Consider the following 57,671-nt stretch of genomic DNA (forward strand, 5'->3'; position numbering starts at 1 on the left):
TCCTGTTAGCAGGATACTGAAAAAAAATTGCCACCTCTGTTTCCGCATCGCACAGAGGCTCGACGCACGGGGATAGTACGCCTCGCCCCTGCGCTCGCTGCGGCCGCGGCGGACGGCCTTTTTGAGCATCCGGCGAGTGGTGATACAATCGTTTCCCTATCCACTCATACATTTCATACATTCATCTGGCCCCGACGCGCGGCTGTTTCACCAGCCGCTAGGTCGCAATCTGGCCGGCCATCTGCTGGAGCTTGATAATGACGAACTCCGCAGGCTTGAGCGGGGCGAACCCGACGACGATATTGACGATGCCGAGGTTGATGTCGTTCTGCGTCGTGGTCTCTTTGTCACACTTCACGAAGTAGGCATCCTTCGGGGTCGTCCCCTGAAACGCACCCTGCCGAAACAGATTGTGCATGAAGGCGCCGAGGTTCAGCCTGATCTGCGCCCACAGGGGCTCGTCGTTCGGCTCGAATACCACCCACTGCGTGCCGCGATAGAGACTTTCTTCGAGAAAGAGCGCCAGGCGTCGGACGGGTACGTATTTGTATTCGTCAGCCGCCGCATCGGCGCCTCGCATGGTCCGCGAGCCCCATACAACCCGCCCGTGCACCGGAAACGTGCGCAGACAGTTGATCCCCAAAGGATTGAGCAGCCCGTTTTCGGCATCCGTCATGTCGAGTTGCAGTCCGGCCACACCGTTCAAGGCGGCCTCCAACCCGGCGGGGGCTTTCCAGACCCCGCGCTGGGTGTCGGTGCGTGCCATGATGCCGGCAATGACGCCGCACGGCACGAAGGTTTCCACCTGACCGCCCAACTGGGGGTCCGCCTGTTTGATGCGAGGGAAATAGACCGCCGCGTTCCGCGCCATGTCTCCATTCAAGTTCATGCTCGCAACCCCGGCTGCGGCCGTGCTCACCGACCACCCGACCTTGGGATCGACCAGCAACATGGCGCGCCGTTTCACGCAGTAGCTCAGCGCCTCCTGATACACGGCGTCGGGAACATCACCGCCTCGGGCATCGGACAGGATACAGAGGAGGTTGAAAAGGTCGACCTTCTCCAATTGGTAGAGCCCCGTCTTGGACGCGAGGCTGCCGTTGTAGGCCGTGGCATCGAGCACCGCACTGTCGACCGCCACGTCGGCGGGAGCCGCATTTTTTGCGGGCGTGGACTTCGTACCGGCCGTCCAGACATCGGCATCCGCCAGAGTGCCTGCATGCGCAGTGGGAGATGTATTGGAAGGAAGGCTCGACGTCATACGCACGAGGGTCGACTCGGCGGCCAACACGCGATCGGCACGCCGCGCACTCTCCTTCGTGGTGAGGTTCAGGAACGTTTCCGTGACGCCTGTGCTCCCGTCACGCACCGTCAGGTCGAAGAGGTCGGCCGGTTGTACGCCAAGCCGCGTCGCCACCGCAATCAGGTTCGGGTCCGTCACCGCCTTCTTGTCCACGCGAGCTCTCACCTGCATGCCCCAGGCGCCTTCCGACGCGGCCTGCAAGGTCAGGTTGGGAACTTCGTACGTCGCTTTGCTGGCGCTTCCCACGGTGGCTTTGTAGAGCCGCACGATCACGGCCTGACTGCCGCCGTTGAGAAAAAAATCCCGGACGGCGTAGCTCAGCGTCATATCGCGATGCAGCCCGCCGAAGATCCGCTCAAAGTCCGCGAAGCTCGTGATCGTCACGGGACGATCGACCGGACCGCGGACGGCCTTTCCTACAAACGCCGTGATCGACGTGGCGACTCCGGTGATGGTGCGCACCCCGCTCGGCAATTCCTCGATGTACACACCCGGATAGGTTGGTTGCACTGGCATACTCATCCTCCTCGGCTGAAGTAATTCACGTTCCCTGTCGATCGTTCGCTAAAAATGCCTGGATCTCCTGGACACGCGCATGATTGAGACTGTAGATCGCCTGACTCGCAGTATCCCGTTTCACAATCCATCCTTGCGCCACCAGCGCCTCCAAGGCCTGATCCGCGATGCGCTCGTCCGGACACGGTTTCGCAATCCACCAATTGATCACGCCCTCCCGGGTGTCTTTCGCCCCCGGATGGCGGACCAGATAGTCGAGAATACTGTGCCTGACCCCCGCATCCTGCGATTCCATCCAGCCCGCCCCCCGGAGAGGCTCTGCATCACAATGTTGCCGTGAGGCAAAGCAAGAGGAATGCCATTAGGGAGATACCCGTTCCGTTGGTTTTACTGAGGGGCTATGACAGGGGCAGGCACTGGCGCGGCGTTTCTGCCGCAGCGCATCGGCGCGGACTCGGCTCAGACTCTGCGCATTATCATGACGATGGAAGGTGCGGCACAACGACCGCGGCACTGAGGCGGTTAGGCGTGCCCATCGAGTGGGTGAAGAGGCGTCGGATAGTCTCCCGGTGGCCCCGCCTCATCGCGCTGAAAGGATTCCCGATCGATCCCATACTTCCGGAGCAACCGCTGAAAACTCCGCCGCTCCTTCCCCGCTGCCTTGGCCGCGTGTGTGACATTTCCGCGGAAGGTCACCAGGGTTTTCACCAGATACGCTCGTTCGACATCCATGGTCGCGGAGGTCTTCACGGCGCGGAGCGATCCGTTGAGCGGTTGACTCTTGGAACTCTCCACGGAACATTCAATATCCTGAGCCTGGATGACCGCAGCCCCACACAAGACGACGGCTCGCTGGAGGGTGCTTTCCAATTCCCGCACATTTCCCGGCCAGCTGTACGCCAACAGTTTTTCCATCGCCTGGTCGGACAGTTCGCGGGGTCCCTGTCCGTCGGGGCGTCGAAGGCGCTGCAGAAACCGATTGGCCAGCAGCGGAATATCTTCGGGACGTTCGCGCAACGGCGGCACCAGCAGCGAGAGGACGTTGAGCCGGTGGAACAGATCCTCGCGAAATCGCCGCTCGATCACCGCCTGCCGGAGGTCATGATTGGATGCCGCAATGATCCGCACATTCGCCAACCTGGTGCGCGAACAGCCTAACGGTCGATACTCGCGATACTGCACGAACCGGAGCAATTTCGCCTGCGCAGAGGGATTCAGTGCATCGACCTCATCGAGAAACAATGTCCCGCCTTCAGCCTCAAGCACCAATCCGCCTTGCTCATGCGCCGCACTCGTGTACGCACCTTTGGCATGACCGAACAATTCATTCTCGAACAACTGATCCGGCAGGGCTGCGCAATTGATCGGAATGAACGCACGATCCTTGCGCGGGCTCGAATAATGAATCGCGCGGGCAAACACCTCCTTGCCCGTTCCCGTTTCGCCCTGCAGCAACACAGTCGCATCCACTCCGGCAAAGAGAGGCACCTTCTCCACCTGAGCCTGAAAGATCGCGCTCTCGCCCAGCAGTGAATCCACCCGCACCGGCCGCGTGAGGTCCGGCTCACGTCTCGTCACCTGAGACTCCTGTGCCAAAATGCGACGCACGCGCAGCGCCAACTCGCGATGACGTAACGGACTCACGACAAAGTCGCGCAGAATCGGCAGAATTTTTTCCAGCACTCCATTGTCGTGCCCAGGTTGTTCACCAAGTATCCCCAGGATAGGCACAGTCGGCCAACGCCGGCTCACATCGGTGAGGCATGATTCAAGCGATCCAAGCGGGAACGTCTGCTGGAGCAACACAAGGTGCGGGGGCTGTGGCGAAACGAAGGGGGCCTGTGTCGTTCGATCGAGGACAAACTGTTCACCCGGTAGCCCGCGCTCTAACTGATCAAGGATCTGAGCGTGAGGCACAACGGAAAGACCCGGTTCGTCCGGTGATATCAAGAGGATTCTGATGACTTCCTTCATCCGGCTCACCTCTCCACACTGGGAACTTGTGTCTGATCAGTTAAGACACTGTCGGCGAGATCAACGCACCTTTCCGGGCAAATGCACCATTCATACCATCACGTACTCATCATCGTTTCGAATCTGCATCCCCTGTGATGCGACAAGACCATGTCCTGTTCCGGAAGTGGATGCGCGCACATCTTCCTTCGGACTGACCGACGATCACCTCAACAGATAGAGATTCGAACCGCGAGCTCTGTACATGATCCGATACAGTACGCGAGACAATTGGATACAGTGTACGTGACGTGTATCTTGCCTGACGGCTCTTATACCATAGAGCCCGGGGCTCGACTACCGCTCATCCTCATAGACCCGTGCCGAGTGAACAGATAGAATGCGCGGCCGAGAACCAGACAGACCTGTGGCCTTAACCGACTACGTATGACTACAACTCCTTGGCATTTCCGACAGACCGATCGGATGTTCACGCACCTGTGCTGGGTTGTGCTGGTACTGATGACCGGCACGGGATGCGCAAGTCACCGGGATACCCATGAGCTCCTAGACAGTCTGCTCTGGGTGCGGACATCCGCCGAGTATCACGTACTCTCCTCGACCACCTACCGCCAGGCCGGTGAGGCGCTGGATCGCGCGTTGCGGGAGCGAACCTGGAGCGCGATGCCGGAGGACACCGGCGACATCGCGAACTGGCCGCCGGCCGTTATCCTAGACCTGGACGAAACGGTGCTGGACAACAGTGCCTTCGAGGGGTGGCTGGTGACACAGCGCGCCACGTTCAGCCCGTCGGCATGGGACGACTGGGTGCGTGAGGCCGATGCGCCAGCCGTCCCGGGCGCGCTGGACTTCATCGCGCAGGCCCACAGCAAGGGCGTCGCGATCCTGTTCATCACCAATCGGCATGCCGGCCAGGAGTCCTCAACCAGACTCAACCTCGAGAAACTCGGTGTCCCTCTTCCCAATGACTTCGACACGGTACTGTCGGAAGGCGAGCCACCGTTCAACTGGCCGGCGGACAAGTCGAGCCGAAGACAGTACCTCGCGAACCGATTTCGCATCCTGCTGCTGATCGGGGATGATCTGGGAGATTTTGTCTCTGGCGCAGGTGACACTCCTGAACAACGCGTCCGTCTGGCCCGCGAGCACAGCGAACGCTGGGGCACTACGTGGTTTCTCCTTCCCAATCCGATGTACGGGTCCTGGGAACGCGCGCTTGTCTCACCGTCTCTATCCGACGACGACCGCCTGAAGGCCAAACGCGCAAGGGCCGGAGCGCGCCGTTGATGCGGGAGAAGACACCTCACTGACGATTCACCGCCCGACGGGAATCTTCCCAACCGTTCCCCGCCCGTAACACGAATTGACAGGCTGTCACACCTGGCGTACCCTTCTCTTCACTTCACCATCCATGAAGATGGTGCTCGCCTATGCGACAGGCGACATCACAGGTTCCACAACCATACCGCAAGGAGAGGCATTCCATGCTCACCAGACTATTGGTCACTCTCGTCGTGAGTGCCGCGACACTGTTCCCCCTAAGCCCAGCCCTCGCAACGGAACGTGTGAATGTCGAATACTCTGCCGACCAGATCATTGAATCCGAAGAGGGCGCGATGAGAACCCGCATCTACTCTACCCCCACGAAGGAGCGCCGGGAGATGACCCAGGGTGGTGCGTCCATGTTCACCATCATTCGCCACGACAAGAACCTGAACTGGACGCTCATGCCGGAAGAGAAGATGTACATGGAGGCCTCCGGAAATCCCGCATCGAGTGGGACCTCCGACCTCTCCAATTACCAGGTTGAGCAGACGGCACTGGGAGAGGAGTCGCTGAATGGAGTCGTGATGCACAAGAGCAAGATCATCATGACCGGCAAGGACGGGACCAAAATGGGTGGCTTCATGTGGACCACGAAGGAAGGCATTCTTGCCAAAATCGACGCGATCGCCATTGAGAAGGGGCAGAAGTCCCGTTTCAAGATGGAGCAGACCAATATCCAGATCGGGAAACAACCGGCCGAGTTGTTCGAAATCCCCAAAGGCTTCGAGAAGTTGGACATGAGCGGCATGGGCATGGGGATGGACATGCTCAAAGGCATGATGGGTCGTTGAGGAGGCCGTGGTGACGCGACTGCATGCCCTCAATCTCGTGCTCGCCGGCAGCCTTGGACTGTGGAGCGCGCCGGCCTGGGCGGATTCCCTCTGTGCCGACAAGGCTCTGCAAGTCGCGGCGGACGCGCAACTGAAGAAAGCGGAAGAATTGGAACGGGCCAGGAAACCACGCGAGGCCTTCGCAGCCGCCGCCAAGGCCGACAGTGAATGCGTGAGCGACTACCCACGCCGCGAAGCCCTGACATTACGAACCGCCAAGGCCGTCGGGATGGAGGAAGAACGACGGGGCAACCTGAAGGACGCGTTCGACTGGTACCTTCGCGCGCACAGCCCCGCCGAGGCGGGTCGCATGCAACGCAAGCTGGTTGAACAACACCCGGACGACATCAACACGGTGAGCCACGCCATCGACTACTTTGCGCACGAAAACGACCAGGCCCAGGAATCCGCGATGCGAGCCCATGCCCTCAAGAACCTCGACAAGGCGCTGGCGGAAGAGGAGAAACGGTTTGCCTCGATCGGCCGGAATTCTCTTCAGGAGCTGGGGCGCGCACGAGACTGGGCGTACTATGCCAAAGCCGGCGAGGATCGGATTCGCGCACGAGCGGCGAAACGAGCAGAGACGCTTGCCGCCGAGGACGGTCGGAAATTTCTCGAGCTCGCCATCTCCTACTATGAGCAAGCCGACAGGCATGAGGGTGTGAAACAGGTCCGTGAAAAGGCGCTGTCCCTGGCGAAACGCCACGAAGCCAAGGGAGAAGGAGAGGTTGCCGCAGACTATTACGCCATCGCCGGCGAGCACGCCAAAGCGGAAGCCGTCCAAAAACACACGGAGCAGCGACACGAACAGGCTGAGGAAGGGCGCAAGAAAACCTTTAAGAAAGAACAGGCCGACCTGGAAAAGGCTCTCGGCTTTTGACTGACTCATTCGCCACTCCGGCACGCTCCCTGCCAGCCCCCCGTTTGGTTCCTTGATCGCGGCTCATGACACCGTGCGTAGTTTCGAGTGCACCCTGCAACCACTCTCTCCAATGCCATTGCCCAACCGACCTGCTCCTTGGCCACTGATACGTTCAGGGCTCACCAGCGATTGAACATCCCGCTTGCCTCATGCTTTCGGTTGTGGGATAAGCGCGACACAACATCGTCGTCACGCCTGTAGGGTCGGATCTTCACCACTCGGCGACGGTAACGCACGGTGTGCTACAGGATCTGAAATCAGTCAATGGCATTTCGCTTCATGAATCGACACGAGAATACACATCTTCACGAACGTAGGGGGAGTAGGAACAGCACATGGGACACACACAATCCGGAAAGGTGAGCTGGGCGACATCGGAGGGCTGGGAGGTTCGTGCAACTGGCGCCGTGCGCGGAGGTCGGCGGGCAACCGCGGAAGCACCCGATCCATTTCTGAAGAATCTCACCGCGACCAAACGCTGGCAGATCGAACAGACGCTCACCGCCACGCCGAAAGTCCGACGAGGCGAAGCCGCTGCCGCGCCCCTCACACTCGACGTAGAAGGTGGCCCCGACGACATCTACATGGTGATGACGCGTTATGCCTCCGGCGCCGTTCGGTTTCACATGCCCAGCGAGCCGGCTCGCCGGGGACGACGCAGAGGGGCACGAACCCTCTACCGGTTTTCGATTCCCATCCCCGCCGCTCCCGTTGCTGAGCCCGGTGGACGCAGAGGGTTCATCAGCGCCACCATCAAAGCAGTTGTGCTGAAAGTCGCCGGGAAAATAGCCGACTATGCGCTCGCCAAGCTGGCCCTGCTCTGGGAAACCGCGACCTGGAAGTTGAAAGGCCGACGAGAAGGATGGCTCACGGTCACCGCGGAGGGCCTCAGCAGCAACGCAGCGCTACCTGCCGCCGACTTCCGGACCCTCAGCACCACCGGTCGTAATCTCCTATTCCTGCACGGCACCTTCTCCAGTACGACCGCCGATTTCAAAGGATTGGCCAAGACACCTGGCGGCAACGGCAAGACCCTGTTCGAGGAACTGAAGGAGGTCTACGAAAACCGGATCTATGGGTTCGATCACTTCACCCTCAGTCGCACGCCGGAAGAAAACGTCCGCATGCTGCTCGAAGCCTTGCCCGATCGCCGCACCACCTTCGACGTGATCACCCATTCGCGCGGCGGGCTCGTCCTTCGACATCTCGTCGAACGCCGCGACCGCTTCGGATCGCTGGCCGATCGATTCGCCGTCGGCCGCGCCGTGCTGGTGGCGAGCCCGAACGGCGGAACCCCCCTCGCCTCGCCGGACCACGTTACCCAGTACACGAACTGGCTATCTAACGTGATGGAGTTGTTCCCGGATAATCCGTTTACCACCGGTGTGGAGTTTGTGAGCGAAGCCCTGTCGTGGATTGCCCGTCGCCTGGTCGGCAGCCTCCCGGGCCTCGCCTCGATGGATAACAATGGCGACATCATTCAGGCCTTGCAGGCTGCGCCAGATCCTCCGAGTGAGGCCTACTCGGCCCTTGTCGCGAATTTCGAGCCGGACGGCGCCTTACTGCAACGAATCATCGACGCAGGGGCAGACCTCTTCTTCCCGACCGCGAACGACCTCGTTGTCCCGACCGAAGGCGGCTGGCGTGTGGATCCGCAAACGGGAGCCGCCGCTATCCCGGGGACCCGTGTCGGCTGTTTTGGGCTCGGCGGCAATCTGCCGCAACTGAATCCCGTGAACCATGTGAATTTCTTCGATGACCCCGGCACAGTGGATTTTCTCGTTCGCGCGTTACGCGGACAGGCACAGCCCATCACGCCGATCGATATCGCGCAGGACCTGCCATCGGGTAGGCGTCGCGGCGCCGCCCGCATGCAACCACCGGCAGTCGCCGTAGCCTCCGGGAAACGCGGAGAGCCGACAGTACCCAGAGCGACGGTCTCTCCCGTCCGGCAGCAGGCACCGACCGAGATGCCGACAGCCACTCCGGAGCCGGAAGATGTGTTCCATATCGCCTTGATCGCTCCCACGCAGGGTGCGGACGTCGCACAATTGATCGCCACCTTCCGCAATGCGCGGGTCATGGAGTATCTGCGCACCGGAGGGAAAGCCACAGCCGCCTCGACGAAACGTCGCGGCTCCACCACTGCGGCCACAACTCAGTGGGATCTCATCAAGGCCGGACAGGCGCACATCCAAGGGTACATCGACGGCGACCCCGCCTATCCGCAACTACCGAACGAGTCCGCGCTGCAACGCATGGGCGGCGCCCTCTTCGAAGCTCTCTTTCCCGACCAGGTGCGGCGGCTCTATGACGCCGCGCGGTCGGAGCAAGTGAATCGCCGCCTCAACCTGATCTTCACCTCCGACATCGGGTGGATTGCCGACCAGTCGTGGGAATTCATCTACGACCCCGACCGGAGAACGTTCCTGGCGCTCGAAGAAATCAATTTCACCCGTAACGTGCTGACCGCCATTCCAGCCGAACGCATTCCAGCCCGCGAAGGCATGCGTATCCTGGTCGTGGTGGCTCAACCGCTTGGTCTCGGTACGCTGTCGGTGGAGGAAGAGGCCGATGTCATTCAAAGCGGATTCCGCCGACTCCTCGACGCGGGACTGGCCGAGGTTGAACTATTGCTTGACGCCACCCCGGAACTGCTCCACCGCCGCCTGGAAAGCGCTGACGCCCCCTTCGACATTCTACATTTCATCGGCCACGGCGAATACGACGAACAGAGCGACTGCGGTTATCTCATGTTTGAAAACCAGGACGGCGGCGAACAACGGTTGGATTCCTCCACCCTGCGCCAGATCGTCTGCCGTCGAGGCATCAGGCTGGTCTGCTTGAACGCCTGTGAAACCGGCCGGGGCGGCCGCCAGGATTTCAGTCGCGGCGTGGCGCAGGCCCTCATTGCCGGCGGCGTCCCGGCGGTGGTCGCGAACCAGTATCCGGTGCTGGACGTCTCCGCCACGGCCTTCTCCCGTCACTTCTACTGGGCGCTGGCCATGGGACACAGCATCGGCGATGCCGCTCGCGAGGCGCGGGTGTCGGTCAATTACTCCATCTCCGGAGAAGCCATCGATTGGGCGGTACCGGTCGTCTTTGCGCGCAATCCTGCCCAACATCTCTGCCTCCCGAGAACGGCCGCCGACTATGAGCGCACCAGAAGCGCAGCCGTACGCAGCCGGCGACGCGCCGTGGGGGATCGCGTCAGAATCGGAATCTGGAATGCCCATCGCATGATTCCGCATCTTCCGGACATCTGCGAACGCCTCACCCAGGTCCAAACGCGCTACGCCTTCGAAACCGTCTCGTTTCCCGCACCGATCGGGACCTGGCGGCGGGAGCAGGAGAAGGATCAGGCCTTCGTGGTCGCAGAAACGCTCTATGAGCGATTGAAATCGAAACCGAAAGAACTCGCCGTCAACCAGCTCATCTGCATGATCAACTTTCCGATGAAGGATGCGCGGACCAGCTATCTGTACTATTGGCGGCGGGACCCGCTGATCGTGACCTCAACGTTTGAGCTGCTCGAACAACTCAACGAGCGGGAATTCACGGTCGAGCGGATGATGGCGCATCTGGCGGCCGCAGTCGTCGCAGGCATTCCGCCACATCCACGCCGGGTGGGACCTGCCGATTGCCCGCTTTTTTTCAACGAGAAACGGGACATCAAGTCGATCGCCGGGCGGCTCAGGTTTTGTACGAACTGTCGGAAGCAGTTTTCGGATAGGGAGGCGCGTGAACGACTGGCAGCAGCCGAACAGATCCTTGCGGCCTACCCTTGAGCAACGCGCCTGACGAGCCGTGAAACCTTCCCCACGACCTTGGGCACAATCTCCGGCTGTCGATGTTCAGACGCAGTCGCCAAGACAGGCATTGTGCTGCAGCACGAGTCGCCGTTTTGAGCGGCATAACATCGTGCCGGAAGTCACAGGCGCCCCCGATCTCCGGCAGCAATTCTTCGTCATTTCTTTGCTCTACAAGAAGGAGGAATGCCCAATGACCCGACCAACCGCCGCACTGATCGCAGGACTCCTGATTACAGTGACTGCCGCGCTGCTGCTGCCGGTCTCTTCCTCTTGGGCGGGAACGGGCGCCGTTCGACCAGGAAGCGGGTATTCCATCGCTTCCAACCCGTTGGATGATCACAATCCTCAATATACATGGAACGATTCCCGGACCTATGTCATCGCCGGCTGTGTGCCGAAGAATCTGCCCTATCCGGGACTCGTCGGCTCCGTGTGGACGGCCTGCAACGATCTGGACTATGCCAAGGATAAGGTGGTGGAAAGCCCGTTCGTCTCCTGTCTGGAGATGTTTACGGATGGTGTGCTGCACGGGCTCTTTATCGAGGAAGTGAACAACCGCACGTGGGAATCCTTCCGCTTTTCCTGCCGGGAATTGCAAGCAGACGGCACGGTCGGATCTCGTTCAGAGAAGAGCAAGTTTCTGTTCAACTACGAAAAAGACGGCACCCTGTTCGAAACCTCAGCGCCGATGAATCGGCTCGTCATGGGACTGCACGAGGTCTACAACAAGTTGCAGCTTCGAGAGAGCCTCCTCCAGGTAGGCCTCGAACATGCAACGGCGGCCGATATCCACGAAAACGGATCGAAGGGAAAAGATCCGGCCTCCATCCTGGTCAGCCCTAGAGTGCCCGACGCGTTTGGATTAGGGGGGCTGGTGGGCAGTCATGATTGGCAGTGCCCTCCGGGGATGATCGTGACCGGCGCCGCGATCGGCCATGTTCCCGATAAGAAAGAGAAGCATACGCGGCCGGTCTACCTCCTCCTGGAATGCCGGAAGCTCTTTCATGGAGACTGAGCGAGAAGAGGAGCGTCGTTCGCACATCGTGTGAGCGTGGCGAAAGAAAATGCTGTCCCGACTGATTTCTTTTTGAGCACCCATCTCTTTTGCGAGCGAGTCCTGGCACCATTTCATTTTTCGATTAATCCATGACGACAATATCGTTTCGAGATAGGCTGTGTACCGTGACGATGAGGATCAGCACGGTCATGGTGACCGGCATCGCTTTGCTCCTGACGGCTTGTCCACATCCCCACGTATCTTCCCCGCCCTCCTTTCCGCCTTCCTGGGAAACGCTCATTCACAAGGGTGACATCGAACAGGAGCATTGGCGATATGCTGAAGCCGAATACTACTATTCGCAAGCCGTCAAACGCGCTCAGGAGTTCGGAGCCGAGGACGCTCGCTTGGCAAGGTCGCTACGGAGCCTCTCCTCCGTCACCTCAAGAAGGGGCAACTATGCCGCCGCCTGGGCCTATGCCGAGCAGGCACTTGGCATATATCGGCATCTCTTCGGGCCTGAGAGCGGTGAAGTTGGGATGACAGAGTCCATGCTGGGGAACATTGCTGGAGACCATGGATCACTCGGCGAAGCCAAACAACTGTACACGCAATCGCAGAGGCACATTGCTGCAGCATACGGCCCTCAAGACCCTCGCCTAGGCGAGCCGATGATGGGCTTGGCCAGTCTATACCTGATGACTAATCGCGTGGGCGAAGCAGAGAGTCTGGTGCGACAGGTCGTCACACTGTGGGCGAAATCTGAGAGTCCTGATCCATCCAAACTGTGCCTGGCCCTTCGCCATCTCGGCGCCCTCCTACTCACGCAAAATCGACTGGACGAGGCAGAGCCGATCTTGAAACGGTCTTATGAAACCGCGCAGAAGCGACTAGGCGACAATCATCCTCAAACTGCCGCCAGTCTTTCTACCTGGTCGGCCCTTCAGCTTGTTCGTGGGCATCCGGAAGAAGCGGAGCCACTCTACGGCCAAGTCATCCACATGGTGGAGCGAAGCTCCGGGACGTCTCACCCAGAAGTGGCCGTCGCACTGACGAATCATGCAGAGGCGCTGTTCGCCATCAAACACTATGCCCATGCGGAGCAACAGCTCCGCCGAGCCATAGCGATTTATGAGCAGCAGACTGGTCCGAGTTCCACAAAGCTTGCCAATACGCTAGTGTCTCTGGCGGTTGCGGTTTGGAAGCAGGGACGCAGGGACGCGGAGCCTCTGTTCACGCGTGGCCTGACGCTTACAGAAAGCACCTACGGTCCCGATCATCTCGCCCTTGCCAAGGCCCTAGGCCTCTATGCGCAGTTTCTTCGGGATCAAAACCGGAATGCTGAGGCGGATGCCTTTGCGGAGAGAGCCGAGTCCATTCGGGCCAAGAGTACGCCGGGCCATCCCACGTCCTAATGCCGCACCCACAGTCGAGCATCCGATACGCCCGCAGCTCACCCCTTCCAGGAGGAGACACTTCATGCCCCACCGGCTGTTGAGCCTTGGATTGACGCTGTGCTTATTGGGGATGCCGGGATGCTTCTCTCACATCCCCTTTCAAGAGGCTCCTTCTCCCACAGCGGACCAAACCGTGCTCTATATCTATCGACCCGATTCTCCGCCGGCGCTTCGTAAGGCCACCGTGTATATCAATGACCAACAGGTGGGCGACCTCGCCTCGAAAGAATTTACCTGGATCAGCCTTCCAGCAGGCTCATACGTTCTGCACGTGAAATGGTCGCCCGAACTGTTTATCTCGACGGAAAATATCAACGTGCACATCCGTGAGAAGGAAACGGTCTTTGTGAAAATCGAACCGGCCACGGTCGTCTTCCTCGGTGGGAGCGTGGTCAAGGTCCGGCTCACTGGCGGCAACCATCCCGACCAAATCACCCGTGTGTGGCCATTGAATTACGTGAAATCGAACGCACTCACGGTGAAACCGCTCGAATAGTCCGCCGCCCGGCTGGTCGGCGATCACAATGTACTTGGTGCCCGCCGCCATTCATCGATCGGCGTATTCGAGACAGTACCGGCGCTGCCGCAAGGTTTTAGAAGGCACGAGGGTGGGAGATCTGCCTGCACAGCCCCATTGGATGGATGAGGCAAACAACGGCAGACCGTGACGCGAGCACAATCGGCATCAACCTATTTTAGGCTAAACTCCCGCACCGCTTTGGCAAGATCCCCCGGCGTGCCGATATCGATATAGGTATCGTGAGGGAAAATCACGCTGTGCAGAACCAGCCCCGCCTTGAGCGCGGCCTGCAGCACGACGCCCACAGCGAGATCTCCGCCCAGATCATGGGCGGGATTGGCCAATTGCGCCAAATTGCGGCGTGTCTCCTCTGCGCGCAGAAAGTGGTGGAGAAACTGCGAGAAGGTGGGCGTCCAAACCGCGCAGCACCAGCCGTAGATCAACGTCGTCGCTGCCGGTTTCATCACAATATTCCGCACGAGGCCGTCGGCATCGCACTCCACCATGTCCCACACGCGGTGGTCATATACCCGATGCAGGCCTAAGACCACATCCGCGCCGGTTCGCTCCTGCGCTGCGATCAACTGTCGATAGGCATCGTCGGGCCCGAACACAATATCCGGAAAGCCAAACGCCACGCATTTCTGTTCGATAAACGGATAGGCGCGATCGATGGTATCCGGCGGCCCCAGCGATCCGCCGATCACGAGATAGGCCAGCGACAGACCGACCAGGTCGCCCTCTCGAAAATAGTTCGGAATGTCCCATTTGCCGTCTTTGATCACGAAGAAGGCCTTCGTGATTCCGGCGACCCGGAATTTTTCCAGTAAGTAGTGGGCCGCGACTTTCGGACGCGGCAGCCCGGTCTTCTCGTCGAGGGCGAAGCCGACGGGATAGACTTCCTTGCTGCAGGGGAACGGCTGCAGCCGTTTGGCTTGGCCCGCGGCGGGAATCAAGCCGACGACTTCAAGGGCCGTCCGTGAAGGTGGTGTGTTCGTCTGCGTCATCGGGCGGGCATTATCTCCGGTTTCGCCTCACCTGTCCATGCCGCCGCCGGCTTCGCCGACTCCGGTTCCCCATCACGAATTCTCACCTACGATCTCCCGGTAATACTGTTCCAGCATCCCCCGCCGGGCCGCTTCCACGACCACCAACTGACGCTGATCGAAGGTATTGGCGACATACAGGTACATGAGATCTCCGCTCAAGCCCTGTTCAACGTGTAGTTGCCGGCCGTCGGCCTCATCCCTGGTCACTTCACGCACAACCTGCCGCGCCGGCAACTGCGCCCATGCCACCTGAGCCGAGGGCCAATGGTTCTCATACAGCGGAGCCTCGTCAGTGCCGCGGGCCTGCATGATCGCGGAAAGATCCAGTTGAGCTCCTTCATCCGGCTCGGGCTGCTCGTCCCAGAGGAACGACGCCGGACCTCGCGAGAGGATGTACAGGGGACCATCCTCCGTGATCTCTTCCACCGAGGCATAGCGGATCGGTTCCGGCCTGAGTAAGGGAAATAACCCCCGGGCTGCCAGGGCCCGTTGAAACGGGATGCGGCGGGAGAGCAACCGCGCTTTCTCGAACAGGATCGCCCGGCCGCCGGGAGCCAGTGCCACAGACAGCCGATCCAAGCGAGGTCCGATCCCCGTTCGCGCCTCGAATGCCTCTTGTGTGAGCGGATCGCTATCCCGATCGAACGTCGCCCATGACCGGCTCGGCACCCCAAGGTCCCGCTCGGATTGAAACAGCACATGGGTTGCGATGACCGCCGGGTACCGCTCCGGAAGGGCGTCCTTCTCAAGGTCGTAGCATTCGAACCGCACGTTGTCTAATCCCAATTCTTTGGCGCGTCGGCGGGCCTGGTCGATCGAGGCACTCGACCGGTCGATCCCGATGACCCAGCAGGTCGGATGCTGAGCCGCATAGAACGTGGTCAGGATGCCGATACCGCACCCGGCGTCGAGAATCGGCTGGTCCGGATCGAGCACCGCCGAGATTCGAGACCCGACCTCGAGGTAATAATCGTAGCGCTGGCTATAGAGTGCGGGGATGAGGGAAGGTTGGGCCGTCAGATCGTAAAAGGCCTGGTCGGCGGCGCTGCCTCCCTGCCGCCTGGTTTCCACGGCACGGTGGAGTGCGTCTAGGTCATTCCGACTGAACGTGCGTTGTTGCCAGGCGAAGTAGTCGCGGTCGGAGGTGAAGCGGCGGAGGCCCCAGGCCTTGAGGTGTTGCTCCAGCGACGTTCGTATCTCGTCATTCGAGTCGCCAGGCACAAAGTCCTCTTCCCGAAAAACGCGTCACGATTCGCGCCTTACGGCCGTTTCAGCATGATGGCATCTTCGTAGGCCAGGGGCACCGGATGCGGATGCCGCAGTTGCCCGCTGCCGAATACCACATATTTCTCGCAGGTGAGTTGGTTGAGACCGATCGGTCCGCGCGCATGATGGCGGGCGGAACTGAGTCCGATATCCGCGCCGAACCCCAGGCTGTCGCCGGCATTCAGCCGCGAGGACGCATTGACCAGGACGGAACCCGCATCGACCTCCCGGGTAAAGCGCATCGCGGACTCGTACGATTTGGTGACAATGACACAGGTATGACTGGGACCATGTTGGGCGATGTGCGCGAGGGCATCGTCGAACCCTGGCACCATCTTGATGGCCATGCTTGGTCCCTGAAACTGTTTGCGCCAGTCGCTCTCCTGTGCCGGCTTGACCGCCTTATGCCCGGTCATCAACATCTGCCCCATGAGGGACACCGTTTTCGGACAGCCGTAGATATCGATCTTGAACTCGTCCAACAACCGAAGAATCAAGGCCGACAACAGCGGACGGGCGATCCCCTGATGGACCAGCAGTGTATCCAGCGAGTTGGGCGCCGAGGGATTTTGCACCTTCGAATTGACGACGATATTTTGCGCCAGAGGGATTTCGACATCATCGTCGATGTAGACGTGGGTGATCCCGCCGTCGTGACAGAGAATCGGCACCCTCGCCTGTTCCTGCACAACCTTGCGCAACCCGGCGCCGCCGCGCGGAATAATTGCATCCAACGCCTTGCCGGACTTGATCAACTCAAGCGCCGCTTCCTTCTCCGGTCGATCGATGATGGTGCAGGCACCCCGGGGAATCCCCGCCTCCGTCATGGCTGTGGTCAGCGCGGCGGCGATGATCTCCTGCGTGTGCGTCCAATCCGGCGACCCGCGGAACACACAGACATTGCCCGACTTCAAACAGAGTGCTATCGCCTCGATGGTTTCCAATGGAGACAATTCGGAAATGACGCCGATGAGCCCGATCGGCACGCGCACCCGACCGACCTGCAATCCATTCGGTTCGTCGTGGCGCCCCAAGACCTCACCGAGCGGGTCCGGCAAGTCGGCGATGCGATGCAATCGATCCACCAACGCCTTCACGTCGTCGGCCGCCATGCGAATTCTCGCCACGGCGTCACGCACCCGTTCCCGGTTCTCGTATCCCGTCATGGACTTGCCCACCGCGTCCACATCCGTCTCATTCGCGGCAAGGATCGCTTCTTCCTTCTCCGCAATCGCCGCCGCCATGGCACGCAAGGCTGTCTCTCGGACCGGCCCTGTCAGCAACGACGTCGGACGGACCGCCTCACGAGCCGTCTTTAATACTTTATCAAGGTAAAGTTTAACTGGAACTTCAACCATTGTGACCCCAAGGTGGTGAGACAGGTACGGTGACAATCCGGTGTGTATTCATAGAGTAGGGAAATCAGCACATCACCGGCATCACGGCAACACATTACGTTTCGCGCCGGACTATACCATGCGATTTTTTTGCGAGTCAAAGCGTGTCCGGCCACGGAATTGAGATCGAGCCATCAGGTCGCCGGCTTACCCCGAGCCGCTCTGCTTGCGTTGCTGTGCGGCCAACCATCGGCCAAGCCAGGCCCATAAGCCCATGAGCGGCACCAGTCCCCAGGCAATCTGCGCGGTCGTCACGCCAAGCGCCTTCACGCCAGACACCAGCCACCCCGTTGAGGCATCCCCGGCGCGCGAGATCGCCGTATCGATGAAATTCTTCGCTTTGTATTTCTCCTCACGACTGACCACCGTGAACAGGACTTCGCGCGCCGGTTTGGACAGCGCATATTCCCCCACCCGGCGCAGCACGGAAAAGACGACATACAGCACCAGCCCAGGCCACAAGGCGATGCCCAAGAACCCCAGCAGACTGACTGCCGGTAGAAAGAGCAGCGCCACGACCAATCCGAACCGGGACACCACACGGTTCGTGATGAAGAGCTGAGTCAGCCATGTGAGGAGATTGGTCGTGAAATCCAGCATCGAGAAAAACCGCGTTCTGGCTTCCGGCTGATTGAAATGCTCGGCCACCAGACGCACCTGCTCGAAGTAGAGGAAGGTTGCGGTCATCGTCAAGCAGGTGAGATAGCCGCAGATCCCGAGCAGATAGGGCGAAGACCAGACGAGGCGCACACCGGCCAAAAACCCACCTCCCAGCGGTTCGCCGCTGCTCTCGCGATGGAAGGCGGATCGGCTCCGACTCCACACCTCCAGCTTATAGATACAGAAGATACAGGCCGCCAGAAACAGGGCCGAGGCGAGCATAAGCACAGGAACGGGAAAGATATAGGTCAGTCCGGTGGTGATGAGAGGACCGAACAGGGCCCCCGTACTGCCACCGGCCGCAATGACCCCGAAAAGTCGGGCGCCCTGGGCCGGCGTGAAGAGATCGGCCATGAAACTCCAAAACACCGACACCACGAACAGATTGAAGACCGACAGCCACACAAAGAATCCGCGGGCGATCCATTCCATAAACCGGCCGCCCGTCATCAACAGGTACAGCACCAGCAGGTTGGCAATGAAGAAGAGGTAGACGGCGAGCAACAACCGGTAGCGAGAATACCGCGCGGACAACCAACCAAAGAGAGGCGTGACGGCCAGCAGGGTGAGGAACGTGCCCGTCATCATCCAGGGCAAATGCTGCACGCCCCCTTGGATCGCCATTTCATCGCGTACGGGACGAAGAATGTAGTAGCCGCAGAGCAGGCAGAAAAAATATCCGAAGGACCAGGCCAACGGCCATAATTCCTGCGGCTCCGCCTGCACGAACCGGATCACTGATCGACGCCATCTCTCCATAGGGCTCAACGTGGGCGCAGTGTACCAGGCCTGCAATCCCGCGCACGAAGAAAATTTGCTACAATGCCCCCCGCTCCGTTCAGTGACGCAACCGAGTCCCCCGTGGAGACAGGTCCTCGTTCATGATTGACCTCCGTAGTGATACGGTCACCAAACCGTCCCCCGCCATGCGCGAGGCCATGGCCCGTGCCGAAGTGGGTGATGACATTTACGGCGAAGACCCCACGGTCAACCGGCTGCAGGATGTCGGCGCCGCCCTCGTGGGAAAACGCGCCGCGCTGTTCGTGCCCTCAGGCACGCTCGGCAATCAGCTGTGCGTCCGGGCGCAGGCCGAGCCAGGACGTGAAGTCATCGTTGAAGGTCAGGGCCATATCATCCGCTATGAACAGGGCGCGGCAGCGGCACTGGCGGGAGTGCAACTCCATTGGATCACCGGCCGGCACGGCCTCATGACCGCCGAGCAGGTCGAAGCGGCCATCCGGCCCACCGATCCCTACAGTATTCAAACCGCACTGATCTGTATCGAGAACACGCACAATGCGGGCGGCGGGACCATCTACCCGCTGGCCACCATCCAAGCCATCCGCGCTGTGGCGAGTGCCCACGGATTGCCCATGCACCTCGACGGCGCCCGTCTGTTTAATGCGGTCGTCGCGTCAGGAGTTTCCGCCGCCGACTATGCGCGTCATTTTGAAACGGTCACCTTTTGCCTCTCCAAGGGACTGGGCGCACCAGCCGGGTCGTTGATCGCGACCGACGACCTTGCTCTGCTGGAACGGCTGCGACGCTTCCGCCGCATGTATGGAGGCGCGATGCGCCAATCCGGAATTCTGGCGGCTGCAGGACTCTATGCGTTGGAACACCACGTTCAACGGCTCGCAGAAGACCATGCCCATGCCAAACGGCTGGCGGCCAGACTCGAACAGATCCCTGGGGTCTCCATCAACCCAGCCGTCGTGGAAACGAACATCCTGTTTTTTGAGGTGCACAGCCCACGGCTCTCGGCTCATGCCTTCGTTGCGGCCCTCCGGCAGGAAGGCGTACTGCTGAACGCCGTGAGCCCACGAAGCTGTCGTGCCGTCACTCACCTGGACGTGTCGGCCCAGGCCATTGAGCAGGCGGCCGACGCCATCGCACGCGTACTCGCCTAATCGCCTGGTCTTTACGTTGACAGGTCGCCTGCCCGCTCATATACAATGCAGGCACGCGCAGCGAAGCTAAGAGGAATGAGTGTCACTCCACGCCGTCTCGTTTCAACAGATCAGCCGCATTCTTGACCTGACCGATGCCTTGGGCATCAATCGCGAATGGGTGGAAATTCCCCTCTCACCGGAAAGCCCGGGGATCGTCCGCAAACTTCCTAATGGAAAACTTGAGATTATCGTGGATGCCGACCAGCCGTTCGACACGTGGCTCGGCACCTTGGAGCAACAGATACGACGTGTGCAGGCCGCCTGACCACGTCGAAGGGTAGATATGGACTCACACCTGACCGATTCGTTACCGCAATCGACGCCCACTCTTCCTTCGTCGGAAGAGCTGAAGGCCGAGTTACTCGACATTCCCGAACCACCCGAGATGCCTCCCGCCGTCCCCCCGCCAGGCTATGAAGACGCGGTCACAGGCGCCGTGAAATACATTCGCGCGAAACGCGGAGGCGATTTGGTCGGCATCATTCTGGTCGGGTCCGGCGCCCGTCGCGCCGTGACGGCCCACAGCGATATCGATCTCATCGTGCTGGTCAAGGGGCCGGCCGACGCGCAGGAGATGATCCGCGTGGGAGATCGGCTGGTCGATATTCGGTATGGCGAGCACAAGACCGTGGCCGAGGATCTCGCCTATTCCACCCGTCTGGCGCCATTACTCCGGAAGGGACGGATTCTGTACGACCACGAAGACATCGCCGCCCAACTGATCGCCAAAGCTGCGCAACGGTTTCGCCAGGGCCCGCCGGCCGCAGGGATTCATGAACGCATCCGCCTCAAGGCCGAATGTCTACATTGGTTGGGCAAGGTGGAGGACCTGCGCGACCGACCCAACACGGCACAATATCTCCTGCAATTGTTCTTTGAAGACTGTGTGTCCGCGTTCTTTCGTCTTCGCGGACTCTGGTACACGGCACCGGTCGACACGCTGCGTTTCCTCGCGTCCCGCGACGCGGCGCTTGGAGAGTTGGCCAGCCAGTTTTTGAGCGCAGCGACCCTGCACGACCGCCTCACCATCGGTCGCCGCTTTGCCGACACCCTGTTTCGCGAGATTCCCCTTCCGCCCCGCGTGGACTGACAAGGCCGCCACCAACAAGGCGGCCTTGTGTTTGCGTTCGTGCCCGACCGTGATACCATCAGCCATCCGCCAAACCGGCATCGCCACACGCCGCGCGAGGCCGACTCACGACCAGTCATCACACACCGGGACTCACCAGAGAGGATGACCTATGGAATTAGGATTTGTCGGGCTGGGCAAGATGGGGATGAACATGGTGACACGCCTGCGGCAGGGTAACCACCGCATCGTGGCCTACGACCGCGCACCGGAAGTCGTCGCACAGGCAAAGCGTACCGGATGTATCGGCGCAACCTCGCTGAGCGATCTCGTCTCACACCTGACCGCGCCTCGCGCCGTCTGGATCATGGTGCCGTCTGGAGCGCCGACCGAAGAGACCATCCAAGCGGTTGCCGCGCTGCTGCAACCGGGCGATACCATCATTGACGGCGGCAACACCCGCTTCCATGACGATACACGACGCGCAACCGAGTTGAAGGCGCGAGGCATTCACTACGTCGATGTCGGCACCAGCGGAGGCATCTGGGGACTGACGGTCGGCTATTGCTTGATGATCGGCGGCGAACAGGAGCCGGTCCAGCGGTTGACCCCCGTCTTTCAAACATTGGCGCCGGAACAAGGGTGGGCCCACATGGGGGGCCACGGCGCCGGCCACTACGTCAAAATGGTCCACAACGGCATCGAGTACAGCATGATGCAGGGCTATGCCGAAGGATTCGAACTCATGGCGAAAAGCGAGTACCGCCTCGACCTGGGCAAAATCGCCGACTTGTGGATGCACGGCAGCGTGGTCCGCTCCTGGCTGTTGGAATTGGCCGTCGGCGCCTTGAAACAGGACCCCAAACTCGAACAGCTGAAGGGGTACGTGCAGGACTCCGGCGAAGGACGATGGATGATTCAGGATGCCATCGACAAAGACGTGCCGGTGCCGACCCTGACGGCGGCGCTGTTCACCCGCTTCCGTTCACGGCAGGAAGAATCGTTCGCGGAAAAAATGCTGGCGGCCCTGCGCAACGCCTTCGGCGGACATAGTGTCCGTCGCTGACCTTCACCAAGGAAGATCGAGACCATGTCCTCCCCTACGACCCCGCTCGACTGCAAACCCGTGCCGGAATCCGTACCGCCCGTTGAACCCTGCACCCTGGTGATTTTCGGTGGCTCGGGCGACTTGGCCCGTCGGCGCCTGATTCCGGCGGTCTATAACTTACTACTCGATGGTCTCTTGCCGGCTAAATATGCGGTGATCGGGCTGGGCCGGAAGCCGATGACCGACGATGAGTTCCGCACCATGGTGCGGGAAGGAGTCGTCAAACATTCGCGACAGGCATTGGTCCAGGAGACCTGGGACGCGTTCCAATCCCACCTGTTTTACATTCAAGGGGAAAACGAAGATCCGCAGACGTACCATGCGCTCCGTGCCAAGGCCGAACAGGTCGAACGGGATATGCACCTGCCAGGAAACCGGATTTTTTATCTCAGCATCCCCCCCAGCTCCTTTGCCTCCGTCTGTGAAGGATTGGCTCATTCGGGACTCGCAACCTCGGCGGACACGGCTCCCCCCTACTCGCGCATCATCGTCGAAAAACCGGTGGGCCGTGATCTCGCCTCGGCTCGGGAGATCAACGAGGTAACCGGGAAGGTATTCGATGAATCCCAGATCTTCCGGATCGACCACTATCTTGGCAAAGAGACGGTGCAGAACCTCATGGTCGTCCGCTTCGCCAACAGCATTTTCGAACCGATCTGGAACCATAAATACATCGACCATGTGCAGATCACCGTCAGCGAATCGGAGGGCGTGGGCACCAGAGCCACCTACTATGAGGAAGCTGGGGCGTTGCGGGACATGATCCAGAATCATCTGCTCCAACTGTTGTGCCTCGTCGCCATGGAGCCTCCCTACTCACTCGACCCCGACGTGGTACGAAATGCCAAGATGGAGGTGCTGCGCTGCCTTCGACCCATCGTCGGCCAGGATGTCGCGCAGTATACGGTTCGCGCACAGTATGCGGAGGGCACCGCACATGACCAGCCCGTGCCTGGCTACCGCCGGGAGAAGGGGGTGAATCCCAACTCTATCACGGAAACCTACGTCGCGGTCAAAGCGTTCGTCGAAAACTGGCGCTGGTCCGGCGTGCCCTTTTACCTGCGCACCGGAAAGGCCCTCCCGAAACGCGCCAGTGAAGTCGCCGTGCAATTCAAGGACATTCCCCAGATTCTCTTCAACGCCAATCCGGCACAGCCGCAACCAGCCAATGTGCTGACCCTGCGAATTCAGCCGGACGAAGGCCTTTCGCTCCGAATTATCTCGCGCGTGCCCGGCACCCGCGCGCAAACCCATCCGGTGGAGATGGACTTCCAATACAGCGACGTGTTCGGATGCCCGTCTCCGGAAGCCTATGAACGGCTGCTGCTCGATGTGATGGCCGGCGACGCCTCACGCTTCATGCGGCGCGACGCGGTGGAGGCCTCCTGGGACTGGGTCACAAAAATTTTGGATGGGTGGGCTCAACAGAAACTTCGCTGGTTGCCGGAATACCCGGCTGGAACCTGGGGCCCCGTGGAAGCGGAACGGATGATTCAAAACGACGGCCGGAACTGGCGCATGTTGTAGGAACAGCCGGGCACGGAGCCTCCGTTTCACGCAAGAGGCAGTTGCCGTCGAATCTCATCCTTCTTCCCGATTCCGCCGATAAAGCGGGAGAACGTTCCCTTTTCGAACAACGCGAGTGCGGGCAAGGAGCTGATCTCCAGCTCCGCGGGGATCTGAAAGTTTTCCTGCACGTTCATCTTCACGATTTTCACGGCCGCCCCCAACTCCCCGTGCAATTGCTCCAGCTGCCTCAACAGCGCGAGGCAATGCCCACAACCAGGCTGCCAGAACTCAACCAGCACCGGCATGGAGGCCTGCTCCACTTCACGTGCGAAGTTTTGATCCGTCACCTCCTCGATCATGGATGTGCCGCGCCCGAGGGGGAAGAACCGAGCAGAGACGAATCGTCGGCAAACAGGCGCTCATACGCCAACCGGCCGAACAGGTGGTAGCCGGAGGTCGTGAGATGGAGTCCGTCATTCGAGTACGGCTGCGCGAGCATGAGGGAGTCCGGGTCGGCCGTCTCCGTGAAGAGGTCGAGATACCGCAAGCCCTTCGAGCCGGCATACTCTGCAATCAAGGCGTTCAATCGTTGACGACGCTGAATGTGTTGCGCAAGCCACGCGGCGGCCTCCGGATTCTCTCCTCCCAGTTCAACACGGATCGACGGCACGGTCACGGGAACCGGCACCACTGAATTCGCCCGCGCCAGTTCATACATCTTGAGCAAGTTGCGCATGATCTCAGCCGGATCGGCATTCCATCCGAGATCATTTGTTCCCCCGAGGATGATCACCACCTGAGGACGACGATCGAGGACGGCGGCACGAAACCGGAGCACCATTTCACCGGTCACCTCACCGCAGACCGCACTGACCTCAACCAGCCCCCGTCGGCCCAGGCGCTCCTGCAAGACCTGACCATAGGGTGCGTCTTCCGCAGCAGGGTTCGACGGGCTGGGCACTTGGTATCCAGCCGTGAGGCTGTCACCGAAACAGAGAATGAGTGGGAGTCGCGTGCCAGAAACCATGGAGGGATTCTACTGTCAGGGCTGAGGCGACGCAATCCCGGGAATTCGCCGGTCATCGACTCGCGCCGACGTTGACGCCACGCGCTTGAGCCCTGCGCAGAGCGGCTATTTTCTTGACGAAGACACAGCCTCGCGATACGACTGACTCTTATGGAACCTACAGTCCCGATCCCGGAAGGCACTCCTCTCGCCCCGCTCACGAAAGCCCAGGTCGATCCGGAGGTCGCCGCAGTGAAGCAGCTGTTGAAGCTGCTCGACAAGGCGGCGAAGTCCGCCCGCACTTACGGGACCAAGAATCCGGTCGCACAACGTTTCTTTCAGCAGTTCTATGACGATTTGACCAAGCATCTGGCGCACCATACCCACCTCGCACTCCTCGTCCAACGCAACCAACTATTCCTGAAAGAGGAAGTTGTCTACGAGCCGGAGCGTGACGCAACGGGAGACAGCTTCGCTTTCAAGATGTATTCGGACGGCATTCGCGAACTGAGCTTTCACCAGGGACTGACGCAAGAAGACCTCGCCTTCTTTCTCGATGCGCTCTGGGGCGTACCCGCCGCTGAGACTGGGGCGGAACAGGCCGCCGCCGAGCAGGAAGATGACGACGACATTGTGACGCGGTTATGGGCCAAGAACCTCGACAGCATCACCGTGGTCACCGCCGAGGAATTGGTGCGGTCGTCCGGGTTCGGCCAGGACGAGCTCGAACTGCAGACCCAGGGCTACATGAACCTGTCAGTCACTTCATTGCGCGAACTCCTCGACCGCGAACGCGCCCAAAAGACGGCCGGCAAAGACGACGCAGCCGGGTCTGATGCGCCGGAGAACGGGACGGCAACAGGCGGAACCGCCGGTGGGAACAGCGCAAGCCGGCACCGCCGACTCCAACCCAGCGTGGTCGGATACGACGTCTCCGAGCAGGAGCATGAGATGCTCGCGCAAGAGATTCAACGAGAAACGGCACGCAATCCCACCACCTATATTCTCGATATCCTGACCGCCGTCCTGGCCTCCGAACCTTCGCCGGCCTTATTGAGCAAACTCTTCGACGTCTGGGACAGTGTTATTGATGTGTTGATACGCGCGGGGGAATGGACCCTGCTTGAAACCGTGCTGACCATGCTGCAGGAAGCGGAGACGGTCCGCCCCGATCTCTCGGACAGCCACAGGCGACAGGTCGCCGGCCTGTTCGATGGACTGCACCGGCCTGAGCGGCTGAAATCCATCGGAGTGCACCTGAACCGCACGCCGCAAGCCAAAACCGACGGCTTACTCACCCTGCTGCTGATGATGAAGCCGGACGCGGTTCCGGGGCTTTGCTCCGTCTTGGCGACGCTGGATACCCCGGCACATCAAGCCGTGATCATGGAAGCCCTGCAAACGACCGCGCGCGATCATGCCGAACCGATCCTCCGCGGACTGACGGACAAGCGCCCGACCTACGTACGCAACCTGCTCACGCTCCTCTCCCGATGGAACGACCCGCGCTTCGGCGATCACGTCGAGAAAACGTTGCGACATCCCGAGGCGACCGTTCGACGCGAAGCGTTGCGTCTCCTCGCAACCCTTCGCCCGTCGGGGAGCGGCACCAAACTGGTTGCGCTTCTGGGTGATGGGGATGAAACCGTCCGCCTGACTGCGATGAAGGTACTGGCCAGCGGACAATACGCGGCTCCATTTTCCGCCTGGGTCCCATTTGTCTCGGCCGACGACTTCTATGACCGATCCCCCGCGGAGAAACGAGCCATTTACCTGGCGATCAAACACACCGCCGGCGATGAGGCCGTGCCCTACTGGCAGGGCTTGCTGACGGAATGGTCCTGGACGAATCGGAAAAAGAAGGAAGAACTGGCCTTGCTCGCGGCAGACACCCTCGGCAAACTCGCCACACCCGCCGCAGTCACCGCTCTGGAGCTCGGGCAGAAAAAAGGCGGCAGCGCCGTCAAGCAGGCCTGCAGTGTCGCGCTCTCAATGGCCAACCGTGCCCACCGACGACAGATTCCATCCGCAGCGAACTCCTGATTGCGAGGACTCCACCCGTGAGCGACTCTCCAGTCCCCAACAACCAGGCTTCGGCAGCAGAGGACGCGCATCCGATCCTTACCCATGAACGATCACTGGCGAACAAGATCGCCAAGGGGTCCGAAGCCGGCGACATTCTCGATCAACAACTCGCGATGTTGGGTATACAGCTGGTCACCCAACTCAATGTCCTCATCAAGACCTCGCGCATCCACGGTCGCACGAATGCGGCCCTCGACAAGCCTGTGGACTCGATGTTGACCCTCGTGAAGACCTTGGCGGCGGATCATCCCGTAGTGCTCCGGCTGCAGAATGACTTTCTATTTTTGGGGGACAGCCATCTGAAAATGAGTTCGCAACAGATGGCGGTATTTGCGAGTATCATCGAGGCCCTGAACAAATGGCACATCGGGGGAGTCTCGTTCGCCTCGAGCGCTGAATCGAAGGATTATCGCGAATTCGCCTACCTGTTCGTCAGCCTTGACCCAGAAAAACATGCGCTCGCGGATCTGCAGGAGGCACTCCAACGCGCCGGCGTCACAGGTATCGAGTTGGAAGAACCCAGGACGCTTCAGTTGCAACATGTGGCGGAGACCGAGGGAGCCGCCGGAGGGCTAAAGACGGGTCTTGGAACATCCGCCTCGGATGCGGCGGGCTCGAAGGACAAGCGGAGAGCCCTGGCCAAAGGCGGGTATGCCAAGGCGGCGGCGGCGCTGGGCGATTTGAACAAGAATACACGCGCCGGGGGTACCGTCAGTTTCAAGCAGGCCAAGCGGGCGATTCAGAACATCGTCGAACTGTTGATGCAGGACGAATCCACGCTGCTCGGGCTGACGAATCTTCGTTGTCACGACCAATACACGCACAACCATTCCGTGAACGTCTCGCTGCTGGCGATGGCCCTCGGCAATCGGGCCGGCTACCCGAAAGTCGACCTGGCAGACCTGGGCCTATCGGCGCTTTTTCATGACGTGGGGAAATGTGCCATCTCCCTCGATGTCCTTAACAAGCCCGGAGAGTTCACGCAAGACGAGTGGGCTATCATGCGGTCACATCCCATCGAAGGCGTCTTCACCCTCGTCAAGGCACGCGGCATCAACAACGTGCCAGCCCGCATGGCCGCCGCCTCGTTTGAACACCATATGAACTATGATTTCTCGGGCTACCCCAAGCTCTGCGTGCCCTGGTCGCAAACGGTCGCCAGCCGCATCATCACCATTGCGGATTGTTACGACGCCATGACCTCGTCCCGCGTGTATCGTCGCGAACCGATGTCTCCCGCGAACGTGCTCAAGTTTATGTTCGGGAAGAGCGGACAGGCCTTCGATCCGGTGCTGCTCAAACTGTTCGTGAACTGCGTGGGGATCATCCCGATCGGGAGCGTCGTACGACTGGACTCAGGGCCCCTGGCCGTCGTGATCAAACCGGCGCAAGATAAGGCCAACGCCGAACGCCCATTGGTACGGGTGATGACGAACGCAGACGGCGTTCCCGTCGAGGACGGGCCGGAATTGGATCTCGCGCATCAGGATGAGCAAGGGCAGTACCTGCACACTATTCTGCAACTCGTCGATCACGCCGAACACCATTTCGACACCGCACGCTACTTCGTCTAACCGGTTGCCGAAACACAGGCGTGTGACGCCAGCGCTCACCCTCAGTCACCCTACTGTCGCGCGTGAATGCGAACCGCAGGGCACTCGCCATGGCCGGCTCGCCGACCCTATCGTTTACTCTCCGGCGGCGGCCACTCCATTTCCGTCTGTCGGCCGCAATAAAAACAGGCCACGCGGTACTTGGCTTTGCGGCGAGGATTCGGCATGGAGATGAACACCACCGGCGTGTCATCGAACGGACAGACGGGCTGCTGATGCAGCAAATGCTCGTCCGCCATCAATTCCAGCGCGGCGTTGTCCCACGGCGGCGCAAGTTGCTCCTGTCCGGTTACGCGACTGCGCCACCCGCAGGACTCACAGTGTAGCTCGAACGTCTTGATTCGATCTCGTGTCTGGGACTGGTCGATCGCGTCAACCGTCCCCGGACACCCGTCACGCCCGCAGCTGATACCTTCGTGTTGAATCGCCTTGACGAACAGTCGGTGGGTTGTGTCGTGACCAGTGGACATTCGACACTCCTTTCTCATCCGGTGGTGGCCAGGGTACCGGAGGGTAGGATACGGGAGGATGCTCCCTGGCTTATAGTCGCCGGGCTCCGGCCTGTCAAACCACCCATCCCCCGCCGTCTCCCCTTCTTGACACGTTCCCGGCGGACGGCTATTCTCCGGAGGTTTAGATCACGACTTTTTTTCGGCGAAAGGAGTCCCCAGATGGGTGTGAAGTGGCAAGGACCAGGCCGGTCCGCGACGATGGTCGGGGTGCTGATCGCAGCGACCCTCGGCTTGTTCTCAACGAGTCCGGCGGCGGAATTCAAGATGGGGGTGATCGATCCCCAAGTGGTCCTGGAAAAGAGCAAGGCCGGTAAGCGAGCCCTGGATGGATTGCGGGAATATGTGGCGACGCGCCAAAAGCTGTTGTCTCGCGATGAAGAAGAGTTGCGCAACACCGAGAAGCAACTCAAAGAGCAGGCGTCGAAGTTCACTGATGCGGAAAAGAAAGAGAAAGAAGCGTCGTTCCGCACCAAGATTCAGGACTATCAGAAACGCGCCCAGGAGTTTAATCAGGAACTTCAGGGCAAGCAGAAGGAACTCGTCGACGACTACATGAAGAAAATTGCCGCAGCCACCCAAGCCGTCGCCGACAAGGGCGGGTACCAGCTCGTGCTGGACAAGGGGAGCGAGCAAACCGTGAAGATCGTGATCTTCAACAAGGATACGATCGACCTCACCGAGCAAGTGATCAAGGAATTCGATCGCACCAATAAGTAGCAATTACGTCGCGAGCAAATCACGGCGAATATGCTCCACCAGCTGCGTGAAGGCTGGTGGAGCCCCGTCCACGGCATCGCTCACCACTTCGATCTCCCGTCCCGACCCGACCCCAAGCCCGAGTTCGGCAGCACGTTTGATTTGACGCTGCTCCCCGATTCGTCTGCCCTGAAGCTTCGGCCAGGTCCCGAAGGATCGGAGCAGCGCAATGGCAGTCAGATCGACGGCCACCCGATCTCCACTGCAAATGAGTAGATCCGTCTTCGAGGACGTTCCGGATGTCGGGCCTCCCGCAATCATGGTCGTCGTGCCGTCCGCCACGGTCAGTGTGGGGTGGACGGCGAGATTGATCTCGGCAATACGCTCGTGCCAATCGCCGCTCCAGAAGGTCACGGAGGGACGATTTCTGGGATGAACCACTCCCACAAAATTTTTCAGGCTGCAGGAAAACTCCGCGAAGCGATGCGTCTTGATCACCGGCATGTTGATCACAAGATCCGCGTCGTACACAGGACGCGAAACATAAAACTTCCTGAGCGCCTGCGCCGCCGCCGGTTCGACGCGAACCCATGGTTCATCCTCGAGAGCCAGCACCCTGGCCCCGGCCGACTCCGCAGCGGCCCGCATTCCCGTTGCCGTCATATTGGCGGACGTCGGAAGCCGAATGATCCCGGACCCATCGGCGACCAGCACCTCCGCCGCCCTGCCGGCCTTGGTCATCGCCGCCATAGCTGCGACCACCTGGGGATTGGTCGTCGAGGGCGGCGGCTGGTCGTTCAGGACATTGGGCTTCAGCAACACACGTTTTCCCCGCACGTTCAATCGATCGAATCCCCCGAGCAATTCCATGGCACGCGGCAACATTCGCCCCGGGTCCCGACCATGCACGATGGCCACCAAGGGCCGGCCGTTTCGGGTGAACGGATTTGCGGGAACGGGCTTTAGTGCGACCAAGGAGCCTGCGGGTTCAAACAACAGATGTCCCAGAATTGTCTGTGGCGACCGGAGCAGCGCCGGAAGGAGCAGGAGGCCAAAACCCGCGTTGTTGAAGAATTCTCGCCTGGAGAAGGGCATGTACTACCGCGAAGTATCCTTTTCGATGGGATAACCGGCCGCGCGCCAAGCCTTGATTCCCCCGTCCATGGAGACGACGTCGGTATACCCCATCTGGCCCAGACTCTCCGCCGCCAGCACCGAACGATACCCACCTCCGCAATACAGCACGATCGGCTGTGTTTTGTCGGGAAGAATGGTCTCAATGTCTCGCTCGATGACCCCCCTTCCGATATGAATAGCCCCCACGGCGTGGTCCTCGGCAAATTCGCGATCCTCTCGAACATCCACGAAGTGAAACGATTCGGCCCGATCCAGCCTGGCCTTCACTTCCGACACGCTACATTCCCGAACCTGCGCGCGTGCTGCGTCCACACGTTTCAGAAAGCCCGGATTGTGCTTCACCCTCCCTCCCCATCATATAAAGATTGTTGCGCCTGTGGGCGGCGGAAGGTCTGCGGCACAGGCTGGTCGTCCGGCATAAACCCAGCACGTCGCCGACTGAGCTCAAACAGCTGTTCCATGCAATGCCAATACGTGCCGGCCCCTTGCAGGCGACGAAAAAACCTCGCATCGCTCATCGCCCCGCCACGCACCTCTTGAATGCGGTGGACAATTTTTGAGACCCGATCTGGAAACGCGTCACGCATCCGTTCAAGAAACACCGACTCGACGTTGCCGGGCAATCGCAACACACTCCAGGTCGCAGTCGTTGCCCCCGCGGCTTTCGCACGCGCCAACAACTCTGGAATGGCTTTGTCGTTCAGTGCTGGAATGATCGGCGCCACGGAAATCCCGGTGGGAATACCCGCCTCAGACAGCAGTTTCATCGCCTCAAATCGCGCGGTGATGCTGGGCGCCTGAGGCTCCACCAGGCGCGCCGTGTCGTCATCGGCGAAGCCAATGCTGAAGTAGACACGAATCGAAGCCCGGTCGCGCAGGCGCTGGAATAGGTCGAGATCGCGAACCAGCAGGGTCCCTTTCGTGATGATTCCGACCGGGTTCTGATAGTCCGCACAGACTTCGAGGCAGGCACGAGTGAGACCGAGCGTGGACTCGACGGGCTGATAACAATCCGTATTCCCGGAGAACACGACCAACTCGCCGTGCCAGGATGGCTTTTCGAACGCCTGACGAAGCAGGTCGGCCGCGCGCCGTTTCACCACGATTTTTGATTCGAAGTCGGTACCCGCCCCAAACCCCCAATACTCATGTGAAGGGCGCGCATAGCAATAGGCGCAGGCATGGAAACAGCCACGATAAGGATTCACACTCCATCGGAACGGCAGGTCCGGGCTCTCATTGCGACTGAGAATCTGTTGCGTGTCGTCCTCGAACAACTGTACGCGTGCGCGTGCAGCAGGCTCAAGCTCTTCACGCTGTATCGACTCAAACCGATTGGGCGGATTGGAAACGACCCTCATGCCGGCTATGGTGCCGCGCGCATCGTGCGTTGTCAATCGCGCACGACCTCGTCGGGGCCGAACGCCGAGCTCCTCCGTTCATTGACTACGGGAACATGCGATGTTAGATTTCTCGCCGCTTCACGGGGAAACGTGTATGTACGACCTTCGCATCTTGCGGGACAACTTGGACGGAATTCGGGAGCGGCTTGGGCCGCGTGGCAAGGATGTCGCTTGGGAGGACCTCCGGAAGCTCACCGAGGATCGTCGCAGCCGGACGATCGAGGTGGAAGAGCTTCGGCATCAGCTGAAAAAGGGGTCAGACGAAGTAGCCCGCCTGAAACGCGAAAAGCAGCCAGCCGAAGCAGCCATGGCCGCGATGAAAGCACTGGGGGACACCATCAAAGGGCAAGAAGAGCAGCTCCGGCTCATCGAAGAACAGCTGTCTCACATTGCACTGCGCATCCCCAACCTCCCTCACGAGTCCGTGCCGACCGGGCAGGATGCCGACCAGAATGTGGAAGTGCGTCGATGGGGCTCGCCCCCCACACTCTCCGCGCCGGCCCAGTCTCACTGGGATCTTGGAGAGGCTCTTGGGATTTTAGACTTTGATCGCGCCGTACGCATGGCGAAAGCCCGCTTTGCCGTGCTGACCGGCCTGGGGGCACGACTCGAACGCGCGCTCATCAACTATATGCTCGACCGGCATACCAGCCAACACGGGTATCGCGAGGTGCTGCCTCCGCTACTGGTCAATCGCGCGGCCATGACGGGGACTGGGCAGTTGCCGAAATTCGAGGAAGACCTGTTTCAGATGCGCGATGAAGAACTCTTCTTGATCCCCACCGCAGAAGTACCCGTAACAAATTTGCATCGGGAAGAAATTGTGTCGGAGGAGGCGCTGCCGATTCGCTACACCGCCTATACGCCCTGCTTTCGGCGTGAGGCCGGTTCTTACGGCAAGGACACGCGGGGCCTCATCCGCCTCCATCAATTCAACAAAGTCGAACTGGTCGCCTTCGCAAAACCTGAGCAATCGTACGAGGAACTGGAACGATTGACCTCCCACGCCGAGGCCATCTTGCAGGGGTTGGGACTACATTATCGAGTCATCACGCTCTGCACCGGCGACATGGGATTCTCCGCGGCCAAAACGTACGACATTGAAGTGTGGCTGCCCTCGCAGCACACCTTTCGCGAAATTTCATCCTGTAGTAATTTCGAAGCGTTCCAGGCGCGCCGAGCAAACATCCGTTGCCGGCCCAAGGCAGGAAAAAAAGATTCGAAGCCCGAGTTCGTTCATACGTTAAACGGATCCGGATTGGCAGTCGGAAGAACGCTGGTCGCCATTCTGGAAAACTATCAACAACCCGACGGCTCGGTCGCCATCCCGGCTGCCTTGCAGCCCTATATGGGAGGACTGCAGAAGATAGAACGGTCCGTTTGAGAAGAGTTTCCGGCCAGATGTGGAGGGGTGACGGAGTGGCCGAACGTGCCGGTCTTGAAAACCGGAGATGGGGTAACCTATCCGCGAGTTCAAATCTCGCCCCCTCCGCCAAATCCCATTCTCCATCTCTTCCTAGCCACACCTGACGTCCCCACCTCACACCCTCCGCTTATGCTATCGGAATAGCGTCCGCCGCATGAGGGGAGACACGGGTCATTGTCCCCCGCCACGCCCGAGAGGGTCAGAATAACTACGCACTTGCGGGCACACTCCTCAACATGGTTGACTGAGAAAGGGTGAAGGTGTCTGCTTTGGTTGTGCCCACCCAGGGCGGCAAGAGGTCTCGACATCCTCCTGGCGAGATCTGCCTTCACCCTCAAACTCGGACATCGCCACCATGGAGGAACTCGCGAGGCGCAACAAAATCATCGAATCCTCAGCTTGAACACTTGATAATAAGCCATTGATTACACATGCTTTTTAGATAATTAAAGGATCGCACAACCCATCACCCCTCCTTAGATTAGCGCCCCTCCCCCTCCTCCACGGTATTCTCAGCCTCCTACTTGCTCGGTATTGTTGAGCATGCACGATTCACAGCAGGTCACAGCTGCCCCCCGGACATCGCTGCAGTCAACACCCCCGGTATCACAGGAGGCTCCATGCACAAACAGGTGGGAAGAATCGGATCGGTGCGCCGAGAACTTCATGGGAAAGCCTGTCCCTTCTGCGGTGGTCAGAAATATCAGTTGGTGCTTCGGGCACAGAACTCACCGGGCAACGATGGCCTTTTTGCCCGCTGTAGCCAATGTCAACGAGCGAAGGAACTCGACGAAGAACTTGGTCGCATCCTCTGGATGTAGCGGATTCCGCATCGTCGTTGCCTTACCAACCACCACCCGTCTCGTGAGGACATATGGCAAACTCTCACAAGAGTTCGCGTGCACGAACCCATCAGAAGTCACATGCCTTGCGCATGCTGCTGACCAGCGGCGTCGTGCGATCGGCCGATGTCGATCCTCCCTCCATGGAAATCCCGCGTTCTCAGGTCAGTCTCCCCAGCCCCTTCCCCTCAAGAAATGTGGTCCATACAAGGCTGGTCCACACGACGCAGTACAAACGCCAGCCGGGACTATTTGCTCAGTGGCAAACCACCTTTGCCGATATTCTGAAAGAGTTCGGCAAACGCTAGCGGGGGAGATCATCGACTGTACCCGCTCACAACCTACCCCGCACAACAAATCTTTCTTCGCTGAAAATCATTCACCAGAATCACTTGAGTGCGCTCCATGCTCTGGGGTATGATCCCCCTTCTTCTTTCCGGAGAAGGGGGATCAGATACCAATAGTCTAGGGCAGATATCTCATACAGGGTCTCGGACAAGGGAGTGCGGAGAGGTGGCCGAGTGGCCGAAGGCAACGGTTTGCTAAACCGTCACAGGGCCAAAAGCCTTGTCGCGGGTTCAAATCCCGCCCTCTCCGCCACGCCGAAGGTGAAGAGTTGATTTTTCTTTAGTTATCCTGTAGACAGAACCTCCTCCTCAACATCCTACCGAAACGCCGAGGTAGCTCAGTTGGCAGAGCACAGCCCTGAAAAGGCTGGTGTCGACAGTTCGATTCTGTCCCTCGGCACCATTAAACATTCAAAATGTTAGTGAAATCCAGCCTCATTCTGCCTCTTAACACAACCACAATTTCAGATTTTTTCAACCTATGCCCAAAAGCGATCGCCGTAAACTGGTGCCAGAGGCTCACAGACAGCCATGTTTTCCTCATGAACAACCCCATTTCAAGCCCCGATTCATTTTTTCAGTTACCACCCTCCCCGTCGCTCCCTTATTGCTACCCAGCGCGCGTAGCCTCCCGAGTACCCTCTGAAATTTCAGGAGGTGCTGCGATTGCCCCCGGAGGATTCGAGCGCTGAAGGATTTCAGGCACGCTGCCGGAACTTTAAGCCTTGGAGACCATGGTCATTGCGTGCAGTGAACAGCGCGCCGATCAAGGCGAGGCCGGCGGGAAAGGAAGAGTTTATGAATGGGCGCCAGAGGGTGGACGCCAGAATTTCGAAGAGTGTGTACCTATGGAGCGGGAAACGGGATTTAAATTCACGACCCTCGCCTTAAAAGGACCATTACAGTTTCTGACTCTTTCGCGGATTCAGCAAAATGTTAGAACGGTTTCTTGCTCGTTATAAATCCACCGACACCTCTCAGGAAGTGCCAACTATGATTAGTGATTAACATCTAGACGACCGTCGGCGGCCGGTCGACTGGCCGCCTCTTCTTGAGCCGTTTCTAGACGGAGATGGTCACGGTAATCTCATGAAGCCCAGTCGCACCGTCTGGAGCAGAATCTTGCTCAAGTGACGTTTGGACCATTCCCGTTCCATCAGTCGCACGGACCAGCATCGTGTAACGGCCCGGTGCCGGCACCGCCCAATCATAGCTCCAGAAGTTCCATGCATAGGGAGAACTCGGCGGCTCAAGTGTCGCTGCAGTCCAATGCTCACCATTGTCTATGCTGATCTCGACCAGCCGGATCCCCCTTGTGCCTGCAAAGGCGAGTCCTTGTACTCTATGGTGAAGACCAGGAATGGTCGTTCCATGACCCGGCAGATCGATTCGAGACATCGTCTTCACGCTGGCGTCGTCGGTCCAGCCCCTCTGCTGATAGTAGCCCTTATAGTCGTAATTCACGACCTCGATCTCGGTGAGCCACTGCACGCTTTTCATCCCGTAGTGTCCGGGCACAACGACGCGGGCAGGAAACCCATGGCCCTGTGGGAGCGGCACGCCGTTCATCCTGTGCGCGATCAGCACATCCCCGGCCATTGCTCGTTGAAATCGAATACTGTCTGAGAATCCATCGGCGGCTTTAAAGACGACATCATAGGCACTGCCGTTTGCACCAGCTTCATCCAGTAGGGCACCAAGAGAAATACCTTCCCACTTTGCCGTGCTGATGAACTCTCCGGCAACGGTATTGCCAACACACTCCAATGTGACAATGCTCGAAACTGTCGGCTTCTCGAGCAGCTGGTCATAGGTCAGTGTGATCGGTCTCTCCACGAGACCAGTGACCAAAAGCGCCCACTCGCCGATTCGAATAGTTGGTGGACTCCGATACGACGTGACGTAAAACTCCTCGTTGGGTGTGATGGACGGGGTACCTCTCGCCTGCTGAGGGCGAAGAATACGATCGAGGAGACCCGAGCACGCAGACCCTGGCCAGGCTGCCAGGAACGCCAATGCGCTTGTCGCCTTGAGAAAGCTGCGACGGGTGAGAGAGCTCATGGTCCAAAATGATAGACAATGCCGCCCATGAACCAATTGGTCCGAAGGTCAGCCTTGAATTGATTGTCAGAGAACTCGACGGACGCACGGGCATGCTTGTACTCACTAGAACCTATCTCAAAATTGTTTGAGGAGCATCGTGATGCAGGCGAGCTGCACAAAGCCGAGAAAATTGGTGGCGTAGTATTCCCAACGGATGAGGAGCCGTCGTTTCCACTGGAGCCAGGCGAAGAAGCGCTCGACGAGCCAGCGACGTTCGTATCGGCGGAGGTGGCGTCCATCCTGAGTCTTGAGTTTCCGAGTGGAGCGATGCGGCGCGATCATGTTGACGCCGTCTTGCTGGAGCTCCTCATCGAGGCCATCGCTGTCATAGGCCCGGTCTCCGATGAGATGTTCCGGCTTGGCCTCCAGCATGTAGAAGTCGAAACTGAGTTGGACCAGGGTGACTTCATGATGATTGGCGGCATGCGTACTGACCGAGAGCGGAAGTCCATGGCGATCCACAATCGCGAGAATCTTCACGCCCTTGCCGCGTTTCGTGAGCCCGACGGCCTCGCCGCCACCCTTGGCCGCTGCAAACGTGGCATCAATGAAACTCTCCCGTTCGTCGAGCACTCCTTCGTCGCGCAGCGTGTTCGCCAACTGGGTCAGCACCGCGCGCAAGACCTCTTGTTGACACCACTGTTGGAATCGACGATGGACGGTTTTGTAATTCGGATAGCACTGCGGCAGGAAGTGCCACTGGGCCCCGGTATTCAGAATCCAGAGGACGGCGTCCAAGACCGCTCGGGTCGGCACCGGTTTGCGTCCAGGACGGTTATCGGGAATGTGCTCTTCGGGGAAATGGGCACGAATCCTCTCCCATTGGTCATCACGCAGACGGAGCATGTCCGGACTTATACGGCTGGAAATTCAGGCCGTCAACTATTTTGAGATAGGTTCTAAAGAGCGCGAGATGCTCGGTCAGAAACATTTTCACTCCGACGAACACGTTGAACACCGGGTAATATACGGACTCTGCGTGGGGTGCCGTACGCAGCAGGGAATTTCCCAGGCCAGCTCCACCCCCCATATACGGTTGGAGATGTTGCCCCGGATAGCGCGCGATGACATTCATAACCATATTATTTGAAGTCAGCCCGACGCGCGGAGTCATCCCGTTCTGCTGCGTCGCACCCAGGATCGGCGCGGTGGCCGTGATACTTTGCCGTTCAATATTGGCGTCGCTGTGAGAGAAATCAAACTCCAGGCCAATCCAGTTCCAGGCATCGGAGAAGAAGTATCCCGCCTTGACCCCGTAAGCCGATTGGTTACGCAGGTTCAGATCGTTCGACGTCACTCCGCTAAAGCTACCCGTCCCACGAATGTTGGCCAGGTCTTGCGGAACCTGCAGCCCACCCTGAGCAGCAAGGTACCACTCGGCTCGACTTGAGTCCCACCACACGAGCATCCAAACACACAAGACAAGCACCTTGGCAAGCATGGGCCGATAGCTCATGAGATCCCTCATAAATGCTCCTGCAACAGCGATTGAATCAGCCGTTCGGTATCTTGATATCCACCTTCCCCGATCCGCACGTACCGAACGATGCCTTGCTTGTCGATGAGATATAGCGCCGGCCAGTAGTGATTTCTATACCGGTTCCAGGTCGAGTAGTCGTTGTCAATCGTGACTGCGTAGCGAATGTCATGTTCAGCCACATACTGTCGGACCTTATCAATGTCGCGCTCATAGGCAAACTCTGGAGAGTGGACGCCGATCACGACCAACCCGTGCTCGGCATATTTTTTGTGCCAGTCCTTCACGTGCGGTTCGACGTTCCGGCAGTTGTAACAGCCGAACGTCCAGAACTCGACTATAACGACCTTGCCCTTCAGGTCCATCAGTTTCAGAGGTAGGCTATTCAGCCACATTTCATTCATGATATCTGGCGCCTTCATGCCAACATCCCCTTGGGCGGTCGCCCATGGGGCAGAGATGCTGAGCAGAAGAACCCCGATTATCGTCATGACCCTCAGAATCATGGTCAACCTCTCTTTGGGGTCGAGGTTAACGGTGTTGTGACGTTGGTCGCTGTCGGAGAGCCGCAGGGACAAGACCGCGATTGCTTCCTTGCTCAAGCTCGGCCTCTTCGCCACTTCACAGTGGTCCGACTGGGAGCGTTCTTGGTCGTGAGCAAACATCAGCCGCTCCTGAAGCAATGAGCTGAACCGACCAGGCACGGCATGTCACCTTCAGGCGTCGTGGCAACTGCGCATGCAACATCATGGGCGTTGTGCGAATGGCGGATGTATGCATTGCAAGCGAGCCATGCGAACCCTAGCTTTTTCGCGTCCAAGCAAACCACTTCGTGAGGATGTTCTTTTGCCCGTTCGTAAAGTGTGCTTTGCGCCAGAGGTTTATCACCTTCTTGTTAACCTCTGCCTGCGTGGGATAGGGATGAATCGTCCCGGCAATCGTCTTGGCACCGGCCCCGGCTTTCATCACTACGGAGAACTCATTGATCATGTCACCGGCATGGCAAGCTACAATGGTGGCACCGAGGATCTTGTCGGTACCCTTCTGAATATGCACACGAGCAAAGCCTTCGTCTTCGCCATCGAGTATCGCCCGGTCCACTTCAGTGAGGGGGTAGGTGTAGGTCTCGACTTCGAGGCCCTTGGCCCTGGCATCCGCTTCATACATTCCCACGTGCGCGACTTCCGGCTCCGTGTAGGTGCACCAGGGCATGACCAACGAATCCGCACTCGCATAGGCGAATCCGAACGGGTGAGGGAACAGCGCGTTCTGGATGAGGATCTGTGCCATGGCATCAGCGGCGTGAGTGAACTTGTACTTGGAGCAGATATCGCCCGCTGCATAGATTCTGGGATTCGTCGTCTGGAGTCGGTCGTTCACCATCACGCCGTTTCTGTCGTACTTGACATCGGCGGTTTCCAATCCAAGCCCCTGGACGTTCGGCGTGCGACCGATACCCAGGAGAATTTCGTCGACGGTGATGTCATAGTATTGGCCGTGCGAGTCGACGGTCAGCCGCTTACCACTATCCATTTTGCTGAGCTTCAGTTCCTTGCCACAACAGAGAAGCTTCACCCCATCGCGGACCATCTTCTGCTCAACGATCGCCGCTGCGTCTCGATCCTCATTCGGCATAAGGCCATGCTGTGCCTCGATAAGAAATACCTGGCTGCCGAACCGGGCAAACGCTTGTGCCAGCTCGCACCCAATCGGTCCCGCCCCGATGACCCCAATACGTTGCGGCAATTCAGTCAGCGAGAACACTGTTTCGTTGGTGAGGTAGCCGACCTCAGCTAATCCTGGCGTGAACGGAACCGCGGCTCTGGCCCCTGTACAAATCGCTGCCTTGGCGAATCTCAAGGTGCGGTTGCCGGCCTGTCCTTCGACCTGAATTGTGTCGCCATCGGTAAACCGTGCGTTACCGATGTACACGTCAACGCCCAACTTCGTGTACCGGTGGACCGAGTCCGTGTGACTGATTCGCGCCCGCAACTTCCGCATACGGGTCATCGCGCCGCCAAAGTCGTATTTCACGCCCGGAGGGATGTGAAGCCCAAATTCTCCTGCATTGCGCAGGTCGGCCCAGGCGCGCGCCGCTCGGAGGATCCCCTTAGACGGCACACAGCCGACGTTCAAGCAGTCACCTCCCATGAGATGCCGCTCTATCAAGGCCACTTTGGCCCCCACCCCGGCCGCAATCACGGCTGTGACGAGGCCAGCCGTCCCGGCCCCGATTACAATAATATTGTAGCGATCCCTGGACTCAGGATTGATCCAACTCGATGGGTGTACATTGTCGACGAGTTTCTGGTTATGCTCGTCTTGCGGAAAAACCACCCCGTACTCAGGCTGGGGCATCGAATCCATCCTCTCGGTCGGATGTGTAATCATAGGAGGTCGCTCCTTCGCATCAGCAATCAATGGCCATCCTGTTTGTTTACGGAGAGCTTCTTGTAAACAATGGGGACGAGGGCAAGAAGCCCTAGGAGGATGAACGCAGCAAGCACGCTGGGCGAGGCAATCTCCTTGAGCGAGTTGATAGTACCCAGTTGTCGTCCAGCGTACGCGTATACGAAGGAGCCGGGGATAATCCCGATGGCCGTGGCCATGATGTACGTCCCCACGCGTACATGCGTCAGCCCCGACACCAGATTCACAACAAAGAAGGGGAACAACGGAATCAGGCGCAGGGTCATGAGATAGCTGAGAGCATTCTTGGCGAATCCTTCCTGGAAGGGGCTAAGCCATTTCCCGAATTTCTGTTCGACGGCATCACGCAGGAGATACCGAGCGACGAGAAACGACAGAGTCGCGCCGGTTGTCGCGCCAAGGTTGACGAAGAGCGTTCCGAAAATGCTGCCGAACAAGAATCCTCCGGCCAGCGTCAGGATGACCGCGCCAGGCAGCGACAGGCCCGTGACCGTTGCATACGACACAATAAAGAGCGCCACGGCGGTGGCATAGTTGGCCCCCGTGAAGGCGAGCAAACGATCACGATTCTCCTTCAATGCGCCGAGGGATAGTGCGCGCCCCACGTCGAAATAGAAGAACGCCGTGATGCCAAGAGCGAGGACGAGCAAGACGATCAGCTTTCCCGGGGCTCTCGCTTGGGCAGGCATTGCGGGAGGGGCAGCAACCTCCTCTATCATCTCGTGGTGTAGCATCATGACTCCTTTCTGATCCATCACCGTGGAAGATTGTGCTTGTTACAGCTATGCACTGAGTCGGTCAGGAGAGCCGATTCTTACAGGGGGGTTCTCGCTTAGCCTGACAGCCCCAAGTGATGTGGCCGCGTCGGCCGCACAGCCGGCTATCCACCATGGGCGATTGTGTAGAGCAGGTGGACGCTCTCAGGCGAGGCGGCGCAGTGACACATCGCTCCTGCTACTTGGTAATCGCAATCGCCGGTGTCGGGTACTTCGTCAGATCCGTCACCGTCATCTGGAAGAGATTCGACAGAACCGCAAAGGCTTCTTGATTCCAGCTCGGTACCATGCCCTGACTCACAGGATATTTCCGGACCGAGTAATACCGACCGTCGAACGGCACGGAGAATTCATAATCGCCGGGCTTCGAGTCGGACTCCTCGATCTCGAGCGTACGAGCCGGGTTCCGCACGACCGTCTTCGTTCTGACATCGGGGGACACCATCAGCTCCTGCTCCTCCTCGATGCTCCGAGCCACGAAGCCAATGATCGCGTTCATGCTGCGGAGCAAGATCGAGCCGTGCAACGGATAGTCGCCGCCCGGGTTGCCCGGCCGGATATCGACCAGGATGGAGTCGAGCGGCGCCCGTTGGGCTTCCTCATGCAGGTGCCGCCGTTCCTCGTTCGACAATCGGGCCGGGTCGTAATTTGCGATCACCAGCCTACCGACGGCCTTGCGGCGAACCGTGTGGACTTTTCCCTCGTCGTCGCCTTCCCAACGGAATCCCTTCTCCAGTGCCGCGACGACTTCGTCTGGATTCGGCGGACGATTCGTGCGGACCGTGTGACTCTCCTCGAACAGAATCGGACCGACAAAGAGTTGGCGCTCCGCGTCCAACCCGGCCAGATGCAGCAGCCTCCGGCGAAACTCTCTGTAGCCCTCTCCCTGGGACGGCGCATTAAACAACACGAGAGGGCCGCGCTCGTCATCGAACGCAATGCCGCGCGCCATCAGGCGCAGCACCATATTGATGTCGTAGCCCTGCCGAACCAGAAACTCGAACTTATCCTCGTCGAGCGGCCGCAACACACGCTTCGTAAATTCCTCGCCGGTGATCGGCACAATCGTGATGGTCGGATTCTCCGCGACGCTCGCGCTGTACTCAAGATTGACCGCCCGCTCGGCCGCTTCCGGCGCGCGTCCCAATCCTCCGGAGATCCCGGCGCTGGTTCGAAAGTCGAACGTGGCCGCGACGCTGGACACCGCAGTGAAATGCACCGGCCGGTGGTACCGGGCCCGAGCAATGTTCAAGAGGAGCAGATCCGCTTCGACATAACTCACCGTCCGGTCGTACTCGATCACCGCCCGATGCATGGCGATGGGCGAGAGACATCCGGAGAGGATGATGAACATCAAACTACGTAATAGGCTGTTCAAACAGGTTGTCCAGCAAGGCACGAGCGACTGAGGACCCGAGGCGTACGCTTGTATGTACGTCGCCGGGTGCGAAGGAGCGGGAACGAAGCTGGAAACCTGTTTCAACATCCTATATGCCTGCGTACCATTCATACCCTTGATCTTCCCAATAGCCCCCCTTACCCCCACCGATGTCGGCAAGCGACTCGACCAACTCAATGCGTTCGACATACTTTGCTTGTTTGTAGCCCAGCTGACGTTCGAAGCGAAGGCGCAACGGGGCGCCATGAGAAATATCGAGCGTTTTGTCGTTCAATGCATACGCCAGGATCGTCTGCGGATGAAAGCAATCAGCCACGGCCATACTTTCGTAATACGACAGGCCTTCATCGTCGATGTCGGCGCAATAGAAGACCGCATACTTCGCCGTCGGCAGCGGCTCGACTTTGCGCAGCAGGTCGCCCAACGGCACACCGGTCCACTTGCCGATCGCGCTCCACCCTTCGACGCAATCGTGCCGGGTGATCTGCGTGCGCGCGGGCATCTCCTTGATTGCGCCGAGCGAGAACATGGTGGGCGTTGTCACCAGTCCATCGATCAGCACCTGCCAGTCGGCAAAATCGTTCTTCACCATCACGGCATACTCTTCCGTCCCAGGATCCGTATTGCCGTTGGCCGGGAATACGTTCGAAATGTCTCCCTCCCCATACTCTTTGGCCATGGCGCTGGCCGGTGTGACCACGCGCTGAGCCCGTTCGGTCAGGCCCTCAGCCTTGTGGAGAATCGAGGGGAACCAACTGCTCTGCGTCAACTGGTCACAACCGACGAGTGCAATGAGGCTCGCTGCACCGACCGTGGCCTTCAAGAATCCACGACGTTTCATGGCTTGTTCATGCTTCATCACTTCACTCCTTCATGCCGTACGACAAAGTATCCGGTCACCATCGATCGGATGTTGTTAAAGAACCCGGTCAGCATCACCTGCGCGACATGGATGACGATGAACCCGACGAATGAGAAACAGGCGATGAAATGAATCGTCCGCGCCGCCTGCCTTCCTCCGAAGATCGTCAATAGCCAGGGAACCGCGGTATCGATCGTCGGCGACATCGTCAGACCGGTCAGCACAATCAGCGGCGCGAGTCCGAACAGCACGCCGATGTAGGCCAGCTTCTGCAGCACGTTGTAGTGCTTGGCTTCGTTGCCCTTCGGGTGGCGCAACCGGAGATGGTCTTTCACCGCCTGTGGGATGTTCTTCAGATCTCGGCCGGTCGGCAGCAGGTCTTTCGTGAAGTGGCGGCTGATGAAGGCATAGGCTGCAAAGAACAGGCCGTTGATGACGAACAGCCAGGCAAAGAAGAGATGCCACTGGCGGCCCATCGCGAGCCATTTCGCGCTCGGCACAGTCGCCCAAGCGGGAAACGCCCTGGCACTGTTGTTGGAATAACCGAGGACCCCGGTGGTATCGAATGGATAGCCCAGTATCGTGGTGATGCCGTTCACTTGGCCCCCATCCGACGATTTGACGGCGCGAATGGAAAGTAGGGGTCGGTCTCGATCCGATCGATCCCCCCAATAGAGTGCCGGATGGGCGTTGAAAATCTGCAACCCGCTCATGATGAGAATGAAGAGACAGCCCACATTCAGCCAATGGCCGATCCGCACCGGGAGGCGGTGGCGATAGATCCGCTCCTCTGGCAAGTCTTGGCCGGCGGCCCACTCCCCCGGTGCTGTCGAGGGCTGGTCCACCGGCGGCGCAGACATCACGGGCATCGTTTCTGGAACAAGGGGATCAACGTGTAATGTCGGTGTCATAGGCTCCTCCGGCGTGAACGCGTAGCAGAGAAGATGGTGTCGCTCTGTGCATGAGTCGGTGCGTATGGGGAGTTCTTACGCTGAGAAGGGGCGACGGAACTATGGCGTGACCCGAGTGGTCAACCGCACGGCAGGCCAATTGTGGTCGGCTTTCTTGACGTAGCCGGAAATATCTAAGATCCATAGCGCCCGCACGGTGCCACTGTAATTGAGATAGAGCTTCTCACCGACCACCGCAAAGGCGACCGGATCGATGGAGGCTTTGTAGCCTTTCGCCATGCCATAGGCGCAAAAACCGCCATATTGGGGGGAGAATTTCTCCGGGTTCGCAAGAAAGATGTCTCGATGAGTCGCCGAGGCAAAGTAAAAGATCGATCCTTGAAAGACGGCGTGGAACTCGGGAACTCCCTGCATGGGTGTCCCCCTCGTGAAATAGGCAACCGGGTCGTAGCCTCGAATCGCCATGCCGTCTTGCTCAAAGAACTGCCCGCCCCATGAAGGTGCGACGAACAGCAGGATCAGAAGCATCCCGGATATCACTCGTTGCGTTGCGCCCATTGTTCTCATCCATTCGGGATTGTGCATCGCGGCTTCGCCTCATGACCAAGGCGAGGCGTCTGGTCCTGCTGGTCGTAGGCCACATTCACGTAGACCTTGATCGCGCCACGCTCCTCTGTCAGCAACCGCATCATGTCCCGGTAGTTGTCGAGGCCTTCTACCGGATGGGTGAGGAGTTTCGACAGCCAGCCGGAAAACTCCAGCTCCGCCCGCGCGAAGTCATAGACCCCAGCTTCAAAATATTCCCGGTTGGCATTGACCGTTCCGACGACCAGCTTGTTGCCCAGCACGAAATCCAAGTTGATCTTGTCGGCAGGGATCGGATGCTCGCGGTCCCCACCGGTTACACTCGCCAGCACCAGCACACCGTTCTTGCCCAAACATTCCATCGCTTCGAACACCACCGGAGAGTACCCGGTCGCCTCGAACATCAAATCAAAGGGACCGAAACGCCTCGCGGCCTCCCGAATCGACAGGTCGCTCGTGGAAATGTAGCGCACGCCGAGTTCCGCCAAGAGGTCAAGATTACGCGACGGCCCGCCCTGCTTGCCGAAGCTGGTCACATCGAACCCCTTCATTTTCAGCGAGAGGGCGGCCAGTAACCCGACGGTTCCCGCACCCAAGACAGCGGCTTTCCTTGGACGCCAGATTTTGAAACGCCGCTGGGCTTCATAGGCCTGGATAATCCCCTTCTCAATGATCGACGCTGGTTCCAACAAGACGGCCACGGGCTTCAGCCCCTTCGGAATCTTCACGAGGTATTCGGGGTCATCTACGAACCGTTCCGTCAAATAGCCGTGCCGAAGGTTGATGCCCCGTTCGAAATAGGTATCTTCGCTCGTCATGTCGTATTGGCCGATCTGGTCGTAGAAGCTGCCGCCCGGCCGCCGCACTGTGGGCACCACATAATCACCAGGCGTGAACTCAGTGACAGCGGGGCCGACTTCCAGCACCCGGCCCAGACACTCATGACCGATCACGAGAAAGTCGTCACCCGGAGGAGCCATCCCATACTCGGCGGCGTTGATTTCTTTATCCGTGCCATCGATTCCGACACGCAATACCTGCACCAGCACCCCACGGCCGTTCGGAATCTCGTGGACGGACGGCTTCGGCAATTCGGCAAGGTGAATGGAATCCGGCTGTCCTGGAATAACGGCGACGGCTTTCATGATGTCTTCTCCCTGAACGCAGCAGGCGGTGGACCTGCTACTTCGTCAGCAGAGAGGGAAAAATCTTACGGGCTGGTTAGTGAGCAGAGAAATCGCCGGATCCCGGTTTCACGGGACCCCAGAAGAGGCGGTGGATACAGATCTGATAGGCAATGACGGTGGCCAGTCCGATCATAAACCACCAAAAGGCCGCTTGCAGACCATCGCTCCCGGCCGAGGCGTTGGTAACCGTCAAACTGTGGGCAGGATCAGTCGTCGCGATGAGAATATTTGGATAGGACCCCCATGCAATGCCTCCGAGCAAGCCCAGCAGGAGCAGACTCGATGAGGTGAACGCCGCCACATCTCGATCTTGTGCTCTAAATACCTGCACGGCTATCAGCGCGGCGAGTGCGATCAATGGCAGACCATACCCGATCGGATGGGCATCGTAGTTCAGCCGAAGAGACGGCTGTACCAGAGAGAGCACCGGCAGAACCGACGCGACCAGCAGGGCCGTGGCATACCCGGTCAAGCGAGCGACGCGCCGGGCCCTGGCCTGCAACTCGCTGGTGGTTTTCATGGCCAGAAAATTGGCCCCGTGCATGGTCAGGAGCACGACGCTGGTGAGTGCCAGCAACAGCGTGAACCAATCGAGAATGCCCGGCTCAGGGCCTGGGAGGAAGTCGGTCCAGAGTGCCACAAAGAAGTAACCCTCGGCATTCAACGGCACACCGCGAATCAAGTTGCCCAGCGCGGCCCCGAACACGATCGCCAGTAACGCACTGGTGACGGCGAATACCACATCCCAGAACTCTCTCCAGAGAGGATGGTCCAGGTGCCCGCGCAGTTCAATGGCCAGACCGCGGCCCATCAGCAACCAGAGGACAATGATCAGCGCGAGGTAGAAACCGCTGAAACCTGCGGCATAGGCCTTGGGAAAGGCCATAAACAGGACGGCTCCTGCGGCGATCAACCATACTTCATTGCCGCTCCAGACCGGGCCGATGGCCGCCAGGATCACCCGTTTGTCTTTATCCGTCCGAGCGACAAAGGGGTATACCATGCCGACCCCGAAATCGTAGCCATCGAGCACCACGTAGACCGCCAGCATCAACGTGACGGCGCCAAACCAGAAGGTTTCCATCGCGCGACTGTTCTCCAATCAGCCCGGCATGACGTCTCCAGTCGCTACCTCTGCCGGTCCATGTCGAATCGTCTCGGCCAGCAGAAACAGAAAGAGCAGGCCGAGGAACAGGTAAAGGCCGAGAAACCCGATGAGCGTGAACAGCGCATTCCCTGAATGGACTAACGGGGAGACGCCGTCGGCCGTATGGAGCAGACCGTATACGAGCCAGGGTTGACGACCCAGTTCGGTCGTCATCCACCCGGCCGTGGTGGCGATATAGGGAAACGGGACGCTGAGCATGAGCAACCAAAGCAACCAGGTCGTCTCGAAGAGCCTCCCCCGCCATAACCACAGGAGTGCCAGTCCCATCACGGCCACCAGAATGGTCCCCAGTCCGGCCATGATGTGGTACGAGTAGTAGAGAAGCGGGATGTTGTCAGGCCACTCTCGCGGCGCGAATACATCGAGTCCCTTCACATTGGCATAGAGGTCATAATACACGAGCAGACTCAGGGCGGATGGGATCACCAGTGGATTATCGATGGTCATGGTTTCCACATTCGGCTGGCCGACCAACACGACATCGGCTCCCCGCTCGGTGCGAAACAGCCCCTCGAATGCGGCACCCTTGATCGGCTGATACTCGAACACCTGCCTGGCGTTTTCATGTCCCGTCGGCGAGATCATCAACACGGAAGCGACGGCCCCGACGACCACCCCGGTGCGTAGATAGGTTTTGGCATGGGAGCGGTGCTGACCAGCCAATAGATAGAAGGCGCCGACCGCTGCCATCACGAAGGACCCGGTCACCACTGCAGCAGTCATGTTGTGGGCGAACTGCCAGAAGAGCCAGGGATTGGTCAGCAACCCGATCACACTGTCCACGACTAGGCGACCATCCTCGGCCACACGATAGGCCACAGGATGCTGCATCCAGGCGTTGGTGGCCAGGATGAAGTACCCGGACAGCCAGGAGCCCAGGAACAGCATCAGCGCGGCAAACCACTGCACACGGCGGCTGAATCGATTCTCACCGAACAGCAGCAGGCCCAGGAAAGAAGACTCCAGGAAGAACGCGAACACCCCTTCCATCGCCAGGGTTTGCCCGATGATTCCCCCGGCGTAATTGGAGAACTTCGCCCAGTTCGTGCCGAATTGAAATTCCAACGGAATGCCGGTCACCACGCCAAAGGCAAAACTCAGCGCGAAGATGCCGGTCCAGAACCGGGCCACGTGATGAAAATGATCGTCGGCACTCAGCAGATCCCTGGTCCGCAAATAGACCAGCAGCAGGGCCAGGCCCATCGTCAATTGCGGAAAGAGATAGTGAAAGGTGGAGGTAACGGCAAACTGCAGCCGGTCGTAAAGTAGTGCGCTCTCCATGCGCCTCCTCATGCTGACAGATCGCTACCAGAAGACCTGATCCCATCAAATGGTCGTGCACAATGGAACCAGGTTACACTATAGCGACCCCGTCGGGAGAAGTCTCATGGCTTTTGTCGATCGCGACTTCCCTGTGACATGACAGGGCTGAAAGAAGCTCGCGGACGAATGGCTGCCACTTGTGTCCGTGAGAAATCGGTGGATTGCCCCGTCTCACGGGGGCGTGCTGCGCTCATGTGGCCGACTACAGCCGCTGCTGTCGCGCTGAGAATATCCGGCGCAATCGGTCACGCCGGGCCGGTTCTTCGACTGCTCCCGGCAGCAATCCAAGCAGGTTCCGAATGGACGCAATCTGTTTCACATACGTCCCACAACCGACACAGGTGGACAGATGCAGGGCCAGGCGAACGTTTATCGGATCACCCACATGGTCATCGAGGTACGCCGAGGTCCAGCCGACCACCTCACGGCACGTGATGTCCGGTGCCGTGCGTTCAGACGAATCGTGTGCCATGGGGAGGACCTCCAATGATGGTATTCATCCCTGAGTCTCCCCGTTCAGGCATTTCTTACACTGCCTGAGGCACCCCTTCCAGATAGACCTCCGCCGCCCGGCGCACGCGCTCCCGGGCCCGGTGTAAGCGCACATACAGATTGGTTTCCGTGATCTTCAGCAACTCGCACACCTCCTGTGATTCCAGCCCATCGACATCGCGAAGAATCAAGACCTCCTTCAAGTTTCTGGGCAACGCCTCGATCGCCTGGTTCATGGCAGAAACCGCCTGCTGAGAGGCCAACAGTTTCTCCGGGGTTTGGTCGTCCCACGGTTGCGGAGGAAAGGCCCAATGGCCAGCCCATTCGCCTGATTGTTGGAAACGGGAGGGATCGATCGCTTCGTCCTGGTCGTCCTCGTAGGACTCGAGAGCGGAGAACGTCGTGTGCCGCTTCTCGCGCACGCCCCGGTCCTTCGCCTTATGAATCAGAATCCCGAAAATCCAGGTCCGCAGCGACGAGCGTCCCTCGAAGCGGGACAACCCTTCGATCACGGCTATCCACGTGTCTTGCACCACTTCCTCGGCCACCTCCCGATCCGCCACATGGCTCAGGGCCATCCGAATCAGTGCGCCGTGATGTTTGTCGACCAACTCGCCGAACGCACCCTCATCACCGGCGCGGAGCCTGGCAAGGAGGGTCCGCTCTGCCTGCGGGGACGGCGTGCCTGTCGAAACGACCGTCGATTCTCCGGCCAGCAAGGACTGTCCCGTCGATTCGTGATAGGTGGTGATGGCTGAATTCATGACTGGCCTCCAATCTGCAGCAACTCCGTCACAAAACCGGGAGCGCTCATCAGGGTAACTTGGGTGGAAGGGAAGTTCTTGACCACCTCCACTCCTCGCTGATCGATAAAATCCACATGAGAACAGTCCAGATAGACGGTCTTCTTCTGTCGGAGAAACGAGCGGCACTCGCCGTCGAGGAGATCGGCCCACTGCGCCGTGATCTTTCCTTCCAGCTTGAGGAGAACGTCGCTTCCGCTTTCGTGAGTTTTGGTGATCTTCAACATCGCTCCAGCATCTCCTTTGCTCTCCTGCACTGAGCAGACTCATCAGCAACAGCGATGCCACACAGCGCGGCAGTGCCGCCTGATAGGCTAAGTGCTCGTCAATGCAATGAGAAATGGAAGAACGTTGCTGGAATCAGCCGTCTGTCAGCGCAAGATGGATTCCCAAAATATTGGGACCGTCACGATATATTGGGAGAAAAGATCGTCGTTCGTGGATCGTGAGCGAATCTCGCTGGGGAATCGACGTGGGATGTGACGGATTGGGAACGATCAGAAAAAGGGAGGCGGGAAAAGATACGGATCGTTATGCCGGTTCGCGTCTCACGAACGATGCTTTACGCTTCACGATGCTTGCGTTCGATGCCGAGCTTTTTCATCTTGGCTTCAAGGGTCGTCGGTTTCAATCCAAGAACGGCAGCCGCGCCCTTGGGACCACTCACGCGCCAGCTGGTCTGCTCCAACACGTCGACAATGTGCTGCCGTTCTGCTTCCTGGAGGGTGTGCGTCTTGGCCTGACCGGCCTTGCCGTCAGACGACGACAACCACTCGATCGGTTCCAATTCCGGTCCTTCGCTAAGAATGACCGCCCGTTCGATGACATGTTCCAGTTCGCGGATGTTGCCCGGCCAGGGATAACGCTGGAACGCCGTCATCATCCGTTCAGGAATCCGGTCGATCTTCTTCCCGAAGTTCGCGGCGAACTTGCGGACGAAGTACTGCACCAGCAGCGGGATATCGCTCTCGCGCTCGCGCAACGGCGGCAGGTGAATCGGAAACACGTTCAGCCGGTAATAGAGATCGGGACGGTATTGACCGGCCTTCGACTGCTGTGCCAGATCCCGGTTCGTGGCGGCGATCACCCGCACCTTCACTTTGAAGGTCTGCGTACCGCCGACCCGCTCGAATTCGCCTTCCTGTAACACACGCAGCAGCTTCGATTGCAGATCCAGCGGTAAATCGCCGATCTCATCGAGAAAAATCGTGCCCTTATCCGCCACTTCAAAGCGGCCCATCTTCTTCGTCAGCGCGCCGGTGAAAGCGCCCTTTTCGTGGCCAAAGAGTTCGCTTTCGATCAGGCCGGCCGGGATGGCGGCGCAGTTCACCTTCACCAAAGGCCGATCCTTACGAGGGCTCAGATTATGAACCGCGCGCGCAATCAGTTCCTTGCCGGTGCCGGTCTCACCGGTGATGAGCACCGTCGAATCGGTCGGCGCCACCCGCTCCACGTTCTTCAGCACTTTTCTGAGCGACGTCGACGACCCGATCAGTTCTTCGAAATTGTGCGCGCCCTTGATTTCTTCTTGCAGGTAGACGTTCTGCGCTTCGAGCCGGGCCTTTTCCTGCTCCATCAGCACACGCTCGGTAATGTCCACGAACATGGTGCGGGTGTAGGTACCACTGGGATCCGGCTTCGACCACCACTGGATCCAGAGCGGCTTGCCGTTGTCCTTACGGCGCAATTCCAGCACCACGCCGCTGGTATCGGCACCACGGCCGACGGAATCGAAGGCTTCCTTTAAGCGGCGCTGGGCATCCGGCGTGTCCGGAATAAAACTGCGGCCATACGTCCCGTTGACTTCTTCCGGCGTGATACCCAGGCTCCGCATCGCCGCGCGATTGGCCCGCAGAAAGCGGGTGTCCAATCCTTCGTGCACATAGGCAATGGGAGCCTCGTCAAAAAGGTCCCGCAATCGCTCCTCGTTCTCCTTCAGCCGGGTATCCAGGCGTTCTCGCTCCAACTCGGCACCTGCCCGGACCCCGAAAATTTTGAACACCGACAGCACCCGAGGGTCGTCGTGCATCGGCTTGGTATCCATGACGGCGAGATGCCCCATGACTGCACCGGAGCGGTCCGACACAGGAATGGCAAGGTAACTCTCGACACCCAGCTTGGCCAAGTCCTCCCGATGCTCGGGAAACAAGTCTTGTACCTTCTCCGGGAACAGACACACTTCTCCCGCTAACACGCGCTCGCAAGGAGTGTGGGGCAGGTCGTATTCGAAGTTGTCGAGGAAGCCGTCGCCATGCCAGAACGCCAGCGTGCGCACACGCGTATGCGAACCGCTGACAAACTTGGAGACGAAGGCGTATCTGGTCTGGAGCGCTTCCGCGAGACTCTTGACCAGCGAATTGAAAAAATCTGCGCCTGTCGTGGCGGCCGTTCCTTCATCGATCTTCCGCAACGTGAGATCGCTCTTGCATAGCGCTCGTTCAAACCGTAACCGCTCGAACTCCGCAGCCGCTCGCATGGCAAAGATGCCAAGGGTCGATGTCGTCCGCACGGGATCGAGCATCGGCTTGGAATCCATGATTGCCAGGTGCCCGATGACCCGGTCCGAGCCATCCACAATCGGCACCCCACAGTAGCTCTCGACGCCGATGTCCTGGATGAGTTGAACGTGAGGATACAGCTCGCGTAGTTGGTCCGGATGGTGGACACATTTGCGTGTCAGCACAGTTTCGCAGGGGCCGTGTGCCGGCACGTCGAACTGGGGAAGCGGCTGCCCTTTGCCCCATCCCGCTCTGGATCGGAAGCTGATGCCATCCTCTCTGAGCTCGGACACATAGGCATAATCCACGCCGAGCGCGGTGGCCAGCTGCTGCACGAGCGAGGGAAAAAACTGTTCACCGATTTTCGACTCGACCCCTTCGACGATCTGCCGAAGCACAAGGCCGGTCTGCGCAAGATCACGCGTCCTGGCGGCAACCTGCTGTTCCAATCGGCCGTAGGCTTGCTGAATCGCCTGCTCGGCTTCCTTCAGCCTCGTGACATCGCGCGAAATCGCGAGCAGCTGCTCGGGCTTGCCGTCTTTGCCGAGAATGGCGGTCACCGAGACATCCCACCATTTCGGCGTCTTGGTTTGTGCTGTGGCGAAGAATCCGGTGAATCGACCGACTCGACCTTGACGCGCTTCTTCGACAGCGGCACGCGCCTGCTCCCGGTCTTGCCCGTCCCAGAACTCAATCCAAGGGGAACCGACCAGCGGGCCGAAGTCGCAGATCTCCAGCGCCGTCATACCGTGAGCATTCATGGACAGAAGATGCCCGTTGAGATCAAGCACCTTGATGCAATCGCGACTGCTTTCGATCAGGCGAGCGGCCAATTCCTCGCTGCGTCGGAGGGCTTCTTCAAGGTCGGGAGATGCCATCGCACTCACCTACTGAGGACCGTGGAGGGCAGGAAAAATCGCGCAAAGTCTAGCACCGGAGGGGAAAGTCCCGCAACCAAGGGGAACGCGGGCACAACGGGGGCAGTCATGGAGGCGAAAGCCGTGCGCCGCAGCCTATACAGCGGATCTGTAGGGGGATTTCCCTTCGGACCGCCGCCGGGTCCGGCGGCGGTCCAAGGAAGAGCCGGGCGAAGCGACTCGTCCGGTACTGAGCCAGAATCTTGGGCATGGCCAGAAAGCAGGCGACCATCACGACGCCGACGGCAATCAACGGCCATTGGGCGCTGACGACGCTGCTACCCAGATAAACGAACGCAAAGGTCGGCGGCGCCATGCCGAACAGGGTGGCCAGCGCGAAGGTTTTGAGCGACATATTCGTGAGGCCGGCGCCGTAACTCACCACGTCGAATGAAAAGATCGGGATGAACCGGGCGACGAACATGGCGCCCATCAACTGATGGTCCGTACACATCCGGCAAAACGTATGCTCCGTCTTCATGAGATGCGACAGCGCCTCGCGTCCCAACACACGCGCTATGAGAAAACAAACGATCGCGCCGATCTCCGCGCCGATCACGGCATAGAGTGCGCCGTAGAATGGGCCGAAGGCCGCTCCGGCTGCGAGGTCCAACGGCAAACTGGGGATCGGCGGGACGATCACGGCCCCGACCATGCCTCCGATCAGCAGCAGCGGCCCCAGCGGGCCGGCCTCATTGATCCATTGCGCGAGCGCGGTCGGCGAAAAATATCGCTCATAGTCGAATGAGGAGCCCCCCCACCAAGCGGCGGCCACCGCCAGGGCGCCACACCCCAGTTTGATCCAGGTCGTCATCGTGCGCAGCATCCCTGTGGAGACCATCGTTATGGCGCTCATGGTGAAACCACTTGCATCACATGTCCATCGGGATCTCGCACCAGGAAGCCTTTCCCGAATCCCACACTCTTATCCGGCAACGTCACCACGCCGGATGACACAAACTGCGCCCCGTCTCGCAGGGCTGATGCGGCTGCCTCCACATCGGACACCACGAGCGTCGTCTGCCAGTGCCAGAGATCGGTCGGGTGCGAATCGATGGGGAAAGGCCGTCCCGCCGTCGGGAGTTCATATTCCAGAAATTCCAGGCTCGGCGGGTTCAGCTTCGGGGCCAGGCCGGTGACGCGTGTACGGGCGCCGGGCAAACTGTCGAGATACTGTTGGGTCGCGCCCATATTGAGCGTGCCTCCGGCAACCGTCATCCCCAACAAGTCGCGATAAAACTTGGTGCTGTTCTCCGTGCTCCGGACCGTCATCGCCGTGTGATCGATCCCCAGGAACAGGTCGGTCCCGCCCCTCTGCCAGCGTGGATGCCCCTTGCCATCCGGGAACCAGAGCAGTTCGAGATTATGTCCGTCCGGATCTCGAAATTTCATGGCCTTGATGCCGGCGGCGGCGACATTCGACCTCGGGATGGTCTGCGGCCGCGGTGATACCTGGCGGACATGGTGCTTCCGCAGCTGCGCCCAGGCGGCCTCCATGTCGCGCACGACGATGGCGCAGTGCTGGAACCAGAGATCATGGCTGTAAGACGGCATCGGAATCGGCCGCAGGTCCGGGGGCGAGAGAAACTCGGTCAGCACCAGTTCCTGTTCGCCGAGTTGCAGCCTCACCACTCGCGCGCGCACGCCGAACAGACCCCAGAATTGATCATATTCAGGCCCATCGACCTCCACGTCACTCAGCGGCGTGAACGTCAATACGTCACGGTAGAAGGCGATGGATCGGTCCATGTCCGAGACGGTGAAGCCGACGGAGGCGACGGATTGGACTGCAACCTGGGCCTCCGATGGCACGGTGAAACATACAAGGAATGGCAGGGCGGTGAGCACAATCTTCCTGGCAAAACTCTTCACGTTTCACCTTTCACGCCGGTTGTTTCACGCAAGTCTTGAGAGCAGATGATCCCCTACTCGCAGGGCGTTCGCGATGATCGTCAGTGAGGGATTGACCGCTGAGCTCGAGACGAAGAAGCTTGCATCCACAACGTAGAGATTATCCAGATCGTGCGCCTTGCAGTGCACGTCCAGCACGCTGGTCTTTGGATCACGCCCGAAGCGGACTGTCCCGCACTGGTGTGCCGTGCCGGCAATCGGAATCTTCTTCCCCAGATACAGGTGTGTGGGCAGCAGATGTTCTTCGCAGCCTAGATGATTGAGCATGCTCTTGAGCTTGGCAGCCAATCGCTGATGCGCCTCCAGATTGTTTTCCGTATAGGCGAGTGTGATGCTCCCGTCCTTGCCGACAAGCACGCGGTTGTTCGGATCGGGCAGATCTTCCGAGGTCATCCAGAAGTCGAGCGAATGTTTCGCCATCTTGTCGAGGGCAAGCCCCGGCGCAAAGGCCGGCGCACCGGCCCGCAGCGAATCCAGATTCTGCTTCCCGATCATCGAGATGTGGCCCATGGGATAATTCCACTCAGTCGAGGGAAAGTAGAAGTCGTTGAGGCCGATGGTTTTTTGAAAGACCGTCGGGTTCGGCAGCCTGGAGATCGCCAGCATGGCCGAATTGTTGTGACACATGTAGTTCCGGCCCACCAGGTCGGAGGAATTGGCAAGCCCATTGGGATGTTTCCCGTTCGCGGACTTTAACAAGAGCGCGGCCGAGTTGATCGCGCCGGCTGAGACCACCACAATGTTGCCTGTGAAGATGTCCGTCCAGCCGTCGCGCTCCACGACGACGCCCGTGACTTCACGGCCTGTCCCCCTCGACTCCAATCTGACGACCAGTGCGTTGGTGAGCAGCGTCACGTTCGGATACTGCAACGCCGGATCGACACAGACCACTTGCGAGTCGGCCTTGGCATTCACCAGACAGGGGAAACCGTCACAGGTGTTGCATCGGATGCAGGCACTATGCTCCTTCTGCTGTTCGTCCAGCATCACCCCGACCGGCAGATGAAAGGGCTTGTAGCCGCACTTCTGCCAATCCTCATGCAGCACCTGAATGCGAGGCTCGTGAGTGAGCGCAGGATACTTGTACGGCGCGCTGGCCTTCGGTTCCGTCGGGTCTTCCCCGCGGTTGCCGTGCACGTGGTACAAATACTCAGCCTGGGTGTAATAGGGCTCAAGGTCGTCGTAGCCGATCGGCCATTCCGGTGAAATCCCGCCGTAATGTTTGACCTCGCCGAAATCCTGTGCCCGCATGCGCAAGAGCGCCGCGCCGTAGACCTTCGAATTCCCGCCGACATTGTAGTGGATGCCAGGGTGAAACGTACCCCCGTGTTTGTCCTTCCAGGTTTCCTTGGCCTTGTACTTGTTGTCGATGAAGACGGTCTTGGAACTCCAGTTGTCCTTCTCACGCGGCAGGTATCCGCCCCGCTCCAACAAGAGAATCTTTTTCCCCGACGGCGCCAGCTTATAGGCCAGCGTGCCCCCGCCAGGCCCGGTCCCGATGATGATGATGTCGTAGTGAGTCGCCATGGCAGGTAGTCGGAAGAACCGGCATTGTCTTACACCGGAGAAAAGAATCCAACCGAGCGGTTGATCCGTAGGGGTGATAGGGTGTCGTGATCATTCACTGGTTCAAACAAGGAGGCCGTTATGTATGTGATGAAAAGCATCGGAATTGTGGGTCTGGGTATCGCATTAGTGGGCGCACTCAGCGGAGCGCCGGTCTTTGCCGCAGACAAGCCGATCGAGGACGGGTCGAAGATCGTGATTACGGCTCCCAAGGATGGAGACAAGGTCGGCGATAGCTTTGAGCTGAAGTATGATTTGACGAAGGGCTCGCAAGCCGCGCATGCCCACGTGTATCTGGACGATCAGTACCAAAAGGGCTTCGGAGGAACGTTCAAGGGCATTCCCAAAGGCAAACACAAGGTGACCGTGACCGGCGCGACAAAGGATCATGCCCTCCTCGCCGCCACCCAGAGCATCAACGTCGAAGTACAGTAACCCTACGGCGACTGCTCTTCACCGCCGCCGGGGTCTCTTGCAAGAGAGGCTCCGGCAGCCTTCGCTTGGGTACATATCCGCCGCCTATTTCTCC

At 59.3% G+C, this 57,671-nt stretch carries 52 protein-coding genes and 3 tRNA genes; 22 read left to right on the top strand and 33 right to left on the bottom strand.

From position 1 onward, the window contains the following. Positions 1-217: 217 nt before the first annotated feature. From KJA79_RS20315 to KJA79_RS20325, 3 genes are all read right to left on the bottom strand, one after another. Complete coding sequence (locus KJA79_RS20315; RefSeq protein WP_213043924.1) at positions 218-1,819, bottom strand: phage tail sheath family protein; 1,602 nt, start codon at positions 1,817-1,819, stop codon at positions 218-220. A gap of 25 nt (positions 1,820-1,844) precedes the next feature. Then, positions 1,845-2,114, bottom strand: a complete 270-nt coding sequence (locus KJA79_RS20320; RefSeq protein ID WP_213043925.1) for a hypothetical protein — start codon at positions 2,112-2,114, stop codon at positions 1,845-1,847. A 227-nt stretch (positions 2,115-2,341) separates the two neighbouring features. After that, complete coding sequence (locus KJA79_RS20325; RefSeq protein WP_213043926.1) at positions 2,342-3,793, bottom strand: sigma-54 interaction domain-containing protein; 1,452 nt, start codon at positions 3,791-3,793, stop codon at positions 2,342-2,344. 426 nt (positions 3,794-4,219) lie between these two features. Between KJA79_RS20325 and KJA79_RS20330 the strand changes: the two genes are divergently transcribed. The 7 genes from KJA79_RS20330 to KJA79_RS20360 all read left to right on the top strand — a co-directional run bounded on the left by KJA79_RS20330 (position 4,220) and on the right by KJA79_RS20360 (position 13,633). Next, positions 4,220-5,080 carry a 5'-nucleotidase, lipoprotein e(P4) family gene (locus KJA79_RS20330; protein ID WP_213043927.1) on the top strand — a complete coding sequence of 287 codons (861 nt, stop codon included), beginning with the start codon at positions 4,220-4,222 and terminating at the stop codon, positions 5,078-5,080. Positions 5,081-5,277: 197 nt separating this feature from the next. Further along, complete coding sequence (locus tag KJA79_RS20335; protein WP_213043928.1) at positions 5,278-5,910, top strand: DUF4412 domain-containing protein; 633 nt, start codon at positions 5,278-5,280, stop codon at positions 5,908-5,910. Between the two features lie 10 nt (positions 5,911-5,920). Further along, a complete protein-coding gene (locus tag KJA79_RS20340; RefSeq protein WP_213043929.1) occupies positions 5,921-6,829 on the top strand; it encodes a hypothetical protein in 909 nt (302 codons plus the stop codon). Between the two features lie 377 nt (positions 6,830-7,206). Next, a complete protein-coding gene (locus KJA79_RS20345) occupies positions 7,207-10,659 on the top strand; it encodes a CHAT domain-containing protein (protein ID WP_213043930.1) in 3,453 nt (1,150 codons plus the stop codon). A 214-nt stretch (positions 10,660-10,873) separates the two neighbouring features. Next, on the top strand, positions 10,874-11,698 hold the full coding sequence (locus KJA79_RS20350) for a hypothetical protein (protein WP_213043931.1): 825 nt from the start codon (positions 10,874-10,876) through the stop codon (positions 11,696-11,698). 173 nt (positions 11,699-11,871) lie between these two features. Continuing rightward, positions 11,872-13,095 (top strand): tetratricopeptide repeat protein, encoded by a 1,224-nt coding sequence (locus KJA79_RS20355; protein ID WP_246507831.1) that lies wholly within the window; start codon positions 11,872-11,874, stop codon positions 13,093-13,095. 64 nt (positions 13,096-13,159) lie between these two features. Further along, on the top strand, positions 13,160-13,633 hold the full coding sequence (locus KJA79_RS20360; protein ID WP_213043933.1) for a DUF2846 domain-containing protein: 474 nt from the start codon (positions 13,160-13,162) through the stop codon (positions 13,631-13,633). A 194-nt stretch (positions 13,634-13,827) separates the two neighbouring features. Here KJA79_RS20360 and KJA79_RS20365 read toward each other — a convergent pair whose 3' ends face one another. The 4 genes from KJA79_RS20365 to KJA79_RS20380 all read right to left on the bottom strand — a co-directional run bounded on the left by KJA79_RS20365 (position 13,828) and on the right by KJA79_RS20380 (position 18,788). Further along, positions 13,828-14,664 (bottom strand): nucleotidyltransferase family protein, encoded by an 837-nt coding sequence (locus tag KJA79_RS20365; protein ID WP_213043934.1) that lies wholly within the window; start codon positions 14,662-14,664, stop codon positions 13,828-13,830. Between the two features lie 72 nt (positions 14,665-14,736). Next, positions 14,737-15,927, bottom strand: coding sequence for an SAM-dependent methyltransferase (locus tag KJA79_RS20370; protein ID WP_213043935.1), 1,191 nt, complete (start codon positions 15,925-15,927; stop codon positions 14,737-14,739). A gap of 38 nt (positions 15,928-15,965) precedes the next feature. Beyond that, a complete protein-coding gene (locus tag KJA79_RS20375; protein WP_213043936.1) occupies positions 15,966-17,330 on the bottom strand; it encodes a glutamate-5-semialdehyde dehydrogenase in 1,365 nt (454 codons plus the stop codon). A gap of 186 nt (positions 17,331-17,516) precedes the next feature. Further along, on the bottom strand, positions 17,517-18,788 hold the full coding sequence (locus KJA79_RS20380) for an NTP/NDP exchange transporter (protein WP_213043937.1): 1,272 nt from the start codon (positions 18,786-18,788) through the stop codon (positions 17,517-17,519). Between the two features lie 122 nt (positions 18,789-18,910). Between KJA79_RS20380 and KJA79_RS20385 the strand changes: the two genes are divergently transcribed. From KJA79_RS20385 to zwf, 5 genes are all read left to right on the top strand, one after another. Beyond that, positions 18,911-19,939, top strand: coding sequence for a threonine aldolase family protein (locus KJA79_RS20385; protein WP_213043938.1), 1,029 nt, complete (start codon positions 18,911-18,913; stop codon positions 19,937-19,939). A 79-nt stretch (positions 19,940-20,018) separates the two neighbouring features. Further along, a complete protein-coding gene (locus KJA79_RS20390) occupies positions 20,019-20,246 on the top strand; it encodes a hypothetical protein (RefSeq protein WP_213043939.1) in 228 nt (75 codons plus the stop codon). Between the two features lie 18 nt (positions 20,247-20,264). Continuing rightward, a complete protein-coding gene (locus tag KJA79_RS20395) occupies positions 20,265-21,071 on the top strand; it encodes a nucleotidyltransferase domain-containing protein (RefSeq protein WP_213043940.1) in 807 nt (268 codons plus the stop codon). Between the two features lie 151 nt (positions 21,072-21,222). Beyond that, a complete protein-coding gene (gnd, locus tag KJA79_RS20400) occupies positions 21,223-22,116 on the top strand; it encodes a phosphogluconate dehydrogenase (NAD(+)-dependent, decarboxylating) (protein WP_213043941.1) in 894 nt (297 codons plus the stop codon). A 24-nt stretch (positions 22,117-22,140) separates the two neighbouring features. Beyond that, positions 22,141-23,685 (top strand): glucose-6-phosphate dehydrogenase, encoded by a 1,545-nt coding sequence (gene zwf, locus KJA79_RS20405; protein ID WP_213043942.1) that lies wholly within the window; start codon positions 22,141-22,143, stop codon positions 23,683-23,685. A 26-nt stretch (positions 23,686-23,711) separates the two neighbouring features. Here zwf and KJA79_RS20410 read toward each other — a convergent pair whose 3' ends face one another. Both KJA79_RS20410 and KJA79_RS20415 read right to left on the bottom strand, forming a co-directional pair. After that, the gene (locus tag KJA79_RS20410) at positions 23,712-24,026 is read right to left on the bottom strand and encodes a thioredoxin family protein (protein WP_213043943.1); all 315 of its coding nucleotides are present in this window, start codon (positions 24,024-24,026) and stop codon (positions 23,712-23,714) included. Next, positions 24,023-24,694, bottom strand: coding sequence for an SGNH/GDSL hydrolase family protein (locus KJA79_RS20415; protein ID WP_213043944.1), 672 nt, complete (start codon positions 24,692-24,694; stop codon positions 24,023-24,025). Before KJA79_RS20415 ends, KJA79_RS20410 begins: the two co-directional genes overlap by 4 nt. A gap of 150 nt (positions 24,695-24,844) precedes the next feature. On the opposite strand from KJA79_RS20415, the gene KJA79_RS20420 reads away from it, so the two are divergent. Together KJA79_RS20420 and KJA79_RS20425 are read left to right on the top strand one after the other, a co-directional pair. Continuing rightward, positions 24,845-26,716 carry a HEAT repeat domain-containing protein gene (locus KJA79_RS20420; protein ID WP_213043945.1) on the top strand — a complete coding sequence of 624 codons (1,872 nt, stop codon included), beginning with the start codon at positions 24,845-24,847 and terminating at the stop codon, positions 26,714-26,716. A gap of 17 nt (positions 26,717-26,733) precedes the next feature. Then, positions 26,734-28,332, top strand: coding sequence for an HD-GYP domain-containing protein (locus KJA79_RS20425; RefSeq protein WP_213043946.1), 1,599 nt, complete (start codon positions 26,734-26,736; stop codon positions 28,330-28,332). Between the two features lie 107 nt (positions 28,333-28,439). Here the strand turns inward: KJA79_RS20425 and KJA79_RS20430 are convergent, their stop codons facing one another. After that, a complete protein-coding gene (locus tag KJA79_RS20430) occupies positions 28,440-28,841 on the bottom strand; it encodes a hypothetical protein (RefSeq protein ID WP_213043947.1) in 402 nt (133 codons plus the stop codon). 201 nt (positions 28,842-29,042) lie between these two features. On the opposite strand from KJA79_RS20430, the gene KJA79_RS20435 reads away from it, so the two are divergent. After that, positions 29,043-29,600 carry an OmpH/Skp family outer membrane protein gene (locus KJA79_RS20435; RefSeq protein WP_213043948.1) on the top strand — a complete coding sequence of 186 codons (558 nt, stop codon included), beginning with the start codon at positions 29,043-29,045 and terminating at the stop codon, positions 29,598-29,600. Positions 29,601-29,603: 3 nt separating this feature from the next. Here the strand turns inward: KJA79_RS20435 and KJA79_RS20440 are convergent, their stop codons facing one another. Genes KJA79_RS20440 through KJA79_RS20450 form a run of 3 tightly spaced genes read right to left on the bottom strand, consistent with a single transcriptional unit; the run spans position 29,604 to position 32,077 of the window. Beyond that, complete coding sequence (locus KJA79_RS20440; RefSeq protein WP_213043949.1) at positions 29,604-30,674, bottom strand: DUF362 domain-containing protein; 1,071 nt, start codon at positions 30,672-30,674, stop codon at positions 29,604-29,606. Positions 30,675-30,677: 3 nt separating this feature from the next. Further along, positions 30,678-31,058: a rhodanese-like domain-containing protein gene (locus KJA79_RS20445; protein WP_246507821.1), complete on the bottom strand. Its 381-nt coding sequence runs from the start codon at positions 31,056-31,058 to the stop codon at positions 30,678-30,680. Continuing rightward, the gene (locus tag KJA79_RS20450; RefSeq protein WP_213043950.1) at positions 31,055-32,077 is read right to left on the bottom strand and encodes a PA0069 family radical SAM protein; all 1,023 of its coding nucleotides are present in this window, start codon (positions 32,075-32,077) and stop codon (positions 31,055-31,057) included. Before KJA79_RS20450 ends, KJA79_RS20445 begins: the two co-directional genes overlap by 4 nt. Before the next feature lie 136 nt (positions 32,078-32,213). On the opposite strand from KJA79_RS20450, the gene serS reads away from it, so the two are divergent. The 6 genes from serS (at position 32,214) to KJA79_RS20480 (ending at position 35,137) form a co-directional block, all read left to right on the top strand. Continuing rightward, complete coding sequence (gene serS, locus KJA79_RS20455; protein ID WP_213043951.1) at positions 32,214-33,503, top strand: serine--tRNA ligase; 1,290 nt, start codon at positions 32,214-32,216, stop codon at positions 33,501-33,503. Between the two features lie 21 nt (positions 33,504-33,524). Further along, positions 33,525-33,614: transfer RNA gene (locus KJA79_RS20460), tRNA-Ser, on the top strand. A gap of 551 nt (positions 33,615-34,165) precedes the next feature. Beyond that, positions 34,166-34,366 carry a hypothetical protein gene (locus KJA79_RS20465; RefSeq protein WP_213043952.1) on the top strand — a complete coding sequence of 67 codons (201 nt, stop codon included), beginning with the start codon at positions 34,166-34,168 and terminating at the stop codon, positions 34,364-34,366. Positions 34,367-34,419: 53 nt separating this feature from the next. After that, complete coding sequence (locus KJA79_RS20470; protein ID WP_213043953.1) at positions 34,420-34,695, top strand: hypothetical protein; 276 nt, start codon at positions 34,420-34,422, stop codon at positions 34,693-34,695. 199 nt (positions 34,696-34,894) lie between these two features. Continuing rightward, positions 34,895-34,987 (top strand) — tRNA-Ser (locus tag KJA79_RS20475). A 74-nt stretch (positions 34,988-35,061) separates the two neighbouring features. Further along, positions 35,062-35,137, top strand: a tRNA-Phe gene (locus tag KJA79_RS20480). Between the two features lie 659 nt (positions 35,138-35,796). Here KJA79_RS20480 and KJA79_RS20485 read toward each other — a convergent pair. The 20 genes from KJA79_RS20485 to KJA79_RS20580 form a co-directional block, all read right to left on the bottom strand. After that, positions 35,797-36,795 carry a molybdopterin-dependent oxidoreductase gene (locus KJA79_RS20485; protein ID WP_213043954.1) on the bottom strand — a complete coding sequence of 333 codons (999 nt, stop codon included), beginning with the start codon at positions 36,793-36,795 and terminating at the stop codon, positions 35,797-35,799. Positions 36,796-36,912: 117 nt separating this feature from the next. Further along, the gene (locus tag KJA79_RS20490) at positions 36,913-37,683 is read right to left on the bottom strand and encodes an IS5 family transposase (protein WP_213043955.1); all 771 of its coding nucleotides are present in this window, start codon (positions 37,681-37,683) and stop codon (positions 36,913-36,915) included. After that, positions 37,667-38,305: an outer membrane beta-barrel protein gene (locus KJA79_RS20495; RefSeq protein WP_213043956.1), complete on the bottom strand. Its 639-nt coding sequence runs from the start codon at positions 38,303-38,305 to the stop codon at positions 37,667-37,669. The genes KJA79_RS20490 and KJA79_RS20495 overlap by 17 nt, the downstream gene beginning before the upstream one ends. Then, on the bottom strand, positions 38,302-38,736 hold the full coding sequence (locus KJA79_RS20500) for a redoxin domain-containing protein (RefSeq protein ID WP_213043957.1): 435 nt from the start codon (positions 38,734-38,736) through the stop codon (positions 38,302-38,304). Before KJA79_RS20500 ends, KJA79_RS20495 begins: the two co-directional genes overlap by 4 nt. 379 nt (positions 38,737-39,115) lie before the next feature. Continuing rightward, a complete protein-coding gene (locus tag KJA79_RS20505; protein WP_246507822.1) occupies positions 39,116-40,705 on the bottom strand; it encodes a mercuric reductase in 1,590 nt (529 codons plus the stop codon). Positions 40,706-40,731: 26 nt separating this feature from the next. Further along, the gene (locus KJA79_RS20510) at positions 40,732-41,481 is read right to left on the bottom strand and encodes a TVP38/TMEM64 family protein (RefSeq protein ID WP_246507824.1); all 750 of its coding nucleotides are present in this window, start codon (positions 41,479-41,481) and stop codon (positions 40,732-40,734) included. A 217-nt stretch (positions 41,482-41,698) separates the two neighbouring features. After that, positions 41,699-42,898 (bottom strand): hypothetical protein, encoded by a 1,200-nt coding sequence (locus tag KJA79_RS20515; protein ID WP_213043958.1) that lies wholly within the window; start codon positions 42,896-42,898, stop codon positions 41,699-41,701. Between the two features lie 109 nt (positions 42,899-43,007). Continuing rightward, positions 43,008-43,778, bottom strand: a complete 771-nt coding sequence (locus KJA79_RS20520; protein ID WP_213043959.1) for a molybdopterin-dependent oxidoreductase — start codon at positions 43,776-43,778, stop codon at positions 43,008-43,010. Next, positions 43,778-44,641, bottom strand: a complete 864-nt coding sequence (locus KJA79_RS20525; protein WP_425518129.1) for a cytochrome b/b6 domain-containing protein — start codon at positions 44,639-44,641, stop codon at positions 43,778-43,780. Before KJA79_RS20525 ends, KJA79_RS20520 begins: the two co-directional genes overlap by 1 nt. A gap of 150 nt (positions 44,642-44,791) precedes the next feature. Next, positions 44,792-45,220 (bottom strand): YHS domain-containing (seleno)protein, encoded by a 429-nt coding sequence (locus KJA79_RS20530; protein WP_213043961.1) that lies wholly within the window; start codon positions 45,218-45,220, stop codon positions 44,792-44,794. Between the two features lie 35 nt (positions 45,221-45,255). Further along, entirely contained in the window at positions 45,256-46,422 is a 1,167-nt protein-coding gene (locus KJA79_RS20535; RefSeq protein ID WP_213043962.1) for a glucose 1-dehydrogenase, read from the bottom strand. Positions 46,423-46,498: 76 nt separating this feature from the next. After that, complete coding sequence (gene cydB, locus KJA79_RS20540) at positions 46,499-47,548, bottom strand: cytochrome d ubiquinol oxidase subunit II (protein WP_213043963.1); 1,050 nt, start codon at positions 47,546-47,548, stop codon at positions 46,499-46,501. Positions 47,549-47,566: 18 nt separating this feature from the next. Continuing rightward, the gene (locus KJA79_RS20545; RefSeq protein ID WP_213043964.1) at positions 47,567-48,913 is read right to left on the bottom strand and encodes a cytochrome ubiquinol oxidase subunit I; all 1,347 of its coding nucleotides are present in this window, start codon (positions 48,911-48,913) and stop codon (positions 47,567-47,569) included. A 244-nt stretch (positions 48,914-49,157) separates the two neighbouring features. Continuing rightward, a complete protein-coding gene (locus tag KJA79_RS20550) occupies positions 49,158-49,427 on the bottom strand; it encodes an anti-sigma factor (RefSeq protein ID WP_213043965.1) in 270 nt (89 codons plus the stop codon). A 55-nt stretch (positions 49,428-49,482) separates the two neighbouring features. Then, positions 49,483-50,211: an RNA polymerase sigma factor gene (locus KJA79_RS20555; protein ID WP_213043966.1), complete on the bottom strand. Its 729-nt coding sequence runs from the start codon at positions 50,209-50,211 to the stop codon at positions 49,483-49,485. Continuing rightward, on the bottom strand, positions 50,208-50,477 hold the full coding sequence (locus KJA79_RS20560; RefSeq protein WP_213043967.1) for an STAS domain-containing protein: 270 nt from the start codon (positions 50,475-50,477) through the stop codon (positions 50,208-50,210). The genes KJA79_RS20555 and KJA79_RS20560 overlap by 4 nt, the downstream gene beginning before the upstream one ends. Before the next feature lie 335 nt (positions 50,478-50,812). Beyond that, positions 50,813-53,626 (bottom strand): sigma 54-interacting transcriptional regulator, encoded by a 2,814-nt coding sequence (locus KJA79_RS20565; protein ID WP_213043968.1) that lies wholly within the window; start codon positions 53,624-53,626, stop codon positions 50,813-50,815. 106 nt (positions 53,627-53,732) lie between these two features. Continuing rightward, positions 53,733-54,521 (bottom strand): TVP38/TMEM64 family protein, encoded by a 789-nt coding sequence (locus tag KJA79_RS20570; protein WP_213043969.1) that lies wholly within the window; start codon positions 54,519-54,521, stop codon positions 53,733-53,735. Continuing rightward, positions 54,518-55,537, bottom strand: a complete 1,020-nt coding sequence (locus KJA79_RS20575; RefSeq protein WP_213043970.1) for a VOC family protein — start codon at positions 55,535-55,537, stop codon at positions 54,518-54,520. The genes KJA79_RS20570 and KJA79_RS20575 overlap by 4 nt, the downstream gene beginning before the upstream one ends. A 24-nt stretch (positions 55,538-55,561) precedes the next feature. Further along, on the bottom strand, positions 55,562-57,103 hold the full coding sequence (locus KJA79_RS20580; RefSeq protein ID WP_213043971.1) for a GMC oxidoreductase: 1,542 nt from the start codon (positions 57,101-57,103) through the stop codon (positions 55,562-55,564). A 120-nt stretch (positions 57,104-57,223) separates the two neighbouring features. Between KJA79_RS20580 and KJA79_RS20585 the strand changes: the two genes are divergently transcribed. Further along, positions 57,224-57,577 carry a hypothetical protein gene (locus tag KJA79_RS20585; RefSeq protein ID WP_213043972.1) on the top strand — a complete coding sequence of 118 codons (354 nt, stop codon included), beginning with the start codon at positions 57,224-57,226 and terminating at the stop codon, positions 57,575-57,577. The last annotated feature ends 94 nt before the right edge of the window (positions 57,578-57,671 follow it).

Origin of the sequence: Nitrospira defluvii (assembly GCF_905220995.1) — a bacterium.
GTDB classification, from domain to species: Bacteria; Nitrospirota; Nitrospiria; order Nitrospirales; family Nitrospiraceae; genus Nitrospira_A; species Nitrospira_A defluvii_C.

What these genes read in the sequence shown, in the direction of transcription:
- KJA79_RS20315 (WP_213043924.1), bottom strand. Translation starts at nt 1,819, where the DNA reads ATGCCAGTGCAACCAACCTATCCGGGTGTGTACATCGAGGAATTGCCG.
- KJA79_RS20320 (WP_213043925.1), bottom strand. Translation starts at nt 2,114, where the DNA reads ATGGAATCGCAGGATGCGGGGGTCAGGCACAGTATTCTCGACTATCTG.
- KJA79_RS20325 (WP_213043926.1), bottom strand. Translation starts at nt 3,793, where the DNA reads ATGAAGGAAGTCATCAGAATCCTCTTGATATCACCGGACGAACCGGGT.
- KJA79_RS20330 (WP_213043927.1), top strand. Translation starts at nt 4,220, where the DNA reads ATGACTACAACTCCTTGGCATTTCCGACAGACCGATCGGATGTTCACG.
- KJA79_RS20335 (WP_213043928.1), top strand. Translation starts at nt 5,278, where the DNA reads ATGCTCACCAGACTATTGGTCACTCTCGTCGTGAGTGCCGCGACACTG.
- KJA79_RS20345 (WP_213043930.1), top strand. Translation starts at nt 7,207, where the DNA reads ATGGGACACACACAATCCGGAAAGGTGAGCTGGGCGACATCGGAGGGC.
- KJA79_RS20350 (WP_213043931.1), top strand. Translation starts at nt 10,874, where the DNA reads ATGACCCGACCAACCGCCGCACTGATCGCAGGACTCCTGATTACAGTG.
- KJA79_RS20355 (WP_246507831.1), top strand. Translation starts at nt 11,872, where the DNA reads ATGAGGATCAGCACGGTCATGGTGACCGGCATCGCTTTGCTCCTGACG.
- KJA79_RS20360 (WP_213043933.1), top strand. Translation starts at nt 13,160, where the DNA reads ATGCCCCACCGGCTGTTGAGCCTTGGATTGACGCTGTGCTTATTGGGG.
- KJA79_RS20365 (WP_213043934.1), bottom strand. Translation starts at nt 14,664, where the DNA reads ATGACGCAGACGAACACACCACCTTCACGGACGGCCCTTGAAGTCGTC.
- KJA79_RS20375 (WP_213043936.1), bottom strand. Translation starts at nt 17,330, where the DNA reads ATGGTTGAAGTTCCAGTTAAACTTTACCTTGATAAAGTATTAAAGACG.
- KJA79_RS20380 (WP_213043937.1), bottom strand. Translation starts at nt 18,788, where the DNA reads ATGGAGAGATGGCGTCGATCAGTGATCCGGTTCGTGCAGGCGGAGCCG.
- KJA79_RS20385 (WP_213043938.1), top strand. Translation starts at nt 18,911, where the DNA reads ATGATTGACCTCCGTAGTGATACGGTCACCAAACCGTCCCCCGCCATG.
- KJA79_RS20395 (WP_213043940.1), top strand. Translation starts at nt 20,265, where the DNA reads ATGGACTCACACCTGACCGATTCGTTACCGCAATCGACGCCCACTCTT.
- gnd (WP_213043941.1), top strand. Translation starts at nt 21,223, where the DNA reads ATGGAATTAGGATTTGTCGGGCTGGGCAAGATGGGGATGAACATGGTG.
- zwf (WP_213043942.1), top strand. Translation starts at nt 22,141, where the DNA reads ATGTCCTCCCCTACGACCCCGCTCGACTGCAAACCCGTGCCGGAATCC.
- KJA79_RS20410 (WP_213043943.1), bottom strand. Translation starts at nt 24,026, where the DNA reads ATGATCGAGGAGGTGACGGATCAAAACTTCGCACGTGAAGTGGAGCAG.
- KJA79_RS20415 (WP_213043944.1), bottom strand. Translation starts at nt 24,694, where the DNA reads ATGGTTTCTGGCACGCGACTCCCACTCATTCTCTGTTTCGGTGACAGC.
- KJA79_RS20420 (WP_213043945.1), top strand. Translation starts at nt 24,845, where the DNA reads ATGGAACCTACAGTCCCGATCCCGGAAGGCACTCCTCTCGCCCCGCTC.
- KJA79_RS20430 (WP_213043947.1), bottom strand. Translation starts at nt 28,841, where the DNA reads ATGTCCACTGGTCACGACACAACCCACCGACTGTTCGTCAAGGCGATT.
- KJA79_RS20435 (WP_213043948.1), top strand. Translation starts at nt 29,043, where the DNA reads ATGGGTGTGAAGTGGCAAGGACCAGGCCGGTCCGCGACGATGGTCGGG.
- KJA79_RS20440 (WP_213043949.1), bottom strand. Translation starts at nt 30,674, where the DNA reads ATGCCCTTCTCCAGGCGAGAATTCTTCAACAACGCGGGTTTTGGCCTC.
- KJA79_RS20450 (WP_213043950.1), bottom strand. Translation starts at nt 32,077, where the DNA reads ATGAGGGTCGTTTCCAATCCGCCCAATCGGTTTGAGTCGATACAGCGT.
- serS (WP_213043951.1), top strand. Translation starts at nt 32,214, where the DNA reads ATGTACGACCTTCGCATCTTGCGGGACAACTTGGACGGAATTCGGGAG.
- KJA79_RS20465 (WP_213043952.1), top strand. Translation starts at nt 34,166, where the DNA reads ATGCACAAACAGGTGGGAAGAATCGGATCGGTGCGCCGAGAACTTCAT.
- KJA79_RS20470 (WP_213043953.1), top strand. Translation starts at nt 34,420, where the DNA reads ATGGCAAACTCTCACAAGAGTTCGCGTGCACGAACCCATCAGAAGTCA.
- KJA79_RS20485 (WP_213043954.1), bottom strand. Translation starts at nt 36,795, where the DNA reads ATGAGCTCTCTCACCCGTCGCAGCTTTCTCAAGGCGACAAGCGCATTG.
- KJA79_RS20490 (WP_213043955.1), bottom strand. Translation starts at nt 37,683, where the DNA reads ATGCTCCGTCTGCGTGATGACCAATGGGAGAGGATTCGTGCCCATTTC.
- KJA79_RS20495 (WP_213043956.1), bottom strand. Translation starts at nt 38,305, where the DNA reads ATGAGGGATCTCATGAGCTATCGGCCCATGCTTGCCAAGGTGCTTGTC.
- KJA79_RS20500 (WP_213043957.1), bottom strand. Translation starts at nt 38,736, where the DNA reads ATGAAGGCGCCAGATATCATGAATGAAATGTGGCTGAATAGCCTACCT.
- KJA79_RS20505 (WP_246507822.1), bottom strand. Translation starts at nt 40,705, where the DNA reads ATGATTACACATCCGACCGAGAGGATGGATTCGATGCCCCAGCCTGAG.
- KJA79_RS20510 (WP_246507824.1), bottom strand. Translation starts at nt 41,481, where the DNA reads ATGATGCTACACCACGAGATGATAGAGGAGGTTGCTGCCCCTCCCGCA.
- KJA79_RS20520 (WP_213043959.1), bottom strand. Translation starts at nt 43,778, where the DNA reads ATGAAGCATGAACAAGCCATGAAACGTCGTGGATTCTTGAAGGCCACG.
- KJA79_RS20525 (WP_425518129.1), bottom strand. Translation starts at nt 44,641, where the DNA reads ATGTCTGCGCCGCCGGTGGACCAGCCCTCGACAGCACCGGGGGAGTGG.
- KJA79_RS20530 (WP_213043961.1), bottom strand. Translation starts at nt 45,220, where the DNA reads ATGCTTCTGATCCTGCTGTTCGTCGCACCTTCATGGGGCGGGCAGTTC.
- KJA79_RS20535 (WP_213043962.1), bottom strand. Translation starts at nt 46,422, where the DNA reads ATGAAAGCCGTCGCCGTTATTCCAGGACAGCCGGATTCCATTCACCTT.
- cydB (WP_213043963.1), bottom strand. Translation starts at nt 47,548, where the DNA reads ATGGAAACCTTCTGGTTTGGCGCCGTCACGTTGATGCTGGCGGTCTAC.
- KJA79_RS20545 (WP_213043964.1), bottom strand. Translation starts at nt 48,913, where the DNA reads ATGGAGAGCGCACTACTTTACGACCGGCTGCAGTTTGCCGTTACCTCC.
- KJA79_RS20550 (WP_213043965.1), bottom strand. Translation starts at nt 49,427, where the DNA reads ATGGCACACGATTCGTCTGAACGCACGGCACCGGACATCACGTGCCGT.
- KJA79_RS20555 (WP_213043966.1), bottom strand. Translation starts at nt 50,211, where the DNA reads ATGAATTCAGCCATCACCACCTATCACGAATCGACGGGACAGTCCTTG.
- KJA79_RS20560 (WP_213043967.1), bottom strand. Translation starts at nt 50,477, where the DNA reads ATGTTGAAGATCACCAAAACTCACGAAAGCGGAAGCGACGTTCTCCTC.
- KJA79_RS20565 (WP_213043968.1), bottom strand. Translation starts at nt 53,626, where the DNA reads ATGGCATCTCCCGACCTTGAAGAAGCCCTCCGACGCAGCGAGGAATTG.
- KJA79_RS20570 (WP_213043969.1), bottom strand. Translation starts at nt 54,521, where the DNA reads ATGAGCGCCATAACGATGGTCTCCACAGGGATGCTGCGCACGATGACG.
- KJA79_RS20580 (WP_213043971.1), bottom strand. Translation starts at nt 57,103, where the DNA reads ATGGCGACTCACTACGACATCATCATCATCGGGACCGGGCCTGGCGGG.
- KJA79_RS20585 (WP_213043972.1), top strand. Translation starts at nt 57,224, where the DNA reads ATGTATGTGATGAAAAGCATCGGAATTGTGGGTCTGGGTATCGCATTA.